The sequence below is a fragment of the Mesorhizobium sp. P2_A12 genome (genome assembly GCF_056405075.1).
On the sequence record NZ_JBFUCU010000003.1, the window covers coordinates 1 to 57,671 of the forward strand.

At 63.0% G+C, this 57,671-nt stretch carries 51 protein-coding genes (1 of these 51 running past the window's edge); 24 read left to right on the forward strand and 27 right to left on the reverse strand.

All coding sequences use genetic code 11. The features are described 5' to 3' along the window. A partial coding sequence (locus AC1DZU_RS07650) for a porin (protein ID WP_477283307.1) occupies positions 1-1,091 on the forward strand: 1,091 nt, incomplete at its 5' end. A 188-nt stretch (positions 1,092-1,279) separates the two neighbouring features. On the opposite strand, the gene AC1DZU_RS07655 is transcribed toward AC1DZU_RS07650, so the two are convergent. Further along, complete coding sequence (locus tag AC1DZU_RS07655) at positions 1,280-2,947, reverse strand: tetratricopeptide repeat-containing sulfotransferase family protein (protein ID WP_477283309.1); 1,668 nt, start codon at positions 2,945-2,947, stop codon at positions 1,280-1,282. Positions 2,948-3,066: 119 nt separating this feature from the next. On the opposite strand from AC1DZU_RS07655, the gene AC1DZU_RS07660 reads away from it, so the two are divergent. Further along, positions 3,067-4,179 (forward strand): pyridoxal phosphate-dependent aminotransferase, encoded by a 1,113-nt coding sequence (locus tag AC1DZU_RS07660; RefSeq protein ID WP_477283312.1) that lies wholly within the window; start codon positions 3,067-3,069, stop codon positions 4,177-4,179. A gap of 86 nt (positions 4,180-4,265) precedes the next feature. Here AC1DZU_RS07660 and AC1DZU_RS07665 read toward each other — a convergent pair whose 3' ends face one another. After that, positions 4,266-5,282, reverse strand: coding sequence for a bifunctional helix-turn-helix transcriptional regulator/GNAT family N-acetyltransferase (locus tag AC1DZU_RS07665; protein ID WP_477283314.1), 1,017 nt, complete (start codon positions 5,280-5,282; stop codon positions 4,266-4,268). 157 nt (positions 5,283-5,439) lie between these two features. Here AC1DZU_RS07665 and AC1DZU_RS07670 point away from each other — a divergent pair, with 157 nt between their 5' ends. From AC1DZU_RS07670 to AC1DZU_RS07705, 8 genes are all read left to right on the forward strand, one after another. Continuing rightward, on the forward strand, positions 5,440-5,724 hold the full coding sequence (locus AC1DZU_RS07670) for an acylphosphatase (protein WP_477283316.1): 285 nt from the start codon (positions 5,440-5,442) through the stop codon (positions 5,722-5,724). Between the two features lie 71 nt (positions 5,725-5,795). Next, positions 5,796-6,455, forward strand: a complete 660-nt coding sequence (locus tag AC1DZU_RS07675) for a TetR/AcrR family transcriptional regulator (protein ID WP_477283318.1) — start codon at positions 5,796-5,798, stop codon at positions 6,453-6,455. Positions 6,456-6,518: 63 nt separating this feature from the next. Next, positions 6,519-7,682, forward strand: coding sequence for an isovaleryl-CoA dehydrogenase (locus tag AC1DZU_RS07680; RefSeq protein ID WP_477283320.1), 1,164 nt, complete (start codon positions 6,519-6,521; stop codon positions 7,680-7,682). 157 nt (positions 7,683-7,839) lie between these two features. Next, positions 7,840-8,667 (forward strand): DUF1444 family protein, encoded by an 828-nt coding sequence (locus AC1DZU_RS07685; protein WP_477283322.1) that lies wholly within the window; start codon positions 7,840-7,842, stop codon positions 8,665-8,667. An 8-nt stretch (positions 8,668-8,675) separates the two neighbouring features. After that, complete coding sequence (locus AC1DZU_RS07690) at positions 8,676-10,283, forward strand: carboxyl transferase domain-containing protein (protein ID WP_477283324.1); 1,608 nt, start codon at positions 8,676-8,678, stop codon at positions 10,281-10,283. A 1-nt stretch (position 10,284) separates the two neighbouring features. Further along, a complete protein-coding gene (locus AC1DZU_RS07695; protein ID WP_477283326.1) occupies positions 10,285-10,812 on the forward strand; it encodes an O-acetyl-ADP-ribose deacetylase in 528 nt (175 codons plus the stop codon). A gap of 120 nt (positions 10,813-10,932) precedes the next feature. Further along, positions 10,933-11,310, forward strand: coding sequence for a hypothetical protein (locus AC1DZU_RS07700; RefSeq protein ID WP_477283328.1), 378 nt, complete (start codon positions 10,933-10,935; stop codon positions 11,308-11,310). 46 nt (positions 11,311-11,356) lie between these two features. Beyond that, positions 11,357-13,339 carry an acetyl/propionyl/methylcrotonyl-CoA carboxylase subunit alpha gene (locus AC1DZU_RS07705; protein WP_477283330.1) on the forward strand — a complete coding sequence of 661 codons (1,983 nt, stop codon included), beginning with the start codon at positions 11,357-11,359 and terminating at the stop codon, positions 13,337-13,339. 83 nt (positions 13,340-13,422) lie between these two features. Here AC1DZU_RS07705 and AC1DZU_RS07710 read toward each other — a convergent pair whose 3' ends face one another. Together AC1DZU_RS07710 and AC1DZU_RS07715 are read right to left on the reverse strand one after the other, a co-directional pair. Beyond that, a complete protein-coding gene (locus AC1DZU_RS07710; protein WP_477283332.1) occupies positions 13,423-14,544 on the reverse strand; it encodes an ABC transporter substrate-binding protein in 1,122 nt (373 codons plus the stop codon). Positions 14,545-14,961: 417 nt separating this feature from the next. Next, positions 14,962-15,228, reverse strand: coding sequence for an SEL1-like repeat protein (locus AC1DZU_RS07715; protein WP_010915070.1), 267 nt, complete (start codon positions 15,226-15,228; stop codon positions 14,962-14,964). 449 nt (positions 15,229-15,677) lie between these two features. Between AC1DZU_RS07715 and AC1DZU_RS07720 the strand changes: the two genes are divergently transcribed. From AC1DZU_RS07720 to AC1DZU_RS07745, 6 genes are all read left to right on the forward strand, one after another. After that, the gene (locus tag AC1DZU_RS07720) at positions 15,678-16,019 is read left to right on the forward strand and encodes a DUF2147 domain-containing protein (RefSeq protein ID WP_477283334.1); all 342 of its coding nucleotides are present in this window, start codon (positions 15,678-15,680) and stop codon (positions 16,017-16,019) included. A 227-nt stretch (positions 16,020-16,246) separates the two neighbouring features. Next, positions 16,247-16,405, forward strand: coding sequence for a hypothetical protein (locus AC1DZU_RS07725; RefSeq protein ID WP_457154343.1), 159 nt, complete (start codon positions 16,247-16,249; stop codon positions 16,403-16,405). 38 nt (positions 16,406-16,443) lie between these two features. Further along, the gene (locus AC1DZU_RS07730; protein WP_477283336.1) at positions 16,444-16,638 is read left to right on the forward strand and encodes a hypothetical protein; all 195 of its coding nucleotides are present in this window, start codon (positions 16,444-16,446) and stop codon (positions 16,636-16,638) included. A 116-nt stretch (positions 16,639-16,754) separates the two neighbouring features. Then, entirely contained in the window at positions 16,755-18,218 is a 1,464-nt protein-coding gene (locus AC1DZU_RS07735) for an AMP nucleosidase (RefSeq protein WP_477283338.1), read from the forward strand. Positions 18,219-18,500: 282 nt separating this feature from the next. After that, entirely contained in the window at positions 18,501-19,523 is a 1,023-nt protein-coding gene (locus tag AC1DZU_RS07740) for an endonuclease/exonuclease/phosphatase family protein (protein WP_477283340.1), read from the forward strand. A gap of 148 nt (positions 19,524-19,671) precedes the next feature. Next, positions 19,672-20,178, forward strand: coding sequence for a GNAT family N-acetyltransferase (locus AC1DZU_RS07745; RefSeq protein ID WP_477283342.1), 507 nt, complete (start codon positions 19,672-19,674; stop codon positions 20,176-20,178). Between the two features lie 49 nt (positions 20,179-20,227). Here AC1DZU_RS07745 and AC1DZU_RS07750 read toward each other — a convergent pair whose 3' ends face one another. Further along, a complete protein-coding gene (locus AC1DZU_RS07750; RefSeq protein WP_477283343.1) occupies positions 20,228-20,827 on the reverse strand; it encodes a DUF922 domain-containing protein in 600 nt (199 codons plus the stop codon). 63 nt (positions 20,828-20,890) lie between these two features. Further along, entirely contained in the window at positions 20,891-22,570 is a 1,680-nt protein-coding gene (locus AC1DZU_RS07755; protein WP_477283345.1) for an electron transfer flavoprotein-ubiquinone oxidoreductase, read from the reverse strand. A gap of 220 nt (positions 22,571-22,790) precedes the next feature. Here AC1DZU_RS07755 and AC1DZU_RS07760 point away from each other — a divergent pair, with 220 nt between their 5' ends. The 3 genes from AC1DZU_RS07760 to AC1DZU_RS07770 all read left to right on the forward strand — a co-directional run bounded on the left by AC1DZU_RS07760 (position 22,791) and on the right by AC1DZU_RS07770 (position 25,261). Then, positions 22,791-23,435 carry a hypothetical protein gene (locus AC1DZU_RS07760; RefSeq protein WP_477283347.1) on the forward strand — a complete coding sequence of 215 codons (645 nt, stop codon included), beginning with the start codon at positions 22,791-22,793 and terminating at the stop codon, positions 23,433-23,435. A gap of 50 nt (positions 23,436-23,485) precedes the next feature. Beyond that, positions 23,486-24,349 carry a uracil-DNA glycosylase gene (locus AC1DZU_RS07765; protein ID WP_477283349.1) on the forward strand — a complete coding sequence of 288 codons (864 nt, stop codon included), beginning with the start codon at positions 23,486-23,488 and terminating at the stop codon, positions 24,347-24,349. A 99-nt stretch (positions 24,350-24,448) separates the two neighbouring features. Further along, complete coding sequence (locus tag AC1DZU_RS07770) at positions 24,449-25,261, forward strand: helix-turn-helix domain-containing protein (RefSeq protein ID WP_477283351.1); 813 nt, start codon at positions 24,449-24,451, stop codon at positions 25,259-25,261. A 95-nt stretch (positions 25,262-25,356) separates the two neighbouring features. On the opposite strand, the gene AC1DZU_RS07775 is transcribed toward AC1DZU_RS07770, so the two are convergent. Beyond that, on the reverse strand, positions 25,357-26,331 hold the full coding sequence (locus AC1DZU_RS07775; RefSeq protein ID WP_477283352.1) for a DMT family transporter: 975 nt from the start codon (positions 26,329-26,331) through the stop codon (positions 25,357-25,359). Between the two features lie 91 nt (positions 26,332-26,422). Further along, positions 26,423-28,729: a xanthine dehydrogenase family protein molybdopterin-binding subunit gene (locus AC1DZU_RS07780; RefSeq protein ID WP_477283353.1), complete on the reverse strand. Its 2,307-nt coding sequence runs from the start codon at positions 28,727-28,729 to the stop codon at positions 26,423-26,425. A 157-nt stretch (positions 28,730-28,886) separates the two neighbouring features. Between AC1DZU_RS07780 and pepN the strand changes: the two genes are divergently transcribed. Both pepN and AC1DZU_RS07790 read left to right on the forward strand, forming a co-directional pair. Next, the gene (gene pepN / locus AC1DZU_RS07785; protein ID WP_477283355.1) at positions 28,887-31,532 is read left to right on the forward strand and encodes an aminopeptidase N; all 2,646 of its coding nucleotides are present in this window, start codon (positions 28,887-28,889) and stop codon (positions 31,530-31,532) included. A gap of 171 nt (positions 31,533-31,703) precedes the next feature. After that, positions 31,704-34,025, forward strand: coding sequence for a PAS domain-containing sensor histidine kinase (locus AC1DZU_RS07790; protein WP_477283357.1), 2,322 nt, complete (start codon positions 31,704-31,706; stop codon positions 34,023-34,025). A 48-nt stretch (positions 34,026-34,073) separates the two neighbouring features. Here the strand turns inward: AC1DZU_RS07790 and AC1DZU_RS07795 are convergent, their stop codons facing one another. From AC1DZU_RS07795 to AC1DZU_RS07885, 19 genes are all read right to left on the reverse strand, one after another. After that, positions 34,074-34,553, reverse strand: coding sequence for an EF-hand domain-containing protein (locus tag AC1DZU_RS07795; RefSeq protein WP_477283359.1), 480 nt, complete (start codon positions 34,551-34,553; stop codon positions 34,074-34,076). A 49-nt stretch (positions 34,554-34,602) separates the two neighbouring features. After that, entirely contained in the window at positions 34,603-37,563 is a 2,961-nt protein-coding gene (locus AC1DZU_RS07800) for a bifunctional [glutamine synthetase] adenylyltransferase/[glutamine synthetase]-adenylyl-L-tyrosine phosphorylase (RefSeq protein WP_477283361.1), read from the reverse strand. Beyond that, positions 37,563-39,038, reverse strand: a complete 1,476-nt coding sequence (locus tag AC1DZU_RS07805) for a sensor histidine kinase (RefSeq protein WP_477283363.1) — start codon at positions 39,036-39,038, stop codon at positions 37,563-37,565. The genes AC1DZU_RS07800 and AC1DZU_RS07805 overlap by 1 nt, the downstream gene beginning before the upstream one ends. Before the next feature lie 7 nt (positions 39,039-39,045). After that, positions 39,046-39,720 (reverse strand): response regulator transcription factor, encoded by a 675-nt coding sequence (locus AC1DZU_RS07810; protein WP_164548653.1) that lies wholly within the window; start codon positions 39,718-39,720, stop codon positions 39,046-39,048. 218 nt (positions 39,721-39,938) lie between these two features. Further along, positions 39,939-41,489, reverse strand: a complete 1,551-nt coding sequence (locus AC1DZU_RS07815) for a Do family serine endopeptidase (RefSeq protein ID WP_477283366.1) — start codon at positions 41,487-41,489, stop codon at positions 39,939-39,941. A gap of 131 nt (positions 41,490-41,620) precedes the next feature. Further along, positions 41,621-42,088, reverse strand: a complete 468-nt coding sequence (locus AC1DZU_RS07820) for a cytochrome c-type biogenesis protein (protein WP_477283368.1) — start codon at positions 42,086-42,088, stop codon at positions 41,621-41,623. Further along, complete coding sequence (locus AC1DZU_RS07825; RefSeq protein WP_477283370.1) at positions 42,085-44,076, reverse strand: heme lyase CcmF/NrfE family subunit; 1,992 nt, start codon at positions 44,074-44,076, stop codon at positions 42,085-42,087. Before AC1DZU_RS07825 ends, AC1DZU_RS07820 begins: the two co-directional genes overlap by 4 nt. Before the next feature lie 71 nt (positions 44,077-44,147). Then, on the reverse strand, positions 44,148-44,591 hold the full coding sequence (gene ccmE / locus AC1DZU_RS07830) for a cytochrome c maturation protein CcmE (protein ID WP_095089931.1): 444 nt from the start codon (positions 44,589-44,591) through the stop codon (positions 44,148-44,150). A 7-nt stretch (positions 44,592-44,598) separates the two neighbouring features. Next, the gene (gene ccmI / locus AC1DZU_RS07835; protein WP_477283373.1) at positions 44,599-45,738 is read right to left on the reverse strand and encodes a c-type cytochrome biogenesis protein CcmI; all 1,140 of its coding nucleotides are present in this window, start codon (positions 45,736-45,738) and stop codon (positions 44,599-44,601) included. 127 nt (positions 45,739-45,865) lie between these two features. After that, the gene (locus AC1DZU_RS07840; protein ID WP_477283375.1) at positions 45,866-46,303 is read right to left on the reverse strand and encodes a hypothetical protein; all 438 of its coding nucleotides are present in this window, start codon (positions 46,301-46,303) and stop codon (positions 45,866-45,868) included. Positions 46,304-46,491: 188 nt separating this feature from the next. Beyond that, the gene (locus AC1DZU_RS07845; protein WP_477283377.1) at positions 46,492-47,925 is read right to left on the reverse strand and encodes an ATP-binding protein; all 1,434 of its coding nucleotides are present in this window, start codon (positions 47,923-47,925) and stop codon (positions 46,492-46,494) included. Further along, a complete protein-coding gene (locus AC1DZU_RS07850; RefSeq protein ID WP_023812809.1) occupies positions 47,909-48,574 on the reverse strand; it encodes a response regulator transcription factor in 666 nt (221 codons plus the stop codon). Before AC1DZU_RS07850 ends, AC1DZU_RS07845 begins: the two co-directional genes overlap by 17 nt. Before the next feature lie 90 nt (positions 48,575-48,664). Further along, entirely contained in the window at positions 48,665-48,964 is a 300-nt protein-coding gene (locus AC1DZU_RS07855; protein ID WP_477283379.1) for a hypothetical protein, read from the reverse strand. A gap of 170 nt (positions 48,965-49,134) precedes the next feature. Beyond that, complete coding sequence (locus AC1DZU_RS07860; protein ID WP_477283381.1) at positions 49,135-49,542, reverse strand: DUF3168 domain-containing protein; 408 nt, start codon at positions 49,540-49,542, stop codon at positions 49,135-49,137. 81 nt (positions 49,543-49,623) lie between these two features. Beyond that, the gene (locus AC1DZU_RS07865) at positions 49,624-50,430 is read right to left on the reverse strand and encodes an ABC transporter permease (RefSeq protein ID WP_477283383.1); all 807 of its coding nucleotides are present in this window, start codon (positions 50,428-50,430) and stop codon (positions 49,624-49,626) included. After that, entirely contained in the window at positions 50,430-51,263 is an 834-nt protein-coding gene (locus tag AC1DZU_RS07870) for an ABC transporter permease (protein WP_477283385.1), read from the reverse strand. The genes AC1DZU_RS07865 and AC1DZU_RS07870 overlap by 1 nt, the downstream gene beginning before the upstream one ends. Before the next feature lie 25 nt (positions 51,264-51,288). Continuing rightward, a complete protein-coding gene (locus AC1DZU_RS07875; protein WP_477283387.1) occupies positions 51,289-52,419 on the reverse strand; it encodes an ABC transporter substrate-binding protein in 1,131 nt (376 codons plus the stop codon). A gap of 69 nt (positions 52,420-52,488) precedes the next feature. Next, a complete protein-coding gene (locus AC1DZU_RS07880) occupies positions 52,489-53,583 on the reverse strand; it encodes an ABC transporter ATP-binding protein (protein ID WP_477283389.1) in 1,095 nt (364 codons plus the stop codon). 91 nt (positions 53,584-53,674) lie between these two features. Further along, on the reverse strand, positions 53,675-54,601 hold the full coding sequence (locus AC1DZU_RS07885) for a LysR substrate-binding domain-containing protein (protein WP_477283391.1): 927 nt from the start codon (positions 54,599-54,601) through the stop codon (positions 53,675-53,677). A gap of 84 nt (positions 54,602-54,685) precedes the next feature. On the opposite strand from AC1DZU_RS07885, the gene AC1DZU_RS07890 reads away from it, so the two are divergent. The 3 genes from AC1DZU_RS07890 to AC1DZU_RS07900 form a co-directional block, all read left to right on the forward strand. Further along, positions 54,686-56,290, forward strand: coding sequence for a zinc-binding metallopeptidase family protein (locus tag AC1DZU_RS07890; protein WP_477283393.1), 1,605 nt, complete (start codon positions 54,686-54,688; stop codon positions 56,288-56,290). Between the two features lie 21 nt (positions 56,291-56,311). Then, positions 56,312-57,244 carry a dimethylarginine dimethylaminohydrolase family protein gene (locus AC1DZU_RS07895; RefSeq protein WP_477283395.1) on the forward strand — a complete coding sequence of 311 codons (933 nt, stop codon included), beginning with the start codon at positions 56,312-56,314 and terminating at the stop codon, positions 57,242-57,244. A gap of 275 nt (positions 57,245-57,519) precedes the next feature. Further along, positions 57,520-57,671, forward strand: the start of a protein-coding gene (locus AC1DZU_RS07900) for an FAD-binding oxidoreductase (RefSeq protein WP_477283397.1). 1,288 nt of this gene lie beyond the right edge of the window; 152 of the gene's 1,440 nt are visible here — the first part of the coding sequence; its start codon is at positions 57,520-57,522; its stop codon lies beyond the right edge, outside the window.

Genomic DNA, 57,671 nt, shown 5'->3' on the forward strand with positions numbered 1-57,671 from the left:
CCGAGCCGGAGCCCGCTGAATACGTCAAGATCTGCGACGTCTACGGCGCTGGCTACTTCTACATCCCCGGCACCGAAACCTGCCTGCGCATCGGCGGCTATGTCCGTTACGACATCGGCGGCGGCGACGTCGGCTCGTTCGATGGCGCGCGCGCCGAAAACCAGCTTGGCGATCCCAAGCTGCAGGACACGTGGGCGAAGAACACCCGCTTCACGCTGAAGACCTGGACCGGCCAGGAAACCGAGCTGGGCACGTTGAAGACCTACACCGAAACCCGCATTCAATTCGGCAACTCCAACGGCTATGGCGACGAATTCGGCAATGATGCCCACAACAAGGGCATCACGCTGAACTTCGCCTGGATCCAGCTCGGTGGTCTCCGCGTCGGTAAGGACGAATCGGCCTTCAATACGTTCATCGGCTACGCCGGCGAAGTCATCCAGGATACGATCGTCCCCTACGGCGGCTTCGATACCAATGTCGTCCAGTACTATTTCGACGGGGGCAACGGCTTCTCGGCCGTCGTCTCACTCGAAGAAGGCTCCAGTGACGCTGGCGCTGCCACTTTCGACGGGGCCGGCAACTATCTCTTCAACGCGAATTCCGGCAACGATACGATCGACAGCTACGTTCCGGACGTGGTCGGCGGCGTGAAGTACACGCAGGGCTGGGGTGCCATCACTGGCGTGGCCTCGTACGACAGCACCTGGGAAGAGTGGACCGGCAAGGTTCGCCTGGACGTGAAAGCGTCTGACGCCCTGACCCTGTGGATCATGGGTGGCTATGGTTCGGACGATCACATCGACCGCAACTTCTACAAGCAGTGGGGCGGCAACTGGGCAGTCTGGGGCGGCGGCACCTACAAGTTCAACGAGAAGACCTCGTTCAACGCTCAGGTGTCGGCTGATGATGCCAAGAACGTCGGCGTCGCGGCCAACGTTGCCTACGACATCGTCCCCGGCTTCACGGTCACGGGCGAAGTCGACTACAACCACGACGGCAAGTTTGGCGATGCCGACGATCGCAACTGGGTCAACGCCGACAAGAAGAACAGCGTCGGCGGTATCCTCCGCTTCCAGCGCTCGTTCTAACAGGTTTCGGCTTGTCGAAATCGAAAACCCGGCGGGCAACCGCCGGGTTTTTTCAGGACTTTGCGGACCATTGTATGCGGTGCTGCAGTTCGCGGTCTTAACTTTGGTTCGGCCTCGAAAGCGCAGGTCGCAGACGCATCGCGCGCTTCAGTACCCACAAAGCTCGTTCGCAAGTTTCGGAATTGGGACTATTTGTCCGCCAGGTCGCCCAACGCATCAATCAGCGGCTGAATTTCATTTTCATAGTTCTTCCAGCGCTTGACGGACGATCTGTAAATCGGTTGACGCACCTGCCAGCGGCTTGGCGTGTTGACCGAACCATCCCTGTCGAAGAAGCGCAGACAGGCGTCGTCCCAAGGCAGCCCAAGATAATCTATGAGGCGGCGGGACTGTGCTTCCTGATCGTCGACCAACGTTTCGTACTGATTTTCGAAGATCAGGTTCGGGAAAACCTCTTTCCAATGCCGCATCAGGCGGTCATATTCGCGATAGTACAGGCCGAGTGTCTTCAGGTCGGTGTTGTAACTGTGCCCCTCGCCGAACTTCTGGACAAAACAAGAGACGCAATTGTCGATGGCATCGCGACGGCAATGAATGATGCGCGCGTTGGGAAAGAGAACGGCGATAAGACCGATCAGCTCAAAATTGTGAGGCATCTTATCCACGATCCGGAGCGCGGAAGGTGCCCGCTCCCTCAGATAGGTCAAGTGCTCTTCCGCCAACGTTTTGGACAGGTCTTTTGTGATCGACGCCATCGCATCGTTCAAACGTCCGGCGGATGACTTTCTGAGTTCGATCGCATTCGCGACTCGTCTAAGTTTGCTCAGTTCCCCTGCGCCATGGACATCGGGATGACTGGCGCAAATCTGTTCCGTGAGCGTCGTTCCCGAGCGAGGCATGCCGACCACGAACACAGGAACGTCCGAAGGATTTCCGTAACCCGACCTGGCAGCCAGCATCTCAGGCGTGAAGGCCTCGATCAGTGAGTCTATCCAGCGACGGTATTGGACAATGTCGAAGTTGCGGCCTGAGGCTTGTTTGGCCTTGTTGAAATGGCCGAATGCATCCTTGTAGCTCTTCAGGTCGTTCAACACCTTGCCGGCCGCCAGATGGAGCTTCTCTAGGCCGTCCCGATCAAGCTTGGGATTGCCGAGTTCACGAATGATAGATTGGAGTTCCTTTGGCTCTTCGGTGAACTTTTGCGTCTGCACAAGGTCGTTGTAGGCAGTCGGCACTGCGATGCGGCGTTCGATTGCTTCCTTAAGATGGACGGCGGCCTCGTCCATGCGCCCCAGGCTGCTGAGCGCGCGAGCCAGTCCTGTCCGCACCTTGGGATGATCGCGGTTGATCTTCAGCGCCTTTTCATAGGGCGGCAAAGCCATCTCGGGCTTATCAAACTGGATATAGGCATCCCCCAAAGCGCAAAGTGCCTCGATGAGGTTCGGCTGCAACTCCAAGGCATACTGCATATGCTCGATTGCTGGTGAAAATTCACTGACCTTCACATAGCCCGAGGCCAGGCCAAGGTGGTAGTAGGGGTTCTTTGGCTCCTCGTTGACCGCGCGTGCGAAATACCGCAAGGCCGCCTCATCGTCGTAGCCTATGCACACGGTCCCCAAAATATACAGGGCGAGTGGATGGTTGGGCGTGCGCGCCAGCACCCGAAGGCACAGGTCCTGAGCCTCGTTAAGCTGCTTGGCCTGCTGAAACTGGTACGCCTGCTCCAGCAGAGCGTCGTCTGCCTGTGTACGCGAAAGCGGATTTGCTTGCGGCAGATTTTGCTGCGGGAACTTGGGTTTCGGCCCGGTTTGGACCTTCAGGTGCTTGGACCAGGCGGGCGGCAGACGGTTGTTCATTGTGTCTCGCTAGCAAAAAGAGACGAAGGAATCCAGCATTACGGTTGCAGGCCGCGGCAACTTGCACCGACCATGCGGGCAGGCTAGCAAGAAGGCCCTTTTTCAAGCGAGCTTCCACCATGCGCCAACACCCTCCCCTAACGCCGCTCGTCGCAGCGCTTCCCTCAACGGTGCCTTTTGTTGGCCCCGAGGCACAGGAGCGCGAGCGTGGCCGTGCTTTTCGCGCCCGCATCGGCGCCAATGAGAGCAGTTTTGGTCCTTCGCCGCGCGTCATCGAGCGCATGGCTGGAATTGCCCGCGACATGTGGATGTATTGCGATCCCGACAATCACGATCTGAAAGTGGCGGTTGCCGCGCATCACGGCGTGAAGGTCGAGAACGTCGTGGTCGGCGAAGGCATAGACGGTCTGCTCAGCCTGGTGGCACGCATGTATGTGGCGCCCGGCGATGCCGTGGTCACCTCGCTCGGCGCCTATCCGACCTTCAACTTCCATGTCGCCGGTGTCGGCGGACGGCTGGTCACCGTCCCTTATGAAAACGACAGGGAAAGCCTGGACGGCCTGCTCGCGGCTGTGCGCAAGGACAAGGCGCCGCTGGTCTATCTGTCCAATCCGGACAATCCGATGGGCAGCTGGTGGGAAGCTGACGAGGTCATCCGCTTCATCGAGGCGCTGCCGGAAACCACCATGCTGGTGCTCGACGAGGCCTATGGCGAACTCGGACCAGCCTCGGCACTGCCGCCGATTGATATCTCGCGGCCGAACATCATCCGCATGCGCACCTTCTCGAAGGCCTATGGGCTTGCCGGCATACGCTGCGGTTATGCTGTGGCCGAGGCCCAGGTGATCCGCGATTTCGAGAAGATCCGCAACCATTACGGCGTCAGCCGCATGGCGCAGATCGCCGGCGTCGAGGCGCTTGCCGATCAGGACTATCTGCGGAGTGTGGTGGCGCGGGTTGCGGCCGGCCGCCGACGCATCGCCGGCATAGTCGAACAGAACGGGCTGAAGCCGCTGGCCTCGGCAACCAATTTCGTCACCATCGACTGTGGTGGCGATGGCGCTTTCGCGCTGAAAGTGCTGCAGGGCCTGCTGTCACGCGACGTGTTCATCCGCAAGCCGATGGCGCCAGTGCTAGACCGCTGCATCCGCGTCAGCGTCGGCCTGGAACACGAATTGGACATTTTCGCCGAGGAACTGCCCGGCGCGCTGGCGGCGGCGCGGGGGAATTAGAGCTGTTCCATCCCAATGGAATCGGGATGGGCGCCATTTTTCTTTGAGCATGAGCCTTTCCGAAAACCGGCACCCACTTTTCGGGATCATGCATGGCCGGGTCGCGCTAACAAATCCAGCTCCCAGGTCTGGCCCGTCAAGTCCTTGCCAAAACTGTGGTGGTGCTCCTCCGAGACCAATTTGAAACCTGCGCGCTCATAGATCGCTCGCGCCGCGACGAGGACGTCGTTGGTCCACAGCACCAGTCGCTTGTAGCCGCACGCGCGGGCCTGGCTCACACATTCCGCGACCAGGCGCTTGCCGATGCCAAGGCCGCGCGCCGCCGCCTCGACATGCAGCATCCTCAGCTTGGCCACCTCGTCGTCCAGATGAACCAGGAACACCGCGCCAACTGGCTCTCCGCTGCCGCGCTCGGCAATCCAGCAGAAATCGCGGCCCGGCACGAAATTGCGGATGAAGTCGGCGCCGATTTCGGCAAGCATGGCTTCGAACTCGATGCTCCAGCCATATTCATCGGCGTAGAGCTGGGCCTGCCGCTGCACGACCCAGCCGACGTCGCCGACGCGGTGCGGCCGCAGTGTCACCTCGTCGTTTTCGCTGGCGGGATCACCCAGCAATTGCCCGGCCTTGCGCAAGGCGCCCCCCAGTTCGTGCAGCCTGTCGTCGGGGATGCTTTCGATCAGCCGCGCCGTGTCCCGGTCAGCCGCCGCCTGAAGCCTCGCAAGAGCGGCCTCGCCCCTGGACGTCAGCGACAGAACCCTTCGGCGCCGGTCGGCGGGATCCGTCCGGGCCTCGGTCAGGCCTTCGCCTGCGAACTTGCGCAAGATCCGCGTCAGATAGGCGGCATCGATACGCAATTGGCTGGCGATTTCGGAGGCGGCCGGGCCGTACTCCAGCCGAAATGCCCCGGCAAGGAAACCGCGTTCGCCGGCGATCTCGGCCGAAGCCGGGCGGCTGTGGTGGCCGAGTTCGAACAGCACCCGCGCCTCGGTCAAGGTGAACGCGCTCTGGGTCAAGGTCTCGTCGAGAAGGCCGACGGTGCGGGTGTAAAACCGGTTGAAGTGGCGGATCTGCGCCACCAATGCGTTGCGTTCGTCCAACATCTGCGTCCAACCCCGATATGGCAGCTCCATTTTCCCAAATTAATGGACTGAGTCAACTAAATTTCAAAAACCGAAGGTCCGAGGTCGCGCGCACAATCCAGGTTGCATTCCCTGAGCCATGCGCCAGATTCTAGGGAGACAGGCTTGGAGAGATTTCATGGCTGGTCATCGCAGGGAAGTACGGGCGCGCGTCTACGGCAATGTGCAAGGCGTCGGCTTCAGGATCTGGGTTCGGGGCGAGGCCACAAGCCTTGGCCTTGCGGGCTGGGTTCGCAATGAAGCCGACGGGACTGTAACGACCCAGATTGCGGGACCCGATGAAGCGATCTCGACAATGATCGATCGACTGTGGAAAGGGCCGTCCGAGGCTTCGGTCTCCAGGGTCGACGTCGAGGAGTTGGCTGCCGGAAACGCTTCTGTCGAGTTCAGGATTGTCGCATGACGATGGATTTGACTCCATCACTCTTGAATTAATTGAACGTTCGTTTTATTATCGTCCCGCAAAGGGCTGACATGGCGCGCACCACCGGATCCGATGGCGAAAAGACCGAAGCGACCATCCGCGAGGCGGCCGTCAATCTGATTGCGCGGTTTGGCTACGAAGCTATGTCGATGCGTCAGCTCGCCACCGAAGTCGGCGTGCAGGCAGCGGCGCTCTATCGCTATTTTCCGACCAAGGAAGGGCTTCTGTTCACGCTGATGCGCGAGCATATGGAAGGCCTGACCGATGCATGGGAAGCAGCCCGCCCGACCAGCGCGGATCCCGTGCAGCGGCTCGCCGCCTATGTCGAAAACCACATCGTTTTTCATGTCGAGCGTCGCCATGCCACGCATGTTTCGAACATGGAATTGCGCAGCCTGTCGCCCGAAAGGCTGACACAGATCCTGCGGATGCGCACGGCTTACGAAAAGGAGCTGCGCGCCATCCTGCGCGACGGCGCCGAGGCCGGCGTCTTCGATATCGATGACACCGGGCTGACGGCCATGGCGCTGATCCAGATGATGACCGGCGTCATCGTCTGGTTTCGCCCGGGCGAGCGGCTGTCGATCACTGAAGTGACGGCGACATATCTTTCAATGACAATGCGTCTGGTTGGAGCAGGAACCGCCGGCGAGACGACCCATGACAGCGCGCGCGCCCTCGGACGCGCAAGAGACACCGCAGCACTTTGATTTCGCGTATGCTCCTTCGAAGATCGAGAGGGATCTTCGGGGTCATGCGGGCAGGAGGAAGGCATGTACACGAACACGCTCAGCTTCGGGCATGACGAGGATATCGAGGCGCTGCGCGATATGGTGCGGCGCTTCGCCCAGGACAGGATCGCGCCGGTCGCCGCCGATATCGACCGCTCGAACGAATTCCCGGCGCACCTGTGGGGCGAACTTGGCGCGCTCGGGCTGCTCGGCATCACCGCCGATCCCGATTTCGGCGGCAGCGGCATGGGCTATCTTGCGCATGTTATCGCTGTCGAGGAAATCTCCCGCGCCTCGGCTTCCGTCGGCCTTTCCTACGGCGCCCACTCCAATCTCTGCGTCAACCAGATCAACCGCTGGGCGACGCGGGCGCAGAAGGAGAAATATCTCCCTGCCCTGTGCTCGGGCGAGCGCGTCGGTGCGCTGGCGATGTCGGAATCCGGCGCCGGCTCGGACGTCGTCTCGCTCAAGCTGCACGCCGAAAAGCGTAACGACCGCTATGTGCTCAACGGCACCAAGATGTGGATCACCAACGGGCCGGACGCCGGGACGTTGGTCGTCTATGCCAAGACCGATCCGGATCGGAAATCGCGCGGCATCACCGCCTTCATCGTCGAAAAAGCGATGGCCGGGTTCTCCGTGGCGCAGAAACTCGACAAGCTCGGCATGCGTGGCTCCAACACCGGCGAGTTGGTGTTCGAGAACGTCGAAGTGCCGTTCGACAATGTGCTGCATGAGGAAGGCCGCGGCGTCGAAGTGCTGATGTCGGGCCTCGACTACGAGCGCACCGTGCTCGCCGGCGGGCCGATCGGCCTGATGGCCGCATGCCTAGACGTAGCGATCCCCTATGTGCATGAGCGCAAGCAGTTCGGCCAGCCGATCGGCGAATTCCAGCTGGTGCAAGGCAAGCTCGCCGACATGTACACGACGATGAACGCCGCGCGCGCCTACGTTTATGCCGTCGCCGCCGCCTGCGATCGCGGCCAGACGACGCGCAAGGATGCCGCCGGCTGCGTGCTGTTTGCCGCCGAAAAGGCAACGCAGATGGCGCTCGATGCTCTCCAGCTGCTGGGCGGCAATGGCTACACCAACGACTATCCGACCGGCCGGTTATTGCGCGACGCCAAGCTCTACGAAATCGGCGCCGGCACCAGCGAGATTCGCCGCTGGCTGATCGGACGCGAGATCATGGCGGAGGGGGTGTGATGCCTGGGAAGAGGATGCCGACGCTTGCCGAATGCAGTCGAAGAGCGCGGATTGCCTGACACGGCAAACACCTATCTCTTGAGCAATTGCGAGACAAATGAGGCGATAGATGGTTTCGTCATCGGCGAACGCAGTTACAAGGCGAGGAATATTTGCGATGGCTTTGCTTACGTCACTTGCGAGTTTTCTCGGGCGGGCCAAGGCGCAGAAACAGCGCTTCCCAGACATTGCTGAATTCAGAGAGCTTGTAATTGCGGCCCTCAAACGGCAACCGGGCGTCGAGAGTGCCTTTGCGGATCCATCGGATTCCGCCAAGATCAATACGAAAATTGGCGACGTGGACGTAACCTCGGACACTACAAACATATTCGGTTACTTGAACTCATATCCCGAAGAGAATGCCGAAGCTGCCATTGATCGATTTGTCAGAGTCTTGGTGGAAGCGCATCTGGCCAAGGCCGGCGAGAATAATCTTATCGCGGCGATCCGGACCCAACAGTATGTCGATCAACTCATATCGATGGGCATGGATTTGTTAACCGAGCCGTTGGTCGGCGAACTTGCAATCGTATACATGGCCGACCTTCCCGATTCACTGTCGCCTGTTGCGGAAAAGGACTTTCCGGGCCGGACGCTTTCGGACCTGCGCGGCATCGCACTAGACAATGTGAAGAAATGGTTGCCCAAAATCGTGTCCGACGGCGAACTAAATATAGCTTATCTGTATTATGTCGACGGTAATACGATGCTGTCGACAAGCCTAGTTCTTCTCGACGATTTCTGGCGGTCGATCAAACCACATTTTCCTGGCGACGTTTTGTTTGCATTGCCGCGCCGGGATCAGCTCTTCGTCTTCGATGCAAGCAATCCGCAGGCCCAAAGCGCGGCCAGACAAATGATCGACGTTACATTCAAGGACGGCTTCAATCTGCTGTCCGACAAAATTTTCGAACGTCGCAACGGCAAACTCTTGGCGCAGGTGTAGAGCTGGATATGGCCACATTGCAAACCCAGATCTCCCCGTCCTCCGACACCTTCCGCGCCAATGCCGAGCGCATGCGGGCCTTGGTCGCCGACATTGCGGACAAGGCGGCAGGTGTCGAGCGCGGCGGCTCGGACGAGGCGCGGGAGCGCCACGTTTCGCGTGGCAAGCTGTTGCCGCGCGAGCGCCTTGCGCAGTTGCTGGACATCGGCTCGCCTTTCCTCGAGATCGGCCAGTTCGCGGCATGGTCGATGTATGGCGAGGAGATTTCCGCGGCCGGCCTGATCGCCGGCATCGGTCGCGTCGAGGGCACCGAGGTCATGGTCGTCGTCAACGACGCGACGGTGAAGGGCGGCACCTATTATCCGTTGACGGTGAAGAAGCATCTGCGGGCGCAGGAGATCGCGCTGCAGAACAATCTGCCTTGCATCTATCTGGTCGACAGCGGCGGCGCCAATCTGCCCAACCAGGACGAGGTGTTTCCCGATCGCGAGCATTTCGGCCGCATCTTCTACAACCAGGCCAACATGTCGGCGGCCGGCATCCCGCAGATCGCTTGCGTCATGGGTTCATGTACGGCAGGCGGCGCCTATGTACCGGCGATGTCCGACGAGACGATCATGGTGCGCAACCAGGCGACCATCTTCCTCGGCGGCCCGCCGCTGGTGAAAGCGGCCACTGGTGAAGACGTCAGCGCCGAAGACCTCGGTGGCGCGGACGTGCACACGCGGCTTTCCGGCGTTGCCGACCACTATGCGCTGGATGACGACCATGCGCTTGCCATCTGCCGCCGTATCGTCAAAAACCTGAATCGGAACAAGACTGTAAGCCTGAACTTACAGGGATCGATTCCGCCGCTTCACGCAGCCGATGAACTCTACGGCATCGTGCCGACGGACCTGCGCCAGCCCTATGACGTGCGCGAGGTGATCGCGCGTATCGTCGACGGCTCGGAATTCGACGAGTTCAAGCAGAACTACGGCACCACGCTGATCACCGGCTTTGCCCATCTCCATGGCATGCCGGTCGGCATCATCGCCAACAATGGCGTGTTGTTTTCCGAGAGCGCGCTGAAGGGCGCGCACTTCATCGAATTGTGCTGCCAGCGCAAGATCCCGCTGGTCTTCCTGCAGAACATCACCGGCTTCATGGTCGGTCGAAAATACGAAGCGGGCGGCATCGCCAAGGACGGCGCCAAGCTGGTGATGGCGGTGGCCACCGCCAGGGTGCCGAAGGTGACTGTCATCATCGGCGGTTCGTTCGGCGCCGGCAATTACGGTATGTGCGGCCGCGCCTATTCACCGCGCTTCCTGTGGATGTGGCCGAACGCCCGCATCTCGGTGATGGGCGGCGAGCAAGCGGCGACGGTGCTCGCCATGGTCAAGCGCGAAGGCATCGAGCGCAAGGGTGGCGAATGGAGCGCCGAGGAGGAGGCAAAATTCAAGAAGCCGATCCTGATGAAATACGAGCATGAGGGCCATCCGCTCTACTCGTCCGCCCGCCTTTGGGACGACGGCATCATCGATCCGGCGAAAACGCGCGACGTGCTGGCGCTCAGCCTGTCCGCCGCGCTCAACGCCGAGATCGAAGAGACGCGCTTCGGCGTGTTCAGGATGTGACATGAACGACCGTTCGCGGATCCAGGTTCATGCCGGCGACATCACCAAGGTGGCAGTCGATGCCATCGTCAACGCCGCCAACACCTCGCTTCTCGGTGGTGGCGGGGTCGATGGCGCTATCCATCGCGCGGCCGGCCGTGAGCTCGAGTTCGAATGCCGCATGTTGAATGGATGCAAGGTCGGCGAAGCCAAGATCACCAAGGGCTATAAACTTCCGGCGCGGCACATCATCCACACGGTCGGGCCGGTCTGGCAAGGCGGCGGCAAGGGTGAAGCCGAACTGCTGGCCTCCTGCTATATCCGCTCGCTCGAACTCGCCACGGCCAATGACTGCCGCACCGTGGCGTTTCCGGCGATCTCGACGGGTGTCTACCGCTATCCGAAAGATGAAGCGACGCAGATCGCCGTCGACACGGTCAGCATGTTCATCGAGAAACGAACAATGCCGCAAGCCGTCACTTTTTGCTGCTTCGACGACCAAGCGGCGGAACTATACCGGCAGGCCGTTGCTGCCCTGCGAAAAGGCTGAGCTGTATGGACCAACCGATTCACCAGAATAGGCAGCGTCGAATCTCCGCTGTCCAGCTGGCGGCGAGACAAAATATTCGCTATCGCTCACCCTGCACAGTGCAATGGGGACAGGCCGGAAATGAAACTGAAATATTGCCAGAAGACGATTGCTTCGATTCTTGCAAGTTTGCTCATATTCGCAACGCATGGCATCGGCTCGGCGGAATCGCTGGCTGGCAAGATGGGCGACAAGCGGTTTTCTCCGACCTTGTCGCTCGACCCGAAGGAAGCCTGCTACAAATCCTACCTTGCCTATATCGCGGCGAGCGGCCATTCAGCCTACGCCACGACGTTCTATTCACGCGTCGTCGATCTCCACATTTTCTGCAGCGTGAAGCTGAACGCACCTTCGCAGAAGGCCGCCGAGGAGACTGCGTTGCGTATCTGTCGGAGCGGCTTCGTCAGGTGGAAGGTCAAGACCGCAAGCGGCGGCTGCGCGATCGCTGCGTCGAAGTAAGCCGGCGGCCAGACTGGCGCCGCCCGAGGCAGACCCGGGAGGCTCCATGTTCGCCAAGATCCTGATCGCCAATCGCGGCGAGATCGCTTGTCGTGTCATCCGCACGGCGCGCCAGCTGGGCGTGCACACCGTCGCCGTCTATTCGGATGCCGATGCGAAATCCCTGCATGTCGAGATGGCCGACGAGGCGGTGCACATCGGCCCCTCGCCTGTCGGCGAAAGCTATCTGCGTGGCGACAAGATTGTCGCAGCGGCCCTGGCTGCGGGCGCGCAAGCCATTCATCCTGGTTACGGCTTCCTGTCGGAAAACCCCGATTTCGTCGACCAGGTGGTGGCGGCGGGGCTCATCTTCATCGGTCCGTCGGCGGCCTCTATCCGGGCCATGGGACTGAAGGACGCCGCCAAGAGGCTGATGGAAAAGGCCGGCGTGCCGGTGGTGCCGGGCTACCATGGCGAGGCGCAGGAGATCGTGCTGCTGGCTTCCAAGGCACGCGAGATCGGCTATCCCGTGCTGATCAAGGCGCGCGCCGGCGGTGGAGGCAAGGGCATGCGCCGGGTCGAGCATCCCGATGCGTTTTCCGAGGCGCTGTCCAGCGCGCGACGCGAGGCAAAGGCCGCTTTCGGCGATGACCGCGTGCTGGTCGAAAAATATGTCGACAAGCCGCGACATATCGAAGTGCAGGTGTTCGGCGACAACTTCGGCAATGCCGTGCATCTCTATGAGCGCGACTGCTCGGCACAGCGCCGCCACCAGAAGGTGATCGAGGAAGCCCCCGCACCCGGCGTGATCCCGGCGCTGCGCAAGGCGATGACGGATGCGGCAGTGAAAGCCGCCAAGGCGATCAATTATTCGGGCGCCGGCACCATCGAGTTCATCGTCGATGCCTCGCAGGGCCTGAAGGCCGACCGCTTCTGGTTCATGGAAATGAACACCCGCCTGCAGGTCGAGCACCCGGTTACCGAAATGGTTACGGGCACCGACCTGGTCGAGTGGCAGCTGCGGGTCGCCAGCGGCGAAAAGCTGCCGAAGACACAGAGCGAGATCGCGCTTTCCGGCCATGCCTTCGAGGCGCGCATCTATGCCGAGGATGCGGCAAAGGGGTTCCTGCCGGCGACTGGCACGCTGCATCACCTGAAGTTTCCGGACGCAGCCCCTGATGGCGCCACGATGCGCATCGAGACCGGCGTGCGGGCTGGCGATGCCATCTCGCCCTATTACGACCCGATGATCGCCAAGCTGGTCGTCCACGCAAAGGACAGGCAGGCGGCCCTGGAAGCGCTCGGCGCGGCGCTGTCGCAAACCGAAATCGCCGGCTCGACCGTCAACACTGCCTTTCTTGCCGCTCTGGCCGTCGATCCGGACTTTGCCGCGGGCGATGTCGACACCGGCTTGATCGCCAGGCATCAACCGGCACTGACCGAGGTCGCACCGCCGAGCGACGAGACCGTTGCGGCAGCCGCGCTTGCGGCCTCGGGTGCCGGAGCATTGCCATCGTCGAGCGACCCATGGTCGTCGCTTGCCGGCTACGCGCATTTCCACAGCGTGGCACGCCGCACACGGCTGACGTTCGGCGAAATCGATATCGTGGCAAGGGTTTCGATGCGACCGGACGGGCGGTTCCAGGTGGCGCTGGACGAGCCCTACGACAACGCCAACGCGCATGATTTTCGCGCCGTGCCACGCCTCGCCCGCTGGCCCGGCCATATCACGGTGTTCGAAGGCGCCGTTGGCTATACCTTTACCGTGCCGGACCCGCTGGCACGGGCGGATGAGGCGGCGGCAGGAGCCGGCAGCCTGCGCGCGCCGATGCCGGGGCTGGTCAAGCTGGTGCGCGCGGCAAAGGGCGATACCGTGATCAAGGGCCAGCCGCTGTTGATCCTCGAAGCGATGAAGATGGAGCACACCATCGCCGCGCCGCATGACGGGGTGATCGCCGAGATCGCCGCCGAAGGCGCGCAGGTCACCGACGGAACGGTGCTGGTGCGGTTCGTCGAGGATCAGAGCGCCCCGACCGCGGCCGCAAGCTGACCGCCGGAAGCGACGGAGCGCAAAGAAAAATGGCCGGATAAACCCGGCCATTTCTTTACGCTTATGTGGTCGCCAGGCGACGATTACTGGGCGATCGGCGCGTATTTGCCATCGTGCCACTGGTTGATGTCATAGCTGGCGTTCTTGAGGTCGCCCTTCTCGTCGAAGGTGACGTTGCCGACAACCGTGCTGATCGGCGTGCCGTTCTTCAACGCTTCGGCAACCTTGCCCGGATCGTCGCTGCCGGCGCGCTTGACGCCTTCGGCGAAAGCCTGGACCACCGCGTAGGAGAACAGCGTGAAGCCTTCCGGCACGAAACCGCCGGCCTTGATCTTCTCGACGGCTGCCTTGGCCTCCGGCTTTGCTTGCGGATCCGACGGGAAGACGAACATGGTGCCCTCGCCGGCCGGGCCGGCAACCTGCCAGAATTCCGGCGAAGCGATGGAGTCCGGCATGATCAGCTGGAACTTCAGGTTCTGTTCCGCCGACTGACGCAGGATCAGGCCGGCTTCAGGATGGTAGCCGCCGAAATAGACGACGTCGGCCTTCAGATCCTTGAGCTTGGTGACGAGAGCCGAATAGTCCTTCTCGCCGGCATTGATGCCGTCATAGTACACCTCCTTGAGGCCACCGGCATTCATGGTTGCCCTGACGGCGTCAGCCACGCCCTGTCCGTAGGCGCTCTTGTCGTGCAGAACGACGACGTTCTTGCCGGAAAACTTCTTGGCGATCCATGGACCGATGAAGGCGCCCTGTGCATCGTCACGCGTATAAAGGCGCATAATCGTCGGCCAGCCGGCCTTGGCCGCCGCGTCGGTCAGCACCGGGTTTGACGAGGCCGGGCTCATCATCAGGGCGCCGGCTTCTGCATAGACGGCAGAGGCAGGAATGCTCGAGCCCGAACAGGCGTGGCCATCGATGAACTTGACGCCATCGGCGACGATGCGATTGGCAACCGACACGGCCTGCTTTGGATCGCACTGATCGTCCTGGATACTCAGCTTGATCTGGCGACCGTCGACACCACCCGCCGCGTTGATCGCGTCAGCAGCGGCCTGTGCGCCCTGCTTGAACTGATCGCCGATGGTGGCGAGTTGTCCGGTCATTGGACCGACCACCGCAAAGGTGATGTCGTCGGCGAATGCAACCGGCGCACTCATCATCAGGCCAAAAACGGCCGCGCTCAAAATACTCATTTTTTTCATGGCGATAGACTCCTCCCACTCACGCGCGGCCGCCCGGCCGCGCTTCTTCCAGAGAGGCGGGACAATTTCATCCTTCACCGGGCCTGTCTAGGCGCATCGGCGGCACTCGATTGGGCCTGCAAGACGTCATCCACGCAAAAAGCCACGCCAGCCTTGTTTCGGCTGGTCGTGGCTTTTTGCTCGTCAAGCGGCCCCAAGCGCCCCCGCGCCCCGAAATCCCGCTCGCCTTCCCCGCATCGCGCGACTAAGCCTGGCCGGCCTGTCGCGTTCTTTTTATCTCTTGTTTTGAGCGTGATTCCGAAAACCGTGCTCCAGGACCGTCTTGCGCGGCCTTCCATTCCACCGGGTCTGGCCGTCTGTGCGGTCTTGATCCCGGGCTTCCCTGTCTTGGAAAGGTCTATCCGCGGTCGGCGGATCTCAGTGCATGGTCATCCATTCGCGAGCTTCGCGAAGCGCCTTGGCGATCTCGACCTTCGACATCGCTGCCGACAGTTCGGAACGCAGTTCCGCAGCGCGGGCCGATCCCTTGATCGCGGCGATGTTGAACCATTTGTGGGCGGCGACGACATCGGTCTCGCAATCGCGGCCGGTCGCATACATCATGCCCAGTTCGAAAAGAATGTCGGCCTGGGCAGTTGCCCCCATGGCGCCGAAGCCTGCTTCAAGCATTTCAAAACGTGCCATTTTCAATCCCCTGTTCTGGCCCTGTCCGGCTCCCGAGAGCTGCCTTCGTTTGTCCTTGCGGGCTGCTCTTCCGATGCTTTCGAGAATGCCGTGGAGGCTTGAATCCGTCGTTAAATGGCGTGCTTAATTTGAGGAAAACAAAGCTAAAACAAGAGGTAAACGCGGAAATTCATTAAGGATACAAAGCCAGCAATCGCGCCGGTTTTCTTCAAATTCGACGAAAATTTTCGCGGCCGGGATCAACACTCCGCTAACCACGGGAAACAAACACGATCCGCGGATGCTCTCCTTTTTTGCCCGTGCGGCCCGCGTGGGCGCCTTTCAGAATCCCGAAATCTTACGCGGCGGCACCACTTTTGTTTTGCCGGGAGCTGGATTAGCTTACGTTTGCGTAAGCGGCAGACCGGCGAGGGCGGAGCGTCGGCCGGATATCCAAAGGGAGGAAGCCCATGTTTCGAAAAGTGAGCCTGGCCCTGGCGGCCACATTGATCATGGCGGGTGCGGCGTGCGCCGATCCGATCGAAGGCAATTGGAAGACCCAGGCGGGAGATACCGCAGCAATCGCGGGCAGCGACACGTTTTCCATCACGCTCAAGTCCGGCAAATTTGCCGGCAAGACCATCGGCTCGCTCAAGGCCGCCGGCGACAACAAATATGCCGGCAACATCACCGATCCGGCAAACGACAAGACCTATTCAGGCAAGGCGACATTGTCGGGCACCTCGCTCAAGATGAGCGGCTGCGTGTTTGGCGGACTGATCTGCAAGAGCCAGACCTGGCACAAGCTCTGATCGACCGCATCCTCACGACATGAAAACGGGGCCTCGACGGGCCCCGTTTTTATTTGCCCTGGCGTGGGGAGCCCGTGCCTGGTTTGCCTTCTCACTGCGCCGGCCGGGGCTGACGCAGGCACCGTCAAAAATCCGATCAACCAATTTGAACCGCAGATGAACGCCGGCATCAGAGCCGGTTCAGTCGCGCTCGGGCACTCTCCTGCGTGTTGAAGGAGACACGACCAATGCTTGCTCGCCGCTTCACCATCGTCTGCCTGCTGATGAGCCTGTTTGGAATGTTCTTCGCCATCCTCGTCGCCGAAACGGGCCGTCCTGCCCGCGCCTGGGACGAAGCCAGTTCCAGGACCTGCCACCTCGCCTGCCCCACCCATCTTCGCAACTGAACAAAGAAACCAAGACCTCGAAAGAAAAGCAGAACACCATGGACCGCATAGCCGCCAACACTCTCAAGACCCTTCGGCTTCTGCCGCGGGCGGCGCTTATCCTGATGGTTCTGGCTGCTCCGGTTCTGGCCGTGCCGATGATGCGCGCCGATACCGGTTCGACGATCGAAGCGCCAGCCTTGAGGAAGTCCGGCGTCGGCTTCGTGCTCCTGGTCAGCCTGCAGCGCGGTTAAAGAAAAAGGACGCTTTGGCCGCCTTCGGTCGCGACACCCCTCCCAAGTGCCGATCCAAGTCTCTATATTGAGCCATGGAAAAGCGAATCTACCCACAAGCCATCGAATCGGTCGTCATGCCGGAGCCTTTTGGCCGGCAAAGCTTTGATAGCCCCAAAAAGGCCGTCGCCGCACTGCAGGCGTTGTACGACCGCAACACCAAGTTCCTGCGCGATTCCTTTGCGGCGCTGGCGGCAGCGGGTGGCGACAATAGCAAGCGCTACCGCGCCTTCTACCCGGAGATCGGCGTCACCACCAATTCGTTCACCCAGATCGACTCGCGCCAGGCCTACGGCCATATGCCGACGCCTGGGCATTTTTCGACCACCATCACCCAGCCGTGCCTGTTCGAGAGCTATCTGGTCGAGCAGTTGCGCCTGATCATGCGCAATCATGGTGTCGCGGTCACCGTGTCGGAATCGACCACCCCCATCCCGTTGCACTTCGCCTTTCTCGAAGGCACCCATGTAGACGGCTCGGCCGCCGAGCGCATCAAGCGGCCGATCCGCGACCTGTTCGACGTGCCGGACCTCGACGGCACCGACGACCAGATCGCCAACGGCACTTTCGAAGTGGCCTTCGGCGAACCACGGCCATTGGCGCCCTTCACGGCCCAGCGCATCGACTATTCGCTGCACCGCCTGTCGCACTATACGGCGACCACGCCGCAGCATTTCCAGAACTTCGTGCTGTTCACCAACTACCAGTTCTACATCGATGAGTTCGTTGCCCGGGCGCGCGACCTGATGACCGGCGGCGGCGGCGGATACAGCGAGTTTGTCGAGCCGGGCAATGTCGTCACCAAGGGCGGGCAAAGCGCGCCCGGCGAAGGGGTCGCGCCGCCACGCCTGCCGCAAATGCCGGCCTATCATCTGAAGAAGCCGAACCATGGCGGCATCACCATGGTCAATATCGGCGTCGGGCCTTCCAACGCCAAGACGATCACCGACCATATCGCGGTGCTGAGGCCGCATGCCTGGGTGATGCTTGGCCACTGCGCCGGGCTGCGCAACACCCAGGCGCTCGGCGACTATGTGCTGGCGCATGCCTATGTGCGCGAGGATCACGTGCTCGACGACGACCTGCCGGTCTGGGTGCCGATCCCGCCGCTGGCCGAAATCCAGGTGGCGCTGCAGGAGGCGGTTGCCGAAGTCACCGGCCTGTCCGGCTATGACCTCAAGCGCATCATGCGCACCGGCACCGTCGCCACCATCGACAACCGCAACTGGGAGCTGCGCGACCAGCGCGGACCGGTGCAGCGTCTGTCGCAGTCGCGCGCGATCGCGCTCGATATGGAATCAGCGACGATCGCGGCCAACGGCTTCCGCTTCCGCGTGCCCTACGGCACGCTGCTGTGCGTTTCGGACAAACCCCTGCATGGCGAACTGAAGCTGCCAGGCATGGCGACCGAGTTCTACAAGCGGCAAGTAGCGCAGCACCTGACCATCGGCATCCGGGCGATGGAGAAACTTGCGGAAATGCCAATGGAGCGGCTGCATTCGCGCAAGCTGAGAAGTTTTTCGGAGACGGCGTTCCAATAGGCTGATCGCGCATCGCCTAAAGCCTGTCGCGTTGAAACCGCCGCGCACCTTTTGGGCGACATGCGTTTGTTTTTACGTATATCGTTGCCTCAAAACCTCTGGGCACTTTTGGGCGACATGCATTTGTTTATGCATGTCGTTGCCCCAAAACCGCTAGGCACTTTTGGGCGACATGCATTGGGCATCCAGTCATCTTGATTGGGCCGCATTTTTGCCGATAACCGTGCAGCAACCACAGTTGGCAACCCGTGCAGACCTGACCCGATGAGACGCAGTCGAGACATGGCAGCTTCACTGGCATTCATCGCGATGATGATGTTCTCGGTTGCCCTGGTCGCCGGGTTCTTCGGCACCTTGCACCCGGCCTTCGATTCCTTCTCGCATTTCCGCGTTCATCTTGCCGTGCTGATGGCGCTTTGCGCGCTGCCGCTGCTGGCCACGACATTTCGCCTGCAAGCGGCCGCGGCGCTGCTTTTTGCCGTGGCGGCCTGTGCCACCACAATGAGCGCGCTGCCACAGCTGTGGCCGGTGGAAGCGGTTGCCAAGTCCTCTGGCCAGATGGTCTACAAGCTGCTGCAGATGAACCTGCGCTACGACAATCCAACGCCGAAGAAGGTGCTGTCGCTGATCGGCCGGACCAATCCCGACGTGATCACCCTCGACGAGGTGTCGGCGATGTGGACGACCGAGCTTGGCTATATCAGCAGCGCCTATCCATACCGGATCCTCTGCCCCTACCCCAACGGCATATTCGGCGTGGCGTTGCTCTCGCGGCGGCCCTTTGCCGCCGGCACCGAACCGCATTGCGAGCGGCGCGGCGCCATGGCGACGGCGACCGTCGACTTCGGCGGCATTGGCGTCGATGTCGCGGCGATCCATCTGAGCTGGCCTTGGCCACGCGAGCAGCACTGGCAGATCGGTGAGCTTACCGAATCGCTCTCATCGCTCGGCGAGACAGCCATCATGGCGGGCGACTGCAACGCCGTGCCATGGAGCGCCGCAGTGCGCCGCGTCGCCGCGCTCGGCGGGCTGACCGTCATGCCATCCGCCGGACCGACCTGGACATACATCAAGCTGCCGGACTTCCTGCGGCGTTTCGCCGGCCTGCCGATCGACCAGGTTTTCAGCAAGGGCGGGGTGACCATTCATTCCGCGACACGGCTGGAAGAAACCGGCTCGGACCATCTGCCGGTGCTGGTCGAGTTCGCGCTCAGGCTAAGCGAGCAAAAGCCGACCGACGAACACGAGACCGCGACTGCGTTGCTGACACCGGCCGGAAAATCGCGAAACGGATATCGGGGTTAGAGCCCGTAGAAGATAATCCTTTCCGACAACCGGATTCCACTTTTTGGGATCATGCTCTAAGTCAGAGTTCAGACCCTTGGCGTGTTCGATTTGACATGGCTCGATGGTCCGCCGAAGGTCGGCCCGCTCAACATACGGGGTGCCGTGCATGTCCCCCACCTTCATCGTCAGACGCGCCACGCCAGAAGACGAAGCTGGGGTTAGCGAGTTGCTTCTCGCTTCCTACCCCGGCCTGATGTGCACTGCATACGATCAGACCATTCTTGAAGCTGCGCTGCCTTTGATCACTCGGGCAAACCCTGCGCTGCTTTCGGCTGGCACCTACTATCTCGCGGTCAATGACGATGGCTTTGCCGTCGGCTGCGGCGGTTGGTCCCGGGAACGTCCAGGAAGCTCCGAGGTGAAGCCCGAACTCGGGCACATCCGACATTTCGCCACTCGTCCCGAATGGCTGGGCCGCGGGATCGGGCGCCAGCTTTACCGGCGTTGCGAAGAAGATGCACGCTCGTCCGGTGTGCGCCGTTTCGAATGCCAGGCAAGCCTCAACGCAGAGGGGTTTTATGCAGCCTTGGGCTTCAGCTCGGTAGGGCGGATCGAAGTACGCATTGGCCCTGGGCCGATGTTGCCGTCCGTCCTGATGGAACGGACCATTTGACTGTCAAGCCTGGCGCTCGGTGCCCGTTCCCGCCGATTGAGTTTTGCCCTTAAGGCCGCTCCAGGGCCTCGACCAGATATTCTACGTGACCGCCTTCCCGGTGTTCGCGCGCGTCGAAGGCATTCTGCCTGGCTTCATAGTCGACAAAAACCGCGTCGATCCGCCGCCGTGCCTCACGCCGTGCTTTGGAACACTGGGAGTCATTAGGGACTGTCAGGCCCCTGAGCGATTTCTCGGTCGCACTCATCATCTGCCTGGCAATGTCGCCATGGGTCGCCTCATGCGCGCGAACGCCGGCGAAGAACCGCGCCCAGCGCTTGTCGAGGGCCGGCGGGAGGGCGGACACGACACGGGGGTAGGTAAAATTCAGGTTGAGCGTTCCATTGACTTGCCCGATGCGGCAGGTGCCCTTGACCTCAACAAGGTCGAACTCCCAAGCCTTTGTATAGCTGGTCTGTGCGATGGCGCGAGCCATGAAGCCATGCCGCGGCCCGTTGCGGTCCATGGACTCGATCAGAGCCTCTCCGGTCTTGCCGGAGATGTCGTATGTCTGCGTCTTGACCAGGATTTTCACGCCCGCCGATGCGACCGTCGCGGAGCCGCACAGGGCGCCGACGATCGCCAGACCTGAAAGAATGAGCAAGCGCATATCCGGCTCCTTTCCAACGACGACGAGTTGACCAGCGGCACAGTGCCGCCGGCTCGGTCCACTTTACATGCCTTGGTAGACCGGTCCCTCGCCGCCCTGCGGCGGGACCCAGTTGATGTTCTGGTTCGGATCCTTGATGTCGCAGGTCTTGCAGTGGACGCAGTTCTGCGCGTTGATGACGAAGCGCACGTCCTTCGCGGCCGGATCGGTGGCGGCGTTGCCGTCCTTGTCGACCCACTCATAGACGCCGGCCGGACAGTAGCGCGTCGAGGGCCCGGCAAAGACATCGTGCTCGGAACGCTGCTGCAACTCCATGTCGCCGACCAGCAGATGCACCGGCTCGTTTTCCTCATGATTGGTGTTGGACAGGAACACCGAGGACAAGCGGTCGAAGGTCAGCACGCCATCGGGCTTCGGATAGGCGATCTTCTCGTGCTTGGCGGCCGGCTCGAGTGTCGCATAGTCGGCCTTGCCATGCTTCAGCGTGCCGAAGGGCGAGACGCCGAACAGCGTGTTCAGCCACATGTCGAGGCCGCCGAGACCGACGCCGACGATGGTGCCGAAGCGCGACCATAGCGGCTTGACGTTGCGCACCTTCTTCAGGTCCTTGCCGATGTCGGTTGCCCGCCAGGCCGCCTCGTAGGAGGAAAGCTCGTCATTGGCGCGGCCAGCGCCGATCGCCTCTGCGACATGTTCGGCCGCCAGCATGCCGGACAGCACCGCATTGTGCGAGCCCTTGATGCGCGGCACGTTAACGAAGCCGGCCGCGCAGCCCATCAGCGCGCCACCTGGGAACGACAGTTTCGGCACCGACTGCCAGCCGCCTTCGGTGATAGCGCGCGCACCATAGCCGAGGCGCTTGGCGCCCTCGAAGGTGCCTCTGATCGCCGGATGCGTCTTGAAACGCTGGAATTCCTCGAACGGCGACAGCCAGGGGTTCTTGTAATTGAGGTGGAGCACGAAGCCCACCGCCACCTGGTTGTCCTCGAGATGGTAGAGGAACGAGCCGCCGCCGGTCTTCATGTCTAGCGGCCAGCCGAAGGAATGCTGGACCAGCCCCGGCCGGTGATTTTCCGGCTTGACCTGCCAGAGTTCCTTGAGGCCGATGCCGTATTTGCCGGGCTCGCGGCCATCGGACAGCTTGTATTTGGCGATCAACTGCTTGGCGAGCGAACCGCGCGCCCCCTCGCCGATCAGCACATATTTGCCCATCAGCGCCATGCCAGGCGCAAAGCCCGGGCCGTGCGTACCGTCCTTCTCGACGCCCATGTCGCCGGTGACGACGCCAGTGACGGCGCCTTCCTCATTGTAAAGCAGGCCGGCGGCGGCAAAGCCCGGATAGATCTCGACGCCAAGCGCCTCGGCCTTGGTCGCCAGCCAGCGGCAGACATTACCCAGCGAAACGATGTAGTTGCCGTGATTGTTCATCAGCGGCGGCATCAGGATATTGGGCAGACGGAACGAGCCGGCCGGGCCAAGCACCAGGAAATGATCATCGGTGACCGGCGTCTTGAACGGGTGGCCTTCCTCGTCGCGCCAGCCCGGCAGCAGCCGGTCGATGCCGATCGGATCGACGACGGCGCCGGAGAGGATATGGGCGCCGACCTCGCCGCCCTTTTCCAGGACGACGACCGAGAGTTCGGGATTGACTTGCTTGAGGCGGATCGCCGCGGCAAGGCCGGCCGGACCGGCGCCGACGACAACCACGTCGAATTCCATGCTTTCGCGTTCGATGTCGCTCATCAACCCCTCCGCACTGGCTTATCCCATTCGGGTATCTTGCTGGCTCCTGCGCTGCATAGCGCATCAATTGGCGACAGGAAACCGGCGCATACGTGACAATGCCGTTTTGGCCAAAAAGTCGCGCATCGCGTGGGCTTAGCGGCTGTTTTCGTCTTCCGGGGCTGTCGGCGCTTACGTTTTTAATTGTTCGACGGCTCGCTTATCAGCCATACTTCATACCATGCGCATTCCTGGGCCAGGCGGCTTTTCATCGACGCGCTTTCCATCGACGCCCGGCCGGGCCTGCCGGGCGCTTCTTTTGGCCCTTCCGATGCTGGCACCGGGTCACGTCGCCGCGGACGAGGTGAAAGTCTGGGCGACGGGCGCTTACTCCTTCTCCGACGAGCTTGGCGGCTTCCACATCACCGGCGCTTCCGGCATCGGAACGAAAGACGACCCGCTGGTCATCACCGAAGAGCTGAATTCGTCAACGCCGGTGACGCTAACCATCCGCACGACAAAGCCGATCCAGGCTTTCGGTCCGTCTGGCGAATTCGCCAATGGCATCATGTATATGCGCATCGACGTTCTCAACAACAGCGGCCAGGCCTGGGTCGAATTCCAGTTCGAACTGCAGGAAATCCTGAACCAGCCAAGCGTGTTCGGCGACGGACTTTCGTTCGACCAGCGCAACAAGACGCCGGACAATATCTGGTCGAGCAATTTCGCCGATTTCGATCGCGATTTCGAACCCTACGACCGCCTGCTGTTCAAGAACGGCAAGGTCGACCCGCTGAAAACCGCCAGGTTCGAATTCCTGATGACCGACTATACGCCGCGCTGGACCTTCTATCTGGTGCAGGACCCACGCATACCTACGGGCTAGAGCAAGCGGCCAGCCTTGCAAATTCCCGTCATGCGGACGAATGTGCCGCCATGACTGCCGCTTCCCCAAACAACAGACAGGACCTTGCCGACCTGCTGGCCTTTTATGCCAGCGCGGGTGTCGACGAGGCGCTTGAAGACCAGCCGGTGAATCGGTTCGCCGAGGCGCCAAAACCGGCAGAGCGGCCGGTGGCGCCGTCCACCGACGCCGTTGCGCCACCTGGTTCGTCGCGCCCCGAGCCGGCCGACAGAGCAAATCTTCCGCCCGTGGCGCGTGCACCGTCGACAACCGCTGCGGTTCCCGACGAGGCGCAGGCGGCGCTGGCGCGCCAGTTGGCAACGACGGCAACGACCCTGGACGAGCTTCGCCAGCACATGGCGGCCTTCGACGGCTGCAATCTGAAGGCCACCGCCAAGAACCTGGTGTTCGCCGACGGCAACCCGGAGGCCGCCGTCATGCTGGTGGGCGAAGCGCCCGGCCGCGACGAGGACATCGAGGGCCTGCCCTTCGTCGGCCGCTCGGGCCGGCTGCTCGACCGCATGCTGGCGGCGATCGGGCTCGACCGCACTTCGGTCTATATCGCCAACGTCATTCCATGGCGACCGCCGGGCAATCGCACGCCGACGCCGCACGAGACCGAGATTTGCCGGCCGTTCATCGAGCGGCAGATCGAGCTGGTCAATCCGAAGGTGCTGATCAACCTCGGCGGCCCGTCTGCCAAGACCTTGCTCAACACCTCGGAAGGTATCTTGCGGCTGCGCGGCAACTGGCGCGTCCACACGACAGCTGCCGGCATCGCCATCCCGGCCATGCCAACGCTGCATCCGGCCTATCTCCTGCGAACCCCTGCGCACAAGAAGCTGGCATGGCGGGATTTTCTCGAGGTGAAGGCGAAACTGCGGGCACTTGGTTGAAGCGCGGCAGCTCTTCCCTTCTCCCCTTGTAGGAGAGGGACAGGGCCATAACCTCCCAGGTAATTGAAATGCATCCACTGCCAGCCTAACCATGCCCCCATGACAACACCCCAAAATTCCGCCGGCAGCCTTATCCGGGAATGGCGCACCCGCCGTCGCATGAGCCAGCTCGACCTCGCCATGGAAGCCGAAATCTCGCAGCGCCATCTGAGCTTCGTCGAGAGCGGGCGTGCCGCGCCCTCGCGCGACATGGTGCTGCATCTGGCCGAGCAATTGTCGATCCCGCTCCGGCAGCGCAACCAGTTGTTGCTTGCCGCAGGCTTTGCGCCGAGCTTCGGCGAACGGTCGCTCAACGACACGACGCTGGCGCCAGCGATGGCGGCGGTCGACATCGTGCTCAAGGGACACGAGCCCTTCCCGGCGCTCGCCGTCGACAGGCACTGGAACCTGGTTTCGGCGAATGCCGCCATTGCTCCCTTCCTTGCCGATGTCAGCGAGGCTTCGCTGCTGACGCCGCCGGTCAACGTGCTTCGGCTCAGCCTGCATCCGGGCGGCGTCGCACCGCGCATCGTCAATCTCCAGGAATGGCGCACGCACCTGCTCGAGCGTCTCAAGCACCAAAACGACGCCAGCGGCGATCCGGTGCTGATCGACCTGGAGCGCGAACTGCGGACTTATCCGTCCGGCTTGAACGGCAGCCGGCCGGCGCCGGTCGAGCCGAATGCCATCGTGCACCCGCTCAGGCTGGCGCATGGCGATCAGGTGCTGTCGTTCATCAGCACCATCACGGTGTTCGGTACGCCGCTCGACGTGACGCTGTCGGAACTGGCGATCGAATCGTTTTTCCCGGCCGACGAACAGACGAGGACGGTGCTGGTGCGGCTGGCGAAGGAGCGGGCCGAACGATTGTAACAGGGAAGCCTGACCCGGCCCTTCGCTATCGCTCGGGGCGTTCGTCGTTCGGAAAGCCAAGCAATCGGCTTTCCGTCCGCTATGCGGACCTCTCCTCACCCCTGAGGCAGAGTTGCCCTTCGCGTGCGGGTGCGCTGCAGACCAAGCTGGCGCTCGCGCCAGATGATGAATATCCCGGCGGCAACGACGATCACGCCACCGACAAGCATATTGAGCGTGGCAACGTCGCCAAAGACGAGATAACCGACGACGACGCCAAGGATCATCGAGGTGTATTCGAAGGGCGCCACGACCGAGGCTTCGGCATGGCGATAGGCCGAAGTCATCAGGATCTGGCCTAGGCCGCCGCAGAAGCCGGCAGCGACAAGAAGACCCGCCTGGAGCGGCGTCAGCGCCTGCCAGCCGAACGGCAGCGACAACAGCGCCATGACGCTCGCCGTCACCGAAAACCACAGCACGATGGTCGCGGTGCGTTCGCTTTGCACGAGATTGCGCACCAGCAGCATGGCGACGGCCGAGATCGCCGCCGCGACAAGAGCGGCGATGACGCCGAGCACCTCCTGGTCGTCAAGCGCCTCGTCGGAACTCAGCAGCGTCAGTTCCGGCCACGAGATGATCAGCACGCCGACCAGGCCGACGGCGACCGCGCTCCAGCGATAGACGCGGATGGCTTCGCCGAGGAAGATCGAGCTGAACACCACCACCAGCAGCGGCTGCGCGTAGTTCAGCGTGATCGCCTCCGGCAGCGGCAGCCGCGTCAGCGCGAAAAAGCCAAGTCCCATGGCGCAGACGCCGACCACACCGCGCGCAATGTGATTGAGCGGGCGCTTGGTCGAAAACGCAGTCCCGAGTTTTCCCTTGAAGGCGAGAAAGGCAATGATCGGAAAGATGGCGAAGAAGGAGCGAAAGAAGACGATCTGCCCCGCCGGAACGGTGCCCGCCGCCTTGATGCAGGTCGACATGCCGACGAAGACCGCCACTGAAAAGATCTTGAGCGTGATGCCGGTGAGCGTGCTGTGCCCGACAGCATGGTCATCGGCTGCTACGGCCTGACCTGGTTTTGCTGTCACGAGTCCGATCCATCCCGATTTAACCGGGATGGATCTCTATCTTCTTGTTCGACCATGATCTTTTCCGAAAACCGGTTCCCACTTTTCGGTATCATGGTCTAGCCGCTTCCCGGATCGTTGCCCAGATGCGCGCCGGCGTCGCCGGCATGTCGATGTGCTTGACACCGTAGGCGCGCCAGAGCGCATCCGTTACCGCGTTGAGCGCCGCCGGTGTCGAGCCGATGGTGCCGGCTTCGCCCGCCCCCTTGATGCCGAGCGCATTGGTGGTCGAAGGCACGTTGCGGGTCTCGAAATGGAAGAACGGGAAATTGTCGGCGCGCGGCATGGCGTAGTCCATGAAGCTCGCCGTCAGGAGCTGTCCGTCCTCGCCATAGATGGTGTCCTCGGTCAGCGCCTGGCCAATGCCTTGCACCACGCCGCCATGAACCTGACCGGCGAGCAGGATCGGATTCACGGTGACGCCGAAATCGTCGACGATGGTGTAGCGGACGATGTCGGTGGTGCCGGTGTCCGGGTCGATCTCGACCTCGCAAATGTGGGTGCCGTTTGGATAGGTGCACTCGTCCTGCACGAATTCGCCGAACCCCTTGAGATCATCCGGCGTCCTGGCGGCCTTGGCGATGGCGGAAAAATCGATCGTACGATCGGTGCCGACGATGCGGGCAACGCCGTCCGACAATTCGATGTCGCCGGCCGAGGCCTCCAGCTCATCGGCGGCGATGCGCTTGATCTTGTTGGCCAGGTCCTCGCCGGCGCGCGACGCCGAGACGCCGCCGAGCGGAATGGAGCGCGAGCCGCCGGTGCCGCCGCCAGCCTTCAGCTCGTCGGTATCACCCTGGCGGACATGGATCTTGTCGATGTCGAGATTGAGCTTTTCCGATAGGAACTGCGCGTAGGCGGTGGCATGCCCCTGCCCGTTGGTCTGGGTGCCGATCTTCAGCGTCACCGTGCCGTCGCCGTTGAGTTCGACAAAGGCCGGTTCCGACCCCGGAAAGGCGCAGGCCTCGATATAGGTCGCCATGCCGATCCCGCGGATCTTTCCGCCGGCCTTCGACTGTTCGAGCCGCTGCGGAAACGCCTTCCATTCCGCCTGTTCGATGGCGCGGGTCATGTGGCCTTCGAATTCGCCGGTGTCGTAGAGACGGCCGGTCTGCGTGCGGTATGGAAACTGCTCGGGCCGGATGAAATTGCGGCGCCGGATTTCTTCGACGGGCAGACCCAGATCGTGGGCGCAGGCATCGACGAGCTTTTCCAGCAGGAACGCCGCTTCCGGCCGGCCCGCGCCGCGATAGGCATCGACCGGGCAGGTGTTGGTGTAGAGGCCGGTGACGGACACGTCGAGCGCCTGGATGTCGTAGACGCCGGTCGACATGGTGACGCCGATATAGGGAATGTAGGGACCGTATTGCGAGACATAGGCGCCCATGTTGGCGAGCAGGTCCACCTTCATGCCAAGGAATCGGCCGTCGCTGTCCAGCGCCATCTCTGCCTTCACGACATTGTCGCGGCCTTGCGCGTCGGTCAGGAAGTGTTCGGTGCGGTCGCCCGCCCATTTCACCGGACGGCCAAGCCGCTTCGCCGCCTCGAGCACCAACGGATATTCGCGGTAGACGAAGCTCTTCGGCCCGAAACCGCCGCCGACATCCGGCGTGATGACACGCAGCTGGTCCTTCTTGATCTTGAACAGGCTGGCCAGGATGTACTGCATGGAATGCACGCCCTGCGACCCCGTGGTCAGCACGAAGCGGTTCTCCTGAACGTTCCACTCGCCGATCGCCGAGCGCGGCTCCATGTAGTTGCAGACCAGCCGGTTGTTGACGAATTCGATGCGGGTGACATGGGCGGCCCTGGCGAAAGCCGCGTCCGTCTTTTTCTTGTCGCCCGTATGGTAGCTGAAGGCCCGATTCGAGCCGAGTTCCGGCCAGACCAGCGGCGTGCCTTCGGCGAGCGCCGTCGCCGTTCCGGACGCTGCATCTTCGCTGTTATAGTCGACGTCGATCAGTTCGGCGGCATCCTGCGCCAAAGCGCGGCTGTCGGCGACCACGAAGGCAACGGCGTCACCGACATATTTGACGCGGTCACGGCACAGGACCGGAATGTCGCGAGTCGGTGCCTTGGTGCCGTCCGGCTGTTCCTGCATGACGCCGGACCTGAGATCGCCGAGATGGGTAAGGTCCTTGCCGATCAGCACCAGATGCACGCCGGGCGCTGCCTTCGCAGCCTCGGTCGAACCGACGGTGAAGCGGGCCTTTGCGACCGGTGAGCGCAAGACATAGCCATGCAGGACGCCAGCCGGCTTGATGTCGTCGGTGTAGCGGCCCTGGCCCTGGATGAAGGCAGCATCCTCGCGCCGCAGCACGGATGCGCCCATCCCGAATTTCGGCGTGACGACGGTCATGGATGCCTCGTAATGATGACTGGGAGGAGGAACGCCTGAAATAGGCGCTGTCTCAGTTTTGTCGAGGGGCCGTTTCGTGTAAAGAGCGCGGACTTCAATTTTCTTGGACCAGCGGAAACAACCCGCCGCCAACGCAATCGACAGGAAAGCCCACGGAATGCGCACGGACACCGGCCAGGTCTTCAAGCTCGAAGACTACCGCCCCAATGACTACCTCATTCCGCAAACCAACCTCACCTTCCGCCTTTCGCCAGACGCAACGCGCGTCACCGCCGTGCTCACGGTCGAGCGCCGTGATGGCGTGACCGCGTCGGCTCCGCTGGTGCTCGACGGCGACGGGCTGACGCTCAAGCGCATCGAGATCGACGGCAAGAAACCGAAACCGGCCGATATTCTGGTGTCGCCCGACCAACTGACAATCCTCGAGCCGCCGGCCGCGCGGCGCTTCCAGCTGCTCATCGAGACCGAATTGGCGCCGGTGGGCAACGAAGCCCTGATGGGCCTTTACCGCTCGAGCAATGTCTACTGCACGCAATGCGAGGCCGAGGGCTTTCGCCGCATCACCTATTTCCTCGATCGCCCCGATATCCTGTCCGTCTACACGGTGCGCATCGAAGCCCTGCGCGAGGAGGCACCGCTGCTTCTGTCCAACGGCAACCCGGTCGACAAGGGTGACGTCGGCGATGGCTGGCACTATGCGGTGTGGCACGACCCCTTTCCCAAGCCGTCCTATCTGTTCGCGCTGGTCGCCGGCAATCTCGGCAAAGTCGCCGACAGTTTCGTCACCCTATCCGGCCGCATGGTCGAGCTCGGCATCTATGTCGAACCAGGCAAGGAGAAGCTGGCCGGCTACGCGATGGACGCCCTGAAGCGGTCGATGAAATGGGACGAGGAGGCGTTCGGCCGCGAATACGACCTCGACGTCTTCAACATCGTCGCCGTCTCCGACTTCAACATGGGCGCTATGGAGAACAAGGGCCTCAACATCTTCAACGACAAATATGTGCTGGCCGACCAGGAGACAGCGACGGATGCCGATTTCGCCAATATCGAGGCGATCATCGCGCATGAGTATTTCCACAATTGGACAGGCAACAGAATCACTTGCCGCGACTGGTTCCAGCTCTGCCTGAAGGAAGGGCTGACGGTTTTCCGCGACCACGAATTCTCCGCCGACCAGCGCTCGCGCGCGGTCAAGCGCATCGCCGAAGTGCGCACACTGCGCGCCCACCAGTTTCCCGAGGACCAGGGACCGCTGGCGCATCCGGTGCGGCCACGCCGCTACCGCGAGATCAACAATTTCTACACGGCCACGGTCTACGAGAAAGGCTCCGAAGTGGTGCGCATGATCCGCACCATTCTCGGGCCTGATGCCTTTCGTGCCGGCATGGACCTCTATTTCGAGCGGCACGACGGCGACGCGGCGACGATCGAGGATTTCATCAAGGTGTTCGAGGATGCGTCCGGCCGCGACCTGTCGCAGTTCGCGCTCTGGTACCACCAGGCAGGCACGCCCAATTTGACCATCAGTTCGACGCACAATCCGGCGTCCCAGGAGTTCATGCTCGAAATCGAGCAGTCGGTGCCGCCGACACCCTCCGAGAGCCGCAAGCGGCTGATGCACATCCCGCTCGCCTTCGGCCTGATCGGCGCCGGTGGCCAGCCGGTCGACTATAGCGGCGTCGAGGGCGCCAGCGTCGAGGACGGCGTCATCCATGTCCGCAAGCGCCGCCACATGGTGCGGTTCTCAGGTGTTGCCGAGCGACCGGCGGTGTCGCTCAACCGCGGTTTTTCGGCGCCGGTGACGCTGTCCGTCGAGCAGAAGGCTGACGACCAGTTCTTCCTCGCCCGCCATGACAGCGACGCCTTCTCGCGCTGGCAGGCCTTCAACACGCTGTTGACCGACGCGCTGATTGCCGCCTTCCGCGAGATCCTCGGCGGCAGGCAGCCGGTTTTCGCGTCGCGGCTGACCGAACTCGCCGGCGGCATCGCCAGCGACGAAACGCTGGAGCCGGCCTACCGGGCGCTGGCGCTGGCGCTACCTGGCGAGGCCGACATTGCCCGCGACATCGGCAGCAACATCGACCCCGACGCCATCTACGTTGCCCGCGAGGCGCTTGCACTGGCGATAGGCACCGCCAACCCCGACAGTTTTGCCGGCCTCTACGACAGGCTTGCCGACAAAGCGGCGTTCAGCCCGGATGCGGCGAGCGCCGGACGACGGGCCTTGCGCAACACCCTGCTTGACTATCTCTCCATGCAGCCGGGAGGAGCAGTACTTGCCGCCGGACATTTCCAATCGGCGACCAACATGACCGACCGCGCGGCGGCCCTTGCCGTGCTTGCGTATCGCCACCACGGTTCGCCCCAGGCGATCCAGGCGCTGGCGGCTTTCGAGACGACTTATGGCTCCGACCCGCTGGTCATGGACAAATGGTTCCAGATCCAGGCCAGCGTGCCCGGTCCGCAGGCCGTCGACACGGTGCGCGCGCTGACCGCTCATCCCGCTTTCTCGATGCACAATCCGAACCGGGTGCGCTCGTTGATCGGCACATTCTCCAGCGCCAACCAGACCGGCTTCCACAGCGCGGATGGCGAGGGCTACCGGTTCTTCTCGCAGACCGTGCTCGAGGTCGAAAAGCGCAATCCGCAATTGGCGGCGAGGCTGGCTACGGCACTCCGCTCATGGCGTTCGCTCGAACCTGGCCGACAGGCCAAGGCCAGGGAAGCGCTGCTCTCGATCGCGAAAGCCGGAGACCTCTCGGCGGATCTGAGCGATATTGTCGATCGCACGCTGGCGTAGGCGTGCGCCTTCATCCGAAAGCCGCCGTTTCGGCACTATTTTAGTCGATTTTTAATCTTTTTTCGCCGGACCACTGGACAACGCGAATCACCTTTGATTCTTTACTGACGATTCGGATGTGCGGCGTTTGCCGGATCAAAGCAGCATAGGCAACTTCGGGGAGTGCCATTTATGGCGAAGGCGGACGCGTGGGGCGCGCCCGGGGGGAAGGTTTTTGCGCATCGCGAGACGCGAAGCGACGGCCTTGCCGGGAACACGCGGCTCATCGCCGAACCGGCCTACCGGCGGCTTCTGGCTGCCGAGCCGCTGTTGCGCCGATCGATACCGGCCCTCATCATCACCTTCCTGATCGTCATCGCGGCGCTGCGGGTCCTGTCGCTGATGAACGAGCGCGACGATGTCGAACGCAACGCCAAGGCGATCCTCACGCTGGCGGCGGGTCAGCTGGCGAGTTCGCTCGCCACCACTTCGGACACGATGCCGGGCGCCATCCAGGACCTGCTGGAGACCACCAGCCGTCAGGGCGCGATGGGGCGCAGTCATGTGCTCGTCATCACCGACAGCGCTTTCAAGATCGTCGCGGTGACACCGCGCTCGATGCCATGGCAAAGCCATTCGCTCGACGGCCTCGTCCAGGGCGGCCAGCCATTGTTCATGTTCGGCGACCGCGCCGGCGTCATGGAGGTCAACATCGGCGGACGGGACTGGTACGCGGCGGTCAGCCTGGCGAACGGGCGCAAGGGTGCCGCGGCGGCACTGGTCCCACAGGACGCCGTTTTCGACACCTGGCGCAAGACTGTCTCGCTGAACGTCACCCTGTTCGTGCTGACGGCCGGCGTGCTGATCGTCATCCTCTACGCCTATTTCGGCCAGGCGGCACGCGCGCAGGCCGCCGATCGCATCTATCTCGAAGCGCATCAGCGCATCGACATGGCGCTGGTTCGCGGCCGCTGCGGCCTGTGGGACTGGGACATGGTACGCGGCAAGATGTACTGGTCGCGCTCGATGTACGACATGCTCGGCTACAAGCCCTGCGACACGATGCTGTCCTTCGGCGAGGTCGACGAGATCATCCATCCCGAGGACGGCGACCTGTTCGAGCTCGCCAACAGAATCGTCGCCCGCGAAATCGACCATATCGACCAGGTGTTCCGCATGCGGCACGCCGATGGCCAATGGGTGTGGATGCGCGCCCGGGCACAGGTCATCGATCCTGAAGCCCCGGAGATCCAGCTGATCGGCATCGCCGTCGATGTCACCGAACAGCGCCATCTGGCGCTGCGTTCCGAGGCGGCCGACCTTCGCCTTAGAACGGCGATCGAAAACATCAACGAATCCTTCGTGTTGTGGGATTCGGCCCAGCGGCTGATCATGTGCAATTCCAAATACCAGCAGGACAACGGCCTTTCGGACCGGGATGTCATGCCGGGCACCGCGCGCGCGGTGCTGGAAGAGCGGATGCTGGCCTTTGCTTCCGAACGGCGGCTTGCCAACACCAGCGGACTGCAGGGCGGCGCCACCTTCGAGCGGCAGCTGGCCGACGGCCGCTGGCTGCAGGTCAACGAACTGAAGACCCGGGACGGCGGCATCGTCTCCGTCGGCTCCGACATCACCCAGATCAAGCTGCACCAGGAGAAGCTGGTCGACAGCGAGCGCCGGCTGATGGCGACGATCCATGATCTGAGCCTCGCGCGCCGGGCCGAAGAGGAGCGATCGCGCGAACTGGTCGATCTCAACCGCAAATACATGAAGGAAACCGAACGCGCCGAAGCGGCGAACCGGGCGAAGTCCGAATTCCTGGCCAACATGTCGCACGAATTGCGCACGCCGCTGAACGCCATCATCGGCTTCTCCGAACTGATGGAACAGAGACTGTTCGGTCCGCTGGGGTCGGAGCGCTACGAGGAATATGCCACCGACATCAACAGCAGCGGCAAATATCTGCTGGGCGTCATCAACGACATTCTCGACATGTCCAAGATCGAGGCTGGCCAATTCTCGCTCGACCAGGAACAGATCGACCTCGGTCCGCTGATCAGCGAGACGGTTCGCGTCGTCTCGCTGCAGGCGGCGCAAAAGGCGATCACCGTGGAAACACGCATCGCCGACGCGCTGACGCTGTTCGCGGATCGCCGCGCGATCAAGCAGATCGTCATCAACCTCTTGTCCAACGCGGTGAAATTCACCGGCCAGGGCGGCCACATATCGGTCAGGGCCCGCAACACTTCCGGCGCGCTTGTATTGACCATCGAGGACAATGGCTGCGGCATCCCGAAAGACGCGCTCGGCAAGCTCGGCCGTCCCTTCGAACAGGTGCAAAACCAGTTCTCCAAGAGCCATGCCGGATCCGGCCTTGGCCTCGCCATCTCACGCTCGCTGGCCGAGCTCCAGGGTGGCGCGCTGAAGATCCGTTCGACCGAAGGTGTCGGCACAATCGTGTCGGTGCGCATTCCGGTGAAGAAGAGCGCGCCGGCGATCAAGGCGGCAGCCTGAGCTACCACAGGCTCCGACTGACGTCGCCGGAGCCTGCATCGGATAGCCTCACTGCATGCCGCCTTCGTTGTCGTCGCCATCCCATTGGCGATGACGGCCGAAGCGGCCGCCTTTCGGCAGTTCGCTCTTCTCGATCTTGCCGTCATTGTTCCTGTCGAGCATGGCAAAGACCTTCTTCTGGCGACTGGTGATGTCGTCTGATGTCAGGGTGCCATCGCCCCTGGTGTCGTAGCGGGCGATGATGCGTTTGGCCATCTGCTCAAAACGCGCCTTCTCCAGTGCATCGGCGAGTTGGGCGACGGTCAGCTTGCCGCCATTGTCGGCGACGAGTTTCTTCAGCCGCGCGTTCATGGCGTCGGAAAACTGGTCGAAGCTGATGGTGCCGTTGGAATCGCTCATCGCCTTGCTGAGGCGCATCATCGTGCCCTCGCGCAGCTTTTCGCTGGCATTGTTTTCGGCATAGGCCGTGGTGCCGACGGCGCCGGCCAGGGCGACGAAGGCAAGGGCAAGTTTGGTTGTCGTTCTCATGGTCTTCTCCTGTTGCATCGTCACCCCCGATGCGGCCGGACGAACGGCTTCACGGTCGTCCGGCACGAAGCAAAAGGTCAAAGTCCTTCCTGACCTTTTGCGACGTCTCCTTGAGGTGCGCTTCCAGCACACCGAAATCCGGCAGGTCAGTCACCGCCAGAAGCAAATCCGAAAGCCCCGGCGGAACATCGTCGCGCTCGAAGGCTCCGGTGAGGCACAGCCGCGTCATCTGGGTCAGCGCCAGATAGAGCGCGTAGGCATCGCCAAGTTCCTGCCTGACCCCGACATCGGCAAAGCCTGGCGCCAGGCGCGACAGGATTTCGGCCGTGCCTGTGGCACGTGCAATTGGCACGGCCTGCCCGGTGAGCACGGCCACCTGGGCGATGAATTCGAGATCGATCAGGCCACCGGGGATCAGCTTGATGTCCCATAGGTCGCGCGGCGGCTTTTCCTTTTCGATCATGGCGCGCATATCCGAGGCCTCGGCCATCACTTTTGCCGCGTCGCGCGGCTGGCCAAGCACTGCCGCCACTTCCGCCTCGACCTCGCTGCACAGGCCGGCGTCGCCGGCAATGGCACGCGCCCGCGACAGCGCCATGTGCTCCCACGTCCAGGCCTCCTGGCGCTGGTACTTTTTGAAGGCATCGACGTGGGTGGCCACAGGCCCCTTGTTGCCGGACGGCCGCAGGCGCAGGTCGAGTTCGTAGAGCACGCCTTCCGCGGTTGGCGCGGACACGGCCGCGATCAGCCGCTGCGTCATGCGGGTGTAGTAATGCGAAGGCGCCAGCGGCTTGTCGCCATCGGATTCCTCGGCATCCGGCGCGTGGTCATAGAGCAGGATGAGGTCGACGTCCGATCCGGCCGTCAGTTCGCGGCTGCCGAGCTTACCCATGCCGAGCAGCGAAACCACGCCGCCGGAAATCGTGCCATGGCGTGCCGCGAATTCGGCGGTCACCGCCTGCAACGCCGCCTCGATGGTGAGATCCGCCAGATCGGAAAAGGCGCGGCCTGCCCGAGCCGGATCGATCGAGCCGGCCAGCAGCCGGACACCGATCAGGAACTTTTGCTCGGAGGCAAAAATGCGCAGCCGGTCGAGCACGTCCTCATAAAGCCGGTCGCCCTCGACAAAGGCGGAAAGCCGCGCCGACAGATAGGCACGGTCCGGCAATTCGGTCAGCAAGGCCGGGTCGAGCAAACCATCGAAGACATGCGGCCGGCGCGTGATGATCGCCGCCAGCCGGGGTGCGGCACCCATGATCGTCGCCATGAGCTTCAACAGGGCCGGATTGGACTGCAGCAACGAAAACAGCTGGATACCGGCAGGCAGGCCAGCGAGAAACTCGTCGAAGCGTATCACGGCTTCGTCGGCCCGGCGTGTCTGGCCGAAGGACCGCAGCAGCGCCGGCGTCAGTTCCGTCAGCCGCTCGCGCGCTTCCGCCGACTGGGTGACGCGATAGCGGCCGAAATGCCAGCCGCGGATGACGCGGCAGATGTCGCTTGGCCGCTGAAAGCCGAGGCCGTGCAAGGTCCGCAGCGTGTCGGGATCGTCGACATCGCCGGTGAAGACCAGATTGCCGATGCCTGTCGAAAGCTCCGGCGCGGTTTCGAACAGGGCTGCGTAATGGCGCTCGACCTGTTGCAGCGAGGCGCGGAAGGCCTGGGAAAAGGCGGCCGCGTCGGCAAAGCCGAGCATGTGGGCGATGCGCTCCAGCCCTTCATCGTCTTCCGGCAGCGTGTGCGTCTGCTCGTCGGCAACCATCTGCACGGCATGTTCGACACGGCGCAGGAACCAGTACTGACGAGCCAGCGCGTCGCGCGCGTCTGATGTGATCCAGCTGCGCGCCGCAAGCTGGCCAAGCATCGGCACCGTCTCTCGTCCGCGCAGTTCCGGAAAACGTCCGCCGGCGATGAGCTGCTGCGTCTGGACGAAGAACTCGATCTCACGGATGCCGCCGCGGCCGAGCTTGACGTTGTGGCCCTTCACGGCGATCTCGCCATGGCCCTTGTGGGCGTGGATCTGGCGCTTGATCGAATGGACATCGGCAATCGCCGCGTAATCCATGTATTTGCGCCAGATGTAGGGCTGCAACTCCTTGAGGAAGGCGGCGCCCGCGGCGATGTCGCCGGCCACCGGACGCGCCTTGATCATCGCGGCGCGTTCCCAGTTCTGGCCACGCGCCTCGTAATAGCGCAGCGCGGCATCGACGGGGATTGCCAGCGGTGTCGAACCGGGATCGGGGCGCAACCTCAGATCCGTGCGGAAGACATAACCATGCTCGGTGCGGTCCTGCAGGATGCGCACCAGGCGGCGCGTCAGGCGCGAAAACAGCTCGGTGGCATCGAGCGGATCGACGACGGCGGACGCTTCCGGATCGAAGAAGACAACGAGATCGATGTCGGAGGAGAAATTCAGCTCATGCGCGCCCAACTTGCCCATGCCGAGCAGGATCCAGCCCGATTGCTCTGACGGATTGTCGAGATCCGGCAGTTTGAGCTTGCCCTGGCCATGGGCGTCGCGCAGCAGGAAGTCGACAGCCGCGCAGGTGCAAGCGTCGGCCAGGTCGCTCAACCGGCGCACCGTCAGCGCCGTTTCGGCTTCGCCGGCAAGATCGGCCAACGCGATCAGGAAATGCGCCTCGGCCTTCCACTGGCGCAGTTCCATCATAAGGCCGGATTCCGAGACGACCTCGGCCAAATGCGCCTGGCCAATGGCGGCGCCGATCGCTTTCAGCCGCGCCTCGACAGTCTGCTCGAACAGGCCGTCCAGGATCTGCGGCCGGCGACGCGCCGTATCGCGCAGAAACGGCGACAAATCGAAGACGGCTGTCAGAAAATCCTGGCCTGGCCCCTTATCGGCGAGGAGTTTGGCCAGCCGCGCCAGCCCCTCCTCCCGCGCCGCCGAGGCAATCTCGGCCAGCTCTTGCCGAGCCCGGTTTTCATTGAGCGGAGCAAGCCTGGCGACCGGCTTCAGCAGCCAGTCCGTCTCCACCTGCTTGGCAGCCGCACTCATCAGTGATCCTCTCGCGAGGGGAAACTCATGACCACGGATAATCCGGGATTGCCAGGCAAGAGATCAAGCCGGCCATTGTGGAATGTCATGACCGCCTTGGCGAGGCTCAGGCCAAGACCGGAACCGGGCTGCGAACGGCTTTTCTCCAGCCGCACGAAACGCTCGGTCGCGCGGGCACGGTCGCCATCGTCGGGAATGCCGTGGCCATTGTCGGCGACCGACAGCCGAACTTCAGTGCCGATCCGCTCAACCGCCACGCGCACGGCCGGTTGGGCAGTGGCATCGGTCGAATATTTGATCGCGTTGTCGACGATGTTCGACAGTGCCTGGCCGATCAATTCGCGGTTGCCGTTGACGAAGACCGTCTCCCGCACGTCTGTCTCCAGCGAGACACCTGCCTCCTCCGCCACCGGCTCGTAGAGCTCGACAACATCGCGCACGGCTTCCGCAAGATCAACGCGGTTGGTGTTCTCGGAGGAGTAGCCAGCCTCCAGCCGGGAGATCATCAGGATGGCGTTGAAGGTTTTTATGAGCTGGTCGGATTCGGAAATCGTGCCTTCCAGCGCCTGGCGGTAATCGGTGGTCTTGTGCTTGCCCGCAAGCGTCGCCTCCGCCCGGTTGCGCAGCCGGGTCAGCGGCGTCTTCAAATCATGCGCGATGTTGTCGGAAACCTGTTTCAGGCCTTCGTTGAGCGTGGCGATCCTGGCCAGCATGGAATTGAGGTTTTCGGAGAGCCGGTCGAACTCGTCACCGGCACCAGTGACCGGCAACCGGCCGGAAAGATCGCCGCCCATGATACGGCGGCTGGCTTCCGACACGCTGTCGATGCGCTTCAGCGCGGCGCGACCGACAAAGAACCAGATCAGCAGTCCGCCCAGCCCCATCATGCCGAGCGCCAGCATCAAAGCGCGGCGGATCACGGCGCGGAACCGCTCCGGCTCGCCAAGGTCGCGGCCGACCAACATGATCATCTGGTTGGGCAGCCGAAGCACCAGCGCGATAGCGTTGTGACCCTTTTCGCCCTGCGCCTGCGCTTCGTTCTGGTCGGGTTGGGTGGTGCTCGGTTCCGTCGGCAAGTTTCTCAGACGCTCGAGTTCTCCCTCGCCAAAGCGCTGATAGGAGAACGGACTGCTGGTCCAGCCTTCGGTTTCGAGAACGCCCGGTTCCAGGCTCTGCACGTTGCCGGTCAGGATCTGGCCGTTGGCGTCGGCGATCAGATAGAGGTTGGCGCCGGGTTGGCGCGAGCGGGCCTCGACCACGCGCACCAGGACCGGCAGACCGCCGCGCTGATAGGCGCGAGCGAGGCCGAGCACCTCGTCGTTGATGGTCTCCTGCGTCTGCGCGGTCAGCATGCGCGCCGACAGCGAGGTCATGTAGAAGACGAGCGCCACCGCGCAGAGCGCGAAGAGCAGGAGATAGAGCGCCGAAAGCCGCGCTGCCGTCGTCTTCATGATGGCTGGCACGGAAAGAGCCATGCTGCTGCTAGCCGCTCTTCAGCATGTAACCGGCGCCGCGAACTGTATGCAGTATGGGCTTGTCGAAGCCCTTCTCGATCTTGCCGCGCAGCCGCGAAACATGGACGTCGATGACATTGGTCTGCGGATCGAAATGATAGTCCCAGACATTTTCGAGCAGCATGGTGCGCGTCACCACCTGGCCGGCATGGCGCATCAGATACTCCAGCAGGCGGAATTCGCGCGGCTGCAGCGTGATCTCGCGCGCCGCGCGGCGGACCGAATGCGACAGCCTGTCGAGTTCCAGATCGCCGACGCGGTAGACGGTTTCCGCTTCCTTGGCGCTGGCGCGGCGGTTCAGCACCTCGACACGGGCCAGAAGCTCGGAGAAGGCATAGGGCTTGGTCAGATAATCGTCGCCGCCGGCGCGCAGGCCGGTGACCCGGTCGTCGACCTCGCCGAGCGCCGACAGGATCAGCACTGGCGTCGTGTTGCCCCTGGACCTCAGGCCGGCAATGACCGACAGGCCGTCGCGGCGCGGCATCATCCGGTCGATGACCATCACGTCGTAGTCGCCGGCGTCGGCGAGCGCAAAGCCGGTTTCGCCGTCTCCGGCAACATGGGCAGTGTGACCGGCCTCGGTGAAGGCTTTCTGCAAGTAATCCGCCGCCTCGCGATCGTCTTCTATGACGAGAATCTTCATAGGACTGTTATACGCGATTTCGCTGGAAGATTGAGTGGCAGACATCTGCATTGTGGCCTTTGCCAAAGCGCATCGCGATCAAGATCATCCGAAGCCGCGAGCGATAAAAATCCTTGCCCCGATCTCGTTGCGCCAAGACCGCCGAAACGCTTTTTTGACGACATGCCTGGGGGTGGGGGGGGGGGGGGGGGGGGGCAAGAGCGCTCCGGAGACGTGCCTCAGCCCTTGGCGACGGGCAGCGCGACGAAACGATTGTTGTCGTCGCGGGTGATCTGCATCAGCACGGCCTTGCGGCCGGACTTGACTGCCTCGGTCATCGCCTTGGTGACATCGTCGGTGGCGTTCACTTCGGTCGAATTGACCGATGTGATGATGTCGCCCGGCTGGATGCCGCGGTCGGCGGCATCGCTGTCGGGATCGACATCGGTCACCACCAGCCCCTTGCCGTTTTCGGACTTGGTGACGGTCAGGCCGAGATCGGCCAGCGAGTCGGGCTTGGCTGGAGCGGCGGGCTGCTGCTGGTCGGCCGATGCCTGCTTGTCGCTCGAGGGCAGTTTGCCGAGATCGACCTTGACGGTCTGGCTCTTGCCATCACGCCACACGGTGACGTCGACCGACTTGCCAGGCGAGTAGGCGCCGATCAGCCGGGCCAGTTCCTTCGGCGAAGCAACGTCCTTGCCGTCGACCTGGGTGATCACGTCACCAGCAATGATGCCGGCCTTCTTGCCGGGACCCTCGTCCTGGGCGCTGGAAACCAGGGCCCCATTCTGCGACTTCAGGCCCAGCGATTCGGCGATGTCGGAGGTGACCGGCTGGATTTCGACACCGAGCCAGCCACGCTGTACGGAACCGCTCTTCATCAGGTCCTGGACGACCTGCTTGGCGGTCGAAGCGGGAATGTCGAAGGCGATGCCGACGCTGCCACCTGACGGCGAGAAGATCGCGGTGTTGATGCCGACGACCTGACCGTTGAGGTTGAAGGTCGGGCCGCCCGAATTGCCGCGATTGACCGAGGCGTCGATCTGGAGAAAGTCGTCATAGGGGCCAGCGCCGATGTCGCGACCGCGGGCCGAGACGATGCCGGCGGTGACCGTGCCGCCGAGGCCGAACGGATTGCCGACGGCCACCACCCAGTCGCCGACGCGGACCTTGGAGTCGTCCGCGAAGTCGACATAGGTGAACTTGCCGACGCCATCGACCTTGAGCACGGCGAGATCGGTGCGCGGATCGGTGCCGATCAGCTTGGCGTCGAGTTCCTTGCCGTCATTCATCACCACGGTGAAGGCCGAGCCTTCCTCGACGACGTGGTTGTTGGTGACCAGATAGCCGTCATCGGAGATGAAGAAGCCGGAGCCCTGCGCCACCGGCCGCGGCTGGTCGTTGTTGTGGTCGCGGTGGCCGAAGCGGCGGATACCACCCTGGCCGTTCTGATCGCCAAAGCCACGGAATTCCTTGAAGAAGCGGCGCAGCTGAGGATTGTCGGGCAGGTTGTTCATGCCGTCCGGATCGTCGGACTGATCGGTGCCATCATCGGCCGCCGGGCTGATCTTGGCCTTGACCTTGACGCTGACCACAGCGGGAGAAACGCGCTCGACGACGTCGGCGAAGCCCGGCACCTGCGGCGCCTCGACACGCACGGCATCGGCCAGAACGGGCCCTGTTCCAGTCGTCAGCGCACCGATACCGATCGCGCCGGCAACGGCGATGGACGCGACGGCGGCCATCAGACGCTTGCGGGTGACGGAATATGAATTGGGGGCAATATTCATGGGGTCTCGTATCCTCTTTCAAATGGATGCCCTTGATCGGCATCCTCGGGAAAGAGAATTAGAGAGGCGCACATTACAGCGCCATTTCCGACACATGAAACTTTGGTAATGTTGCGGGGTGACCGCAGCCGTCAGTCGCGGCGCAAAATGGCGTCCAGCGATGCCTGCTCTTCGGCGGACAGGGATTTTGTTGCCAGCGTGCGACGCGACCGCGCCGTCATCACAATGAACATGCCGCCAACGAGCAGCAGGATGACCGGCGTACCCCACAGCAAGGCATTGCGCAGGTCGAAGCGCGGCTTCAGCAGCACGAACTCGCCGTAGCGCGACACCACATAGTCCATCACTTGCTGATCGGTATCGCCGGCAACGAGGCGCTGGCGCACCAGAATGCGCAGGTCGCGGGCCAGATCGGCGTCGGATTCGTCGATCGACTGGTTCTGGCAGACCATGCAGCGCAGGCCTTCGGACAGCGCCCGCGCCCTCGCCTCGAGCGCCGGATCGGCCAGCATCTCGTCCGGCTTCACGGCCTGTGCCGCGCCGGCGAAGAGCAGCGCCAGCAGCAGGACGATCGAAGTCAGCGAAAGCCGGGCGCTCATGGCAGGCCCGCGGACGGAATGGCGCTGGCCTGCTTGCGCCGACGTGACGGTGCGCCGACACGCAGCCGCCTGTCCATCAGCGACATGGCAGCGCCTGCCATCATCACCAGGCCGCCGCCCCAGATCAGCGTCACCAGCGGTTTCCACCACAGGCGCACCACGACGGACCCGTCCTTGCCCTCGTCGCCGAGCGAGATGTAGAGCTGGGAGAGGCCCATCGTCCTGATGCCGGACTCCGTCGTCGTCATCTGCCGCACCGGATAGAAACGCTTGGCGGAGCTGATTTCGCCAATTGCGCTGCCGCTGGCGCCGATCAGCTCGAAGCGGCCGCGATCCTCGCTGTAGTTCGGGCCCTGGGCGGGATAAAGCCCGACGAAACGCAGCGTATGGCCGGACAGTTCGACGGTTTCGCCGGCATGCATCGACAGGATCTTTTCCGTGCCGAAGCAAAGCGTGCCGACGATGCCGAGCGTGGTCAGGCCAAGGCCAAGATGCGCAAAGGCAGTGCCAAAGACAGAGCGCGGCAAGCCGAGCAGGCGCCTGACCATGATCCCGGCTGCAACATTGCCGAAGCCTGATTTGACCGCGAGATCGGTGAGCGCGCCAAGGATCAGCCAGACGGCGAGGCCGACGCCAAGCGCGGCGAACACCGAGGCGCCGTCGATGAACAGAGCGGTGACCAGCGTCGCCAGAAGGGCTGCGGCAAAGGCCACCATCAGGCGCTGGGCGACAGCGAAGACGTCGCCGCGCTTCCAGGCCAGCAGCGGTCCGAAAGGGACGATCACCAGCAGTGGCACCATCAGCGGGCCGAAGGTCAGGTTGAAGAACGGCGCGCCGACCGAGATCTTGTCGGCGGAAAAGGCCTCGACGGCGAGCGGATAGAGCGTGCCGACGAGCACGGTCGCGGTCGCCGTGGTCAGGAACAGATTGTTGAGGACGAGCGCGCCTTCGCGAGAAATCGGGTGAAACAGGCCGCCGGCCGTCAACCGGGAGGCACGCAGCGCGAACAGCGCCAGCGAACCGCCGATGAACAGCGTCAGGATGCACAGGATGAAGACGCCGCGTGTCGGATCGGTGGCGAAGGCGTGGACGGAGGTCAGCACGCCCGAGCGGACCAGGAAGGTGCCGAGCAGCGACAGCGAAAAGGTCAGGATGGCGAGCAGCAGCGTCCAGATCTTCAGCGCCGAGCGCTTCTCCATGACGATGGCCGAATGCAGCAGCGCGGTGCCCGCCAGCCACGGCATGAAGGAGGCGTTCTCGACCGGGTCCCAGAACCAGAAACCGCCCCAGCCGAGCTCGTAATAGGCCCAGTACGAGCCCATGGCGATGCCGCCGGTCAGGAACATCCAGGCGACCAGCGTCCACGGCCGCACCCAGCGCGCCCAGGACGCGTCGATGCGCCCTTCGATGAGGGCGGCGACCGAGAAGGAAAAGCAGATCGAGAAGCCGACATAGCCGAGATAGAGAAACGGCGGGTGAATGGCGAGGCCGAGGTCCTGCAGGATCGGGTTGAGATCGCGGCCTTCGATCGGCGCCGGATTGAGCCGGATGAACGGATTGGACGTCGCCAGGATGAACAGGAAGAAGGCGGCGCCGATGGCGCCTTGCACGGCCAGCACATTGGCGCGCAGCGTTGCCGGCAGGTTTGATCCGAAGGCGGCGACAAGCGCGCCGAAGAAGGTCAGGATCAGCACCCAGAGCAGCATCGAGCCTTCATGATTGCCCCAGGTTCCGGTGATCTTGTAGATCAGCGGCTGCAGCGAATGCGAGTTTTCCCACACGCTCGCAACCGAGAAGTCGGAACTCGCATAGGCGCTCGCGAGCGCCACGAAGGACAGCGCCGTCAAGGCAAAGCCGGTCACCGCGACCGGCCCGCCGACCGCCATCAGGCGTTGGTTGTTCAGGCGTGCGCCAAACAGCGGCACGATCGTCTGCACCAGCGAAAGTGCAAACGCCAGGACCAGGGCGAAATGTCCGGTTTCAACCATGGTTGCGCCCAGACTTATGTTTTGCCGCAGGTTCTTGCCGCAAAACCGTGGGACACTTTTGCGGAACCTGCTTATTCACTCTTGCTCTCCTGCCAGACGCCCTTGGCCTTCAGGCCGTCGGCCACCTCCTTGGGCATGTAGCGCTCATCATGCTTGGCCAGCACGCTGTCGGCAACGAAGGTGCCGTCGGGGCCGAAACTGCCCTCGGTGATGACGCCCTGCTCTTCGCGGAAAAGGTCGGGCAGGATGCCGGTGTAGGTGACCTTGACCGATTTGTGGGTGTCGGTGACCGAAAAGGCGACCGTCGCCCCCTGCCCGCGCTGGATCGTGCCTTTTTCGACCAGTCCGCCCAGCCTGATGCGCTGGCCGGGCTGGACACTGGCGGTGGTGAGGTCGGCCGGCATGTAGAAGTAGGACGCCTTCTGGCCAAGCGCATAGAAAGTCAGCCCGGTGGCCGCGCCCAGGAAGGCCAGACCGCCCGCGATCACCGACAATCGTTTCTGCTTGCGAGTCATGTCAGTCCTATTCCGTCGCCGTCAGGCCAAGCGAGGCGGCAAAGGCTGTGAATTTCTTGGCTTCATCACTGTCGGCTCCGAAGACGGCAATTGCGCGACCCAGCGCGTCACGCGCCTGGTCGGCCTTGCCGAGCACGACATACGAACGAACGAGCCGCATCCACCCTTCCGGGTCACGCGGATTTTGCCGAAGTTTGTCGTCGAGACCGGCAACCATGGTGTTGATCATGGCTTCCCGGTCGGCGGGAGACATGGAGGATGCAGCGTCGACATCGCCGGCATCGGGACCGTTGGTGGCGCCGCCGGAGGCGACTTCGGGGCTGCCGGATTTGGCCAGCGCCTGTTCGACCGCACCGCGCCATGGCGAATCCGGCGGCAGCCTGCCCAGCATTGCCTGCCAGGCCGCGACCGCCTCCTTGGCGCGGCCCTCCTGCGCCAGCGCCATGGCAAGGTAGAAGCTGGCCTTCGCATTGGCCGGATCAAGCTTCAAGGCCGCCTCAAAGGCATCCTGGGCATCGGCCGAGACAATGCCGCCTGCCGCGTTGGCGATCGCCTCGCCAAGACCGGCCCGACGCACCGCGCTGTCGCCGTCAAGGCGAATGGCATTGCGATAGGCCGCCGCCGCATCGGAAAAGCGCTGCATGCGCAGATAGACCGGGGCGAGCACGTCCCATCCCCTGCCATCGGAAGGATTGGCGGCAAGATGGGCTTCGGCCCGCGCCACCAATTCGTCCACCGAACTGTCGGCCGGATTCTTGGCCAAGCGTTCACTGAGTGGCTGCGACGGCAGGTCGGGAGACCCGAGCTGGCTGTAGAGCCCCCAGCTGACCAGCGGGACCGCCAGAACGGCCGCGGTCGCCACCAGCCTCGCCGCGACCGAGGCCTGCCTGACGGATGCCTTGCCGGCCGCTGCCGCAGTGTCGAGGCGAAGGATGCGGCGCGCGATCTCGGCGCGCGCTTCAGCCGCTTCCGCCGGCTGGATCAAGCCACGCGCGGCGTCGCGGTCGAGTTCGGACAACTGATCGCGATAGACTTCCAGATCGTGATCGCCCGTCGACGACGCGCCCTTCGAACCGGCGGCCAGCGGCAGCAGCACCGCCAGGCTCGCACCCAGCGTGAGAATTGCGGCTATGACCCAGAACAGCATGGTTCTTCCAATAAAGGCAGAGCCATGCCCTGCCAACAGATGCATCCTGCGACGCTTTGACGGCAGGCGCGCCGCATGTCCTTGATCGACATCAACCGGCCGGATACCAGCCGGACCCGGTTGATCGTCAGGTCAGCGGCGTCCAGCTGCCGTCGGCGTTGCGGCAAGCAGTGCCGCGCGCCGTCACCCCGGCTCCGCCGGCAAACACCGTCTGCGTATACTGGCGGCAGTCCTGCGAACCGACGCGGTAGGGCTGGCCGGGAACCACCTCGCCGTAGTGCGAAGCCTGGTCGCCCTTCCATGTCACCTTCTGGCCACTGGTCGTATATTCGAGCGCCTTGTATTCCGCCTCGAGCGCGCTGCGCTTCTCGGTCTCGCTCAGTCCGTTGCCGATCGAGCCGCCGACCAGGCCGCCGTCCATTGCCGAAATGATCGTCGTGGTGACCTTGCCGCTGGACGGAGGCGACGAGGCCGGTGTCGGCGCGACGGTGGGGCCGTTGCCGCTCAGGGTGGTGCAGCCGGAAACGGCCAGCAATGCGGAAACAAGCGCGACGCGAATCTTCATGCCAACAACCGGTTTTCTTGAGTTGGAGCCTGTCATGGATGAGCCGGGGGCCGCGTCATCGAAGAAGTCGGCATGGCCATAGTATTGATATTTGTCGGAAATTTGGCCGCTGCCGGCCGCTCCGAGATCAATTGACATTCCGCCATGACACGCCCCGTCCACCAACGTCGATTGGCCCTGGATATACATCACTGAAGGCTCCGCAATCGCACCACCGCCTTCAGTCCGCCCATGCCGGACCGTTCCAGCGCCAGAACGCCTCCATACTCGTTGACGAGGTCGGCGACAATGGCCAGCCCCAGACCTGTTCCCGGCTTTGTCTCGTCCAGGCGCCGTCCGCGCTTCATCGCCTCGCGCGCCTTGTCCTCGGGAATGCCCGGGCCGTCATCCTCGATGCTGATCTCAAACAGGCTGGCCGCGTCGTCCTTGCCGGTCAAAGGCACGACCGAGACCAACACCGCGCTCTTAGCCCATTTCATCGCGTTGTCGAGCAGATTGCCGAGCAATTCCTCGAGGTCCTCGCGCTCGCCGGCGAAGACGATCTCGGTCGCCGGCAGCGCCAGCGACAGGTTGGTCTGTGGGTTGAGTTTCTGCAAAACCCGCACCATGCGCTGGACCAGTGGCGCCACCGGCGTGCGGTAGACGACGCTGTCGCGTTGCGCGGCGACACGGGCGCGCTGCAGATAGTGCTCGACCTGCTTCTGCATGGACGCGGCCTGCTCGGCAATCAGCTGCCCCTTGGCGCCGCCAAGCGCCCGGCCCTCGTTGAGCAGCACCGCCAGCGGCGTCTTCAGCGAATGGGCGAGATTGCCGACCTGGGTTCGCGACCGCTCGACGATGCGCCTGTTGTTTTCGATCAACGCATTGGTTTCGTTGGCAAGCGGTTCGATCTCGGCCGGGAACTGGCCGTCCAGCCTGTGCGCGGTGCCCTCGCGCACCATGGCAAGCGCATTCCTGACCCGGCGCAGCGGCTGCAGTCCGAGCAGGATGGCGATCGCGTTGATGGCTATCATGCCGACACCGAACAGGCTGAGATAAGTCAGCAGGCGGCGCTGGAAGGTCGAGATTTCCTGTTCGAGTTCGCTCTGGTTGCCCATGACGCGGAAACGCGCGGCGCGGTTCTTGGAGTCGAGAACGAATTCGCTCTCGAACACTTCGAGCTGTTCGCCGTTGATGCCTTCGGTCGCATAGCTGCGCTGGAAACTGGAATTGAAGGGCACATCGGCGACATCGGGCGATGGGATCGTCTTGGTCATCGACGACGAATGAAGATCTCCGTGCACGCCTTCCGAAGCAGGTTCCACCGACCAGTACCAGCCCGAATTCGGCTCCGAGAACCGCAGGTCGCCGAGATCGGGAGCGCCGGTGAGCGCACCGCTGTCGGAAATGCCGATGGAGCCGATCAGGTTGAACAGATGCGCCGAAAGCAGGCTGTCGAAGCCGCGCTCGCTGGCCTGGCGATAGAGCGTGGTGATCAGGGTGAAGATGATGACAAGGGTCACGATCGCCCACACCGTGGAAAATGCGATCACACGGAACGTCAGCGAACGCGGCCACAAACGCAGCGAAAGCGGCGTCCTTGCGGTTTGTTTGAGCGGTTCCGAGTTACGCCTCCGGCTCACGCATGCGGTAGCCCATGCCGCGCACGGTTTCGATCATGTCGATGCCCATCTTCTTGCGCAGCCGCCCGACAAAGACCTCGATGGTGTTGGAATCGCGGTCGAAATCCTGATCGTAGAGATGTTCGACCAGTTCGGTCCGCGAGACCACCTCGCCCATATGATGCATCAGATAGGCAAGCAGCCGAAACTCGTGCGAGGTCAGTTTCAGCGGCACGCCGTCGACATCGGCCTTCGACGCCTTGGTGTCGAGGCGCAGCGGCCCGCAGGTCAGTTCGGACGAGGCATGGCCGGCGGCGCGCCGTATCAGCGCCCTGAGCCTCGCCAGCACTTCCTCGATGTGGAACGGCTTTGTGACATAGTCGTCGGCGCCGGCGTCGATGCCGGAGACCTTGTCACTCCAGCGATCGCGCGCCGTCAGGATCAGCACCGGCATCTTGCGGCCGCCGCGACGCCACCGCTCGACCACGCTGATCCCGTCCATCTGCGGCAGGCCGATGTCGAGCACGACGGCATCGTAGGGCTCGGTGTCGCCGAGGAAATGACCCTCCTCGCCATCGAAGGCGCGGTCGACGACATAGCCGGCATCGACCAGCGCGTCCGATATCTGCCGGTTGAGATCCTTGTCATCCTCGACGACGAGTACGCGCATGCGAAAATCAATACCTGTTGATGGGCTGGGGGCAGATATAGGCCGATTCCGGCGGCCTGGGAAACGATGGCCTGTAAGATGAAAGATTGGTCAGTTCTGCGGCACGACGATTTCGGAACGGCGAGGACGCTGCCCGTCCTTGCCCGGGACGAGCACGACGATGACGCAGACCGGCTGGCCGCCGCGTGTCGATTGCGAGGCCTTGGCCAGCGTTCCGCCATTCTGCGCCGCCACCTGCTGGCCGATGGCGTAGCAATCGGAAGCCGCCAAAACGATCGGGCCGCCCTGGTCAGGCGTGATGACCGGTGTCGCCATCGCCTGCGACGCAAACAGCCCGGCAGCAAAGAGCGCCAGTGTCGCGGTTCGGAAGTGGGAGCGAAGCGTTTTCATGGCTGGCGTTGTAACGCATCGGTGCTGAACGTGAAATGAACAGTGAACGCCACCAAGACCATGCCCGCTACCCCCTGAAACGCGAGACGACCGATCGGATTTCGCCGCCCACCCGGCGAAAATCCCGGAAGTGTTAGTCTAGACCCCGTTTGGACCATATTGAAAGCGCATCAGTCATTATCCTGCGTTATGGCGCGAAAACGCAGCAAGCCATGATGCACGAGGAGGTCCTCGTCATAGCGGGCCTCGGCGAACTCCAGCACGAGACGTGTCTGTCCACGCGGGCCGATGATCAGCACCGCGTCGGCGAGGCGCGCCTTGATGCTGTCCATGATGGCACGCGTTTCGGCCTCGCCATGGGTCTTCGACCAGACATGCAGAGTGACCAGCTGATCGGCATCGTTCTGGACCCCGGTGTCCCAGTCGAAGGCGCTGGTCTGGCCGCAGGTTACGTGGGGATAAGCGGCATTGTCAGCCGCGTGTTCGAGCAGCCCGGCGCCGCCCAGCAGCGCCGACAGCGATGCATCGCTCCTCAATCTCTGGAACAAGGCCTGCTGCAAATCGCCGGACGCGGTCATCGTTATCCCTCATCGTAGCGGCTTGCGGATCATGTGCCTGGATTGCCCTCAAGGGTATCCGGATTCTGCCCGGCTTGCCAATCAGCGGACGCCGCGCAACCTAACCACGAAACTGCGTAGCGCAAGCACCAGCACCGTGATGATGATTAGAATCACAGAAAGCGCGGCGATCGCCGGATCGATGTTGTCGCGCAGGCCCATCCACATCAGCCTGGGCAGCGTGATGGCGTTGACCGAGGTGATGAACAGCGTGACGCCAATCTCTTCCCAGGACAGCACGAAGGACAAAAGTGCCGCGGTGATGATGCCGAACTTGATGTTGGGCATGATGATGCGGGTGGCGCGCTCCCATACCGACGCGCCAACGCCGCGCGCGGCGAGATCGATGCGCCGGTCGAGCTGGCTGAGCGACACCAGCATCAGCACGGTGGCGAAGGGCACCGTCATCACCGAATGCGCCATGGCAACGCCAAGCCAGGTGTCGTAGCCGAAGAGCGAGCTGAAGCCCGAGATCGAAGTGAGCAGGAAGTAGAGCGTGATGGCCGAGACCACCGGCGGCACGACCATGGGCAGCAGAACGAAGCCGACGAGCGCCGCGGTGAAACGCGGCTGGAACATCCACACGCCGAGGCTGAAGCACAGCGCCAGCACGGTGGAAAAGGCGCTGCTGACGATGCCGATGCGGATGCTGAGCAGGATCGAGTCGATCCAGCGCGGATCCTCGATCAGTGCCCGGTAGTGGCGTAGCGACAGCTCGCCGGATGGCATGGCCAGCATGCGGCTCGGCGTCAGCGACACCGGGATGACGGCGAGCAAGGGCATCAGCAGGAACAGCGCCACGAAGGCCGCGATGATCAGGGAGATGGGACCGGGGCGATAAGTCGGCATCAGATCAATTGCTTCGGTCTGACATAACGGAACAAGAGCGCCATCAGCGCGCCGACGAACAGCACCAGCACAACGCTGATCGCCGCGCCCAGCCCCCAGTCCGGGCTCTGGAAGATCCTGAGATAGATCAGCTCGGCGACCATGACGCTGCGGCCGCCGCCGAGGATCGCCGGCGTCACGAAGAAGCCCAGCGAAAACACGAAGACGATCAGGGCCGCGCCGATGATGCCGGAGCGCGTCATGGGCACGAAGACCGACCAGAAGGTGCGCATGCGGCTGGAGCCGAGCCCGCGCGCGGCCAGCAGCACGCGGTCGTCAAGGCTGCGCATGGAAGACGCCAGCGGAAAGACCGCGAAAGGAATGAGGAAATGCGTCATGCCGACGATGACGCCGAATTCGTTGCGCACCAGCGCCAGCGGTTCGGAAATGAAGCCGATCGCCTGCAGCCAGGTGTTGATCAGGCCGCGATTGGACAAGAGCGCCACCCAGCCGAAGGCGCGGGTCAGCACCGAGATCCAGAAGGGAACGAGAATGCAGAACTCGGCAACCAGACGCTGAGCCGGGGTTCCGCGCACCCAGACGACGGTGATGGCATAGGCAGCCGCCACCGAAACCACCGTGACGACCGCAGCGATGCGCAGCGTGCGGATGAACACCGATTGCACCAGATCGTCGGTGAGCAGCGCCTCATACTGGCCGAGCCCCGGCGTCGGCAGCGTAAAGCTCCATTTGACGACACCGAGGAACGGCCAGGCATAGGCCAGGACAAGAAACAGGAGCAGCGGCGCCATCAACAGCGCCGCCCCCATCCTGTCGGAGAGATATGCTCTCATGTCGACCCGATAATCCCTGCCTCGGTCAGGCGGAGATGATCTTGGTGTATTCGTCGAGCGCTGGCCCGTAGTTCTTGGCGTACCAGTCCATGTCGAGCGCGATCTGCTTCTTCATGTTCTCGGGGTCGACCGGGTTGATGCGCTTCTTGTCGGCGGGGATCAGCGCGTCGGCGGCCGGGTTTGCTGGACCCTGGCCGAGCTTGTCGAACATGACCAGCTGCTTTTGCGGGTCCTGGGCGCTGGCGATGAACTTCATGGCCGCGTCCTTGCCGCCGGGATTGCCCTTGAGCACGGCGAGCGCGCCGGGCGAGATCAGTCCCTGGTCCCAGATGAACTTGATCTTGCCGCCGGAATCCTGCTCGATCAGCGAAGCGCGGGTCGACCAGACGATCGCCATCGAGGCCTCGCCATTGAGCAGCACGCTCTGGCTCTCGGCACCGCCGCCCCAATAGGCGACGACGTTCTCCTTGAAGGCGGCGATCTTGTCATGCGCGCGCTTCAGGTCGAGCGGATAGAGCGACGCGGGCGCGATGCCGTCGGCAAGAAGGGCCGCCTCCCAGCTCGACACGCCCCATTTGTAGAGCGAGCGCTTGCCGGGGAATTTCTTCACGTCGAAGAAATCGGCCATGCCGGTCGGCGCGTCCTTGCCGTATTTCTCGGAATCATAGGCGATGACATAGGAGAAGAAATAGGTCGAGGCGGCGTATTCCCAGCCAAAGCCCTCGCGCATCTTCTTCTTGTCGACGATCGAATAGTCGATCGGCTCGAGCGCGCCTTGCGCGCCGAGCGTAATGGCCGAGAACGGGTCGACGTCGACGAGGTCCCAGGTCGGCGCGCCGCTCTTGAACTGCGCGGCGATCGCGCCTTCGGTCGGGCCGGAGCCGTCCATCTTGACGGTGATGCCGGTGTCCTTGGTGAAGGCCTGGCCATAGGCGGCATCGTAGGCCGTGATGGCGTCGCCGCCCCAGTTGACCAGCACCAGTTCCTTCGCCGCGGCAAAGGCTCCGGTCGAGCGCAGCAGCATCGGCGTGCCGGCCAGCACGATTGCCGCCAGCTGCGCGAATTGCCGGCGCGAAATCTCGCCGCGCCCTGCCCTTGCGGACAGGCTCTCGATGGCTTGTTTCCTGGTGTCGCCAGTTTTTGAATTGCTTGTCATGTCAGTTCCCCTTTTTGTTGTTGATAGTGCCGGAAAGCGGTGGTGCAGATATTTCGCCACACCCGTTCGTCATTGTCCTCCATGCGGAAGGAGGAAACCCTTGTCCGCCGGCCAGGTGAGCCAGACGGAGTTGCCCTTGCTCAGCGCAGCGGCAGCTATCTCGTTCGGCACCGAGACCGTGACCTTCGCGCCTTGCTGCGTCGTCAGGTCAAGCCGCGTCGCCGCGCCAAGATAAGTGGAGTTGGTCGCCGTCGCGGCGATGCCGTTCTCGCCGGCTGTCGCCTCGCCCGATATCGACATGTATTCGGGACGGATCGCCAGAATTGCATCGCCGCGCACCGTCTCAGCCTTGCAGCGCATGGAAACCGCGCGGTCTTCGCAGAGGCCAGTCGAGCCATTGTCGGCCGGGCGCACCCCCTTCAGCGGCAGCATGTTGATCTCGCCGAGGAATTCGGCGACGAAGCGGTTGTCGGGCCGGTCGTAGACCTCGTCGGGTGCTCCGACCTGCAGCAGTTTGCCATGGTTGAAGATGGCGACGCGCGACGACAGCGCCAGCGCCTCGCTCTGGTCGTGGGTGACGAAGACAAAAGTGGTGCCGGTTTCCTGGTGCAGCCGCTTCATCTCGGCCTGCATCTGGCCGCGCAGGCCCTTGTCGAGGGCGGAAAATGGCTCGTCGAGCAACAGCACGCCCGGCTCGAATACCAGCGCGCGGGCGAGCGCCACACGCTGCTGCTGACCGCCCGAAAGTTGCGCCGGCAGTTTCTTCTCATGGCCCTTGAGGCCCACGCGCTCGATCATCTCGCCGACACGGCGCTTGATGTCGGCCGCCGATTTCTTGCGCACCTTGAGTGGGAAGGCGATGTTGGCTTCGACGCTCATATGCGGAAACAGCGCGTAGCCCTGGAACACCATGCCGGCTGCGCGCTGTTCGGCCGGTCGCTCGGTGATGTCGACGCCATCGCTGAACAGCCTGCCCTCGGTCGGCTGCACGAAGCCGGCAAGGATCATCAGGAAGGTGGTCTTGCCCGAACCAGACGGCCCGAGCAAGGTCAGGAACTCGCCACGGCCAATGTCGAGCGTCAGATTGTCCAGCGCACGGAACGAGCCGAAGCTCTTGCCGATTCCGATTGCCTTGATCTCTGCGGCCCGGCCGGGTTGCTGCATCCTGCCTGTTTCCTCAATTCCAGGAGAAATCGTAGGGCAGCGTGCGGCCTCACCGCAACCGAATAGTTTTCGCCGGATCGGCAAATTCCATTCATCTGTCCAATCGGTGGCGCCCGTGGTCGGCCATGACCTTGGCAATGCTCTCCGCAAGTTTCGATCGCAGCCATCCGGCAAACGCGTCAAGCACCGGATGCGTCGCCTTGGCGTGTTCGGAGACGAGGAAGTAGGAGCGCGGCGATTTGATCGCGATGTCGAAGGGGCGCACGAGCCTGCCTTCGGCCAAGGCCTTGCCGCTGGTCAGTTCGTCGCCCATGGCCATTCCCTGGCCGGCGATCGCGGCCGAGAAGACGAGATTCATGTCGGAAAAGAAGATACCGCCTTCCGGGTCGGGGTTCTCGACCTTGGACAGCGCCAGCCAGCGCGCCCAATCCTCGGTGTCGCCGAGATGCAGGAGAGTGGCGCGCAGCACATCGGCTGGCTTGGAGAATCCGCCGACCTTGTTGAGAAGCGTCGGACTGCACAGCGGCGTAAAGGAAATTTCGCACAACAGTTCGGCGGCCCGGTTCGGCCAATTGCCAACGCCAAAGGCGATGAAGGCGTCGGCGTCGGCATTGCTGACGTCATCCAGCCGACGCGGCGTCAGGATGCGCAGCGCGACATCCGGGTACATCTGCCTGAACTCGCCGATATGGGTGCACAGGAACAGCGAGGCGAAGCCCGGCGTGCAGCTGATGCTGAACGAGCCGCCGACGCCGGTGCCGGCATGGCGCGTCACCGCATCGCCCAGCACGGTCAGCGCCTTGCGCACGTCGCTGGCATAGCGCTGGCCACGCGGCGTCAGCGCCACGCCCTTGCCGATGCGTTCGAGCAGATCGAAGCCGAGGTCGCGTTCAAGCAGGCGAAGCTGATGGCTCACCGCGCTGCGGGTCAGATGCAACTCGTCGGCGGCGCGCCAGACGCTGCCATGACGAGCGAAGCTGTCGAGCGCACGCAGCGCCTGGGTGGATGGTATGCGCAAGAGGCCTCAGGTGAACCGAATTTGCATGAGCCGGGAAAACATATCACTTTCTAGCGAACCGCTTCACTGCTTTCTTCTCGTCTCATGGAGGAACCCGTGGCCACCTCGGCGCAAACGACCGCCCTCGCCTGTCTCGACGACATCCAGCCGTTGCTGTCGGCGTGGACGCGCACCATTTTCGACTTCGGCGAGACCGCATGGCGCGAGTATCAATCTGCCGCCTGGTACGTGGAGCGGCTGAGGCGCGAAGGCTTTTCCGTCGAAGAAGGTTCCGGCGGCATGCCCACCGCCTTCTGTGCCCATTGGACCAACGGTCCCGGCCCGACCATCGGCATGTATGCCGAATACGACGCGGTGCCGGGCAATTGCCAGGATGCCGCGACGGTCAAGCGTCCGCGCCCAGGCCTCTCCGAACAAGCCGGGGGGCACACCGACCCGCATTCGGGGCTCGGCATTTCGAGCCTCGGCGGGCTGCTGGCGACCAAGGCGGCGATGCAGCGTCACGGGATACCAGGCACGCTGCGCTTTACCGGCGAGCCGGCGGAAAAGGTGCGCGGGTCAAAGCCGATCCATGCCGCCAAGGGCTATTATGACGGCCTTGCCGGCATGATCTCCTTCCATCCGTTCTACATGCTGCCGCTCTGCAACACGGCGCGCTGGGACACGCATTGCGGTGCGGCCTACGCCATGATCTATCGCTTCATCTGCGACCAACCGGAGCGCTGGGCGAGCGCGGCGGGTGGCGCGGCGCCCATTCCGCAGGCGCATTCGGCGGTGCGCGCGCCCGGCGCCAACGACGCGCTCATGATGATGTACATGGCGTCCAAGGCGCTGCGCGATTCCATGCTGCCGCACCAGGGCGGCTGGTCGATCAGCGAGGCGATCCTCACGGCCGGCCAGGCGACCGCCGACAACTTGGCGGCCGAGCTGGCCGAGATCCAGTACATGATCCGCGTGCCGACGCTGGCGATGGCCGAACAGGTCACCGCCGTGCTCGACCGCAATGCCGAGGCCGCTGCCGCCGTGAGCGGCTGCCGCCACGAGCGGCATTGGGTGTCGAAGTCGCGGCCGGGCCTGGCCAATCACACCATGGCCGAAATCGCCTATGAAGCGCTGTCGACCGTCGGGCCGCCGCGCTGGGACGAGGACGCCAAGGCAATCGCGCGCGACATGCAGGTCAATGCCGGACGCATGGCGAGCGACGAGCCGTTCATCGAAGAACTTGAGCGCCTGATCGAGCCGCAGGCGGCGGAAGCGATCCTGCGCCGCGATTTGTCGCCCTCGCAGGTGAATTCGACCTCCGACGACTACACCGACATGAGCTGGCATGCGCCGACTGCGCGCTTCTATGTCGCCCGCCCGGCGCTGCGCTCGGAAACCGGCTACCCCTATCCGTCATGGGTGATGAACGCGCTGGGCGGCATTCCCGCCACCATCGACCCGATGGTCGTCTGCGCGTCGAAGACCATCGCGCTCGCCGCCCTTCGCCTGCTGGAAGACCAGGCCGCCCGCGATGCGGCGATGAATGAATTCGTCGCCCGCACCGGCGGAGGAATCGGCGGCTCGAACTGGATCGCGCCGCTCTGCGACTACGAACCGCCGATTGGATTTCGGTGGCCGGAGTATGTCACCACCCCGCGCGGACGAGACTGGTGGATACCGGGCAACCAGCCCAAGTCAAACGCATGATCAAAGCACGAGGAGAACCCCATGACCGTTCATGACCGCATCGTCGCCGAGCCGTTTTCGCTGCAGCGCCGCAACCCGGCCGGCGGCACCAAGCCTCTGACCGCCTGGGGCTTTGCCAACGAGACCGATGTCTTGACCGACGTGCTGCTTGGTTCGCCCAATTTCCTTCGCCACCTGTCGACCAGCTCGCTGTCGCGCAAGCATCTGCGCGAGGCGCCTTGCAACGTCCAGATAGCACAGGCGCAGCACAAGGACCTTGTCGCCGCCTATGAGCATTTCGGCGTCAACATCCACTGGCACGAGCCGACACCGGAACTGCCGATGCAGGTCTATTCCCGCGATTCCAGTGTCATGACGCCTTACGGCGCCTTCATCACCGCGATGGCCAACTGGTGGCGGCGCGGCGAGAACTATGCCGCCATCCGCACCTACGAAAAACTCGGCATTCCAATCTACGACATGGTCACGGCGGGCACGTTCGAGGGTGGCGACTTCAATGTCATCGAGGACGGCGTCGTATTGATCGGCTGTGGCGGCGCCCGCACGCAGGAAGAAGGCGCTCGCCAAGTTCAGGCCTGGTTCGACAAGGAAGGCTGGGAAACCCGCATCGCCTTCATCGACGAGTACTATGTCCATATCGACCTGATGGTGGTGCCGATCGCCGAGAAACTGACCGCCGTCTGCCTCGCCTGCACCGAGCCGGGCATCGTCGACTGGCTGAAGGGCAAGGGCCACGAGATCATCGACGTGCCGTTCCAGGATACGATGGCGCTCGGCTGCAACTTCATGTCGCTGGGCAAGGACCGGGTGATCGCGCCGACCTCCAGCCAGGCGCTGATCGGCCAGCTCAAGGCGCGCGGTTTCGAGGTCGCGGCAATCGACATGAGCGAGATCTCGAAGACCGGCGGCGGCATCCACTGCATGGCGCAAGCGCTGAAGCGCGAACCGGCCTGAGGAGTGGAATAACGCTGCGCTGCTTCGTTCACATTCGCATCAGCATGATCGGCATCCTGCCGGCCGGGGTGCAAGGTTGGGCGTGAAAACCGGCTGAGATCGCCGGCTGGCAGAAACATGTGCCCAAGCCAATGCAATCACTACATCGGCTGCGGACGCCCACTTGGGCGCCGCAACGCTGGCCAATGCGAAACTTGCACGATATCTAATATAAGCGCACAGTAAAAATGTTTTTTGGGGAGGGGGACGGCTCATCTGCAAATCGGGAGGAAACCATGAACACCATGAGCCTCACCACGCTTGAACGCGGCAAAACGACAATCGACGCCGCTGCCCTGGAAGCATTTTCGGCACAATTGCGCGGCACAGTGCTGAGCGAAGGTGATGCCGCTTACGACGAAGCACGGACTGTCTGGAATGCCACGGT

Coding starts and splice junctions, on each gene's coding strand:
- AC1DZU_RS07765 (WP_477283349.1), top strand. CDS start 23,486: ATGACTGCCGCTTCCCCAAACAACAGACAGGACCTTGCCGACCTGCTG.
- AC1DZU_RS07675 (WP_477283318.1), top strand. CDS start 5,796: ATGGCGCGCACCACCGGATCCGATGGCGAAAAGACCGAAGCGACCATC.
- AC1DZU_RS07760 (WP_477283347.1), top strand. CDS start 22,791: ATGCGCATTCCTGGGCCAGGCGGCTTTTCATCGACGCGCTTTCCATCG.
- AC1DZU_RS07825 (WP_477283370.1), bottom strand. CDS start 44,076: ATGGTTGAAACCGGACATTTCGCCCTGGTCCTGGCGTTTGCACTTTCG.
- AC1DZU_RS07790 (WP_477283357.1), top strand. CDS start 31,704: ATGGCGAAGGCGGACGCGTGGGGCGCGCCCGGGGGGAAGGTTTTTGCG.
- AC1DZU_RS07750 (WP_477283343.1), bottom strand. CDS start 20,827: ATGCGCTTGCTCATTCTTTCAGGTCTGGCGATCGTCGGCGCCCTGTGC.
- AC1DZU_RS07670 (WP_477283316.1), top strand. CDS start 5,440: ATGGCTGGTCATCGCAGGGAAGTACGGGCGCGCGTCTACGGCAATGTG.
- AC1DZU_RS07770 (WP_477283351.1), top strand. CDS start 24,449: ATGACAACACCCCAAAATTCCGCCGGCAGCCTTATCCGGGAATGGCGC.
- AC1DZU_RS07735 (WP_477283338.1), top strand. CDS start 16,755: ATGCCGGAGCCTTTTGGCCGGCAAAGCTTTGATAGCCCCAAAAAGGCC.
- AC1DZU_RS07860 (WP_477283381.1), bottom strand. CDS start 49,542: ATGACCGCGTCCGGCGATTTGCAGCAGGCCTTGTTCCAGAGATTGAGG.
- AC1DZU_RS07890 (WP_477283393.1), top strand. CDS start 54,686: ATGGAGGAACCCGTGGCCACCTCGGCGCAAACGACCGCCCTCGCCTGT.
- AC1DZU_RS07800 (WP_477283361.1), bottom strand. CDS start 37,563: ATGAGTGCGGCTGCCAAGCAGGTGGAGACGGACTGGCTGCTGAAGCCG.
- AC1DZU_RS07880 (WP_477283389.1), bottom strand. CDS start 53,583: ATGCAGCAACCCGGCCGGGCCGCAGAGATCAAGGCAATCGGAATCGGC.
- AC1DZU_RS07865 (WP_477283383.1), bottom strand. CDS start 50,430: ATGCCGACTTATCGCCCCGGTCCCATCTCCCTGATCATCGCGGCCTTC.
- AC1DZU_RS07710 (WP_477283332.1), bottom strand. CDS start 14,544: ATGAAAAAAATGAGTATTTTGAGCGCGGCCGTTTTTGGCCTGATGATG.
- AC1DZU_RS07665 (WP_477283314.1), bottom strand. CDS start 5,282: ATGTTGGACGAACGCAACGCATTGGTGGCGCAGATCCGCCACTTCAAC.
- AC1DZU_RS07855 (WP_477283379.1), bottom strand. CDS start 48,964: ATGAAAACGCTTCGCTCCCACTTCCGAACCGCGACACTGGCGCTCTTT.
- AC1DZU_RS07680 (WP_477283320.1), top strand. CDS start 6,519: ATGTACACGAACACGCTCAGCTTCGGGCATGACGAGGATATCGAGGCG.
- AC1DZU_RS07815 (WP_477283366.1), bottom strand. CDS start 41,489: ATGAATATTGCCCCCAATTCATATTCCGTCACCCGCAAGCGTCTGATG.
- AC1DZU_RS07780 (WP_477283353.1), bottom strand. CDS start 28,729: ATGACCGTCGTCACGCCGAAATTCGGGATGGGCGCATCCGTGCTGCGG.
- AC1DZU_RS07695 (WP_477283326.1), top strand. CDS start 10,285: ATGAACGACCGTTCGCGGATCCAGGTTCATGCCGGCGACATCACCAAG.
- AC1DZU_RS07795 (WP_477283359.1), bottom strand. CDS start 34,553: ATGAGAACGACAACCAAACTTGCCCTTGCCTTCGTCGCCCTGGCCGGC.
- AC1DZU_RS07660 (WP_477283312.1), top strand. CDS start 3,067: ATGCGCCAACACCCTCCCCTAACGCCGCTCGTCGCAGCGCTTCCCTCA.
- AC1DZU_RS07805 (WP_477283363.1), bottom strand. CDS start 39,038: ATGGCTCTTTCCGTGCCAGCCATCATGAAGACGACGGCAGCGCGGCTT.
- AC1DZU_RS07740 (WP_477283340.1), top strand. CDS start 18,501: ATGGCAGCTTCACTGGCATTCATCGCGATGATGATGTTCTCGGTTGCC.
- AC1DZU_RS07715 (WP_010915070.1), bottom strand. CDS start 15,228: ATGGCACGTTTTGAAATGCTTGAAGCAGGCTTCGGCGCCATGGGGGCA.
- AC1DZU_RS07730 (WP_477283336.1), top strand. CDS start 16,444: ATGGACCGCATAGCCGCCAACACTCTCAAGACCCTTCGGCTTCTGCCG.
- AC1DZU_RS07810 (WP_164548653.1), bottom strand. CDS start 39,720: ATGAAGATTCTCGTCATAGAAGACGATCGCGAGGCGGCGGATTACTTG.
- AC1DZU_RS07870 (WP_477283385.1), bottom strand. CDS start 51,263: ATGAGAGCATATCTCTCCGACAGGATGGGGGCGGCGCTGTTGATGGCG.
- AC1DZU_RS07875 (WP_477283387.1), bottom strand. CDS start 52,419: ATGACAAGCAATTCAAAAACTGGCGACACCAGGAAACAAGCCATCGAG.
- ccmE (WP_095089931.1), bottom strand. CDS start 44,591: ATGACTCGCAAGCAGAAACGATTGTCGGTGATCGCGGGCGGTCTGGCC.
- AC1DZU_RS07755 (WP_477283345.1), bottom strand. CDS start 22,570: ATGAGCGACATCGAACGCGAAAGCATGGAATTCGACGTGGTTGTCGTC.
- AC1DZU_RS07685 (WP_477283322.1), top strand. CDS start 7,840: ATGGCTTTGCTTACGTCACTTGCGAGTTTTCTCGGGCGGGCCAAGGCG.
- pepN (WP_477283355.1), top strand. CDS start 28,887: ATGCGCACGGACACCGGCCAGGTCTTCAAGCTCGAAGACTACCGCCCC.
- AC1DZU_RS07745 (WP_477283342.1), top strand. CDS start 19,672: ATGTCCCCCACCTTCATCGTCAGACGCGCCACGCCAGAAGACGAAGCT.
- AC1DZU_RS07820 (WP_477283368.1), bottom strand. CDS start 42,088: ATGAGCGCCCGGCTTTCGCTGACTTCGATCGTCCTGCTGCTGGCGCTG.
- AC1DZU_RS07690 (WP_477283324.1), top strand. CDS start 8,676: ATGGCCACATTGCAAACCCAGATCTCCCCGTCCTCCGACACCTTCCGC.
- AC1DZU_RS07725 (WP_457154343.1), top strand. CDS start 16,247: ATGCTTGCTCGCCGCTTCACCATCGTCTGCCTGCTGATGAGCCTGTTT.
- ccmI (WP_477283373.1), bottom strand. CDS start 45,738: ATGCTGTTCTGGGTCATAGCCGCAATTCTCACGCTGGGTGCGAGCCTG.
- AC1DZU_RS07840 (WP_477283375.1), bottom strand. CDS start 46,303: ATGAAGATTCGCGTCGCGCTTGTTTCCGCATTGCTGGCCGTTTCCGGC.
- AC1DZU_RS07895 (WP_477283395.1), top strand. CDS start 56,312: ATGACCGTTCATGACCGCATCGTCGCCGAGCCGTTTTCGCTGCAGCGC.
- AC1DZU_RS07705 (WP_477283330.1), top strand. CDS start 11,357: ATGTTCGCCAAGATCCTGATCGCCAATCGCGGCGAGATCGCTTGTCGT.
- AC1DZU_RS07720 (WP_477283334.1), top strand. CDS start 15,678: ATGTTTCGAAAAGTGAGCCTGGCCCTGGCGGCCACATTGATCATGGCG.
- AC1DZU_RS07655 (WP_477283309.1), bottom strand. CDS start 2,947: ATGAACAACCGTCTGCCGCCCGCCTGGTCCAAGCACCTGAAGGTCCAA.
- AC1DZU_RS07850 (WP_023812809.1), bottom strand. CDS start 48,574: ATGCGCGTACTCGTCGTCGAGGATGACAAGGATCTCAACCGGCAGATA.
- AC1DZU_RS07700 (WP_477283328.1), top strand. CDS start 10,933: ATGAAACTGAAATATTGCCAGAAGACGATTGCTTCGATTCTTGCAAGT.